47 protein-coding genes and 3 pseudogenes (2 of these 50 cut by a window edge) are annotated in these 57,282 nt (G+C 68.2%); 24 read left to right on the forward strand and 26 right to left on the reverse strand.

The features are described from left to right. The 3 genes from QP166_RS03005 to QP166_RS03015 form a co-directional block, all read left to right on the forward strand. Positions 1-253 carry the 3' end of a 4-(cytidine 5'-diphospho)-2-C-methyl-D-erythritol kinase gene (locus QP166_RS03005; RefSeq protein ID WP_333917241.1) on the forward strand. 581 nt of this gene lie to the left of the window's left edge, so the window shows 253 of its 834 coding nt (coding positions 582-834); its start codon lies off the left edge, out of view; it ends in the stop codon at positions 251-253. A 147-nt stretch (positions 254-400) separates the two neighbouring features. Beyond that, the gene (gene recA, locus QP166_RS03010) at positions 401-1,474 is read left to right on the forward strand and encodes a recombinase RecA (protein ID WP_333914564.1); all 1,074 of its coding nucleotides are present in this window, start codon (positions 401-403) and stop codon (positions 1,472-1,474) included. 547 nt (positions 1,475-2,021) lie between these two features. Then, complete coding sequence (locus tag QP166_RS03015) at positions 2,022-2,669, forward strand: glutathione S-transferase family protein (RefSeq protein WP_333914565.1); 648 nt, start codon at positions 2,022-2,024, stop codon at positions 2,667-2,669. Positions 2,670-2,868: 199 nt separating this feature from the next. Here QP166_RS03015 and QP166_RS03020 read toward each other — a convergent pair whose 3' ends face one another. Beyond that, positions 2,869-5,598, reverse strand: a complete 2,730-nt coding sequence (locus tag QP166_RS03020) for a TonB-dependent receptor (RefSeq protein WP_333914566.1) — start codon at positions 5,596-5,598, stop codon at positions 2,869-2,871. Positions 5,599-5,808: 210 nt separating this feature from the next. Between QP166_RS03020 and QP166_RS03025 the strand changes: the two genes are divergently transcribed. Together QP166_RS03025 and QP166_RS03030 are read left to right on the forward strand one after the other, a co-directional pair. Continuing rightward, positions 5,809-7,260: a L,D-transpeptidase family protein gene (locus QP166_RS03025; protein WP_333914567.1), complete on the forward strand. Its 1,452-nt coding sequence runs from the start codon at positions 5,809-5,811 to the stop codon at positions 7,258-7,260. Positions 7,261-7,271: 11 nt separating this feature from the next. After that, positions 7,272-7,610, forward strand: coding sequence for a hypothetical protein (locus QP166_RS03030; RefSeq protein WP_333914568.1), 339 nt, complete (start codon positions 7,272-7,274; stop codon positions 7,608-7,610). Positions 7,611-7,728: 118 nt separating this feature from the next. Here the strand turns inward: QP166_RS03030 and recN are convergent, their stop codons facing one another. Together recN and QP166_RS03040 are read right to left on the reverse strand one after the other, a co-directional pair. Continuing rightward, positions 7,729-9,384 carry a DNA repair protein RecN gene (gene recN, locus QP166_RS03035; protein WP_333914569.1) on the reverse strand — a complete coding sequence of 552 codons (1,656 nt, stop codon included), beginning with the start codon at positions 9,382-9,384 and terminating at the stop codon, positions 7,729-7,731. After that, positions 9,378-10,445 (reverse strand): outer membrane protein assembly factor BamD, encoded by a 1,068-nt coding sequence (locus tag QP166_RS03040; protein WP_333914570.1) that lies wholly within the window; start codon positions 10,443-10,445, stop codon positions 9,378-9,380. The genes recN and QP166_RS03040 overlap by 7 nt, the downstream gene beginning before the upstream one ends. A 118-nt stretch (positions 10,446-10,563) precedes the next feature. Here QP166_RS03040 and QP166_RS03045 point away from each other — a divergent pair, with 118 nt between their 5' ends. After that, positions 10,564-11,388 (forward strand): class I mannose-6-phosphate isomerase, encoded by an 825-nt coding sequence (locus tag QP166_RS03045; protein WP_333914571.1) that lies wholly within the window; start codon positions 10,564-10,566, stop codon positions 11,386-11,388. A 167-nt stretch (positions 11,389-11,555) separates the two neighbouring features. Then, a complete protein-coding gene (locus QP166_RS03050; RefSeq protein WP_333914572.1) occupies positions 11,556-12,209 on the forward strand; it encodes a PAS domain S-box protein in 654 nt (217 codons plus the stop codon). 367 nt (positions 12,210-12,576) lie between these two features. Here QP166_RS03050 and QP166_RS03055 read toward each other — a convergent pair whose 3' ends face one another. Then, the gene (locus tag QP166_RS03055; RefSeq protein ID WP_333914573.1) at positions 12,577-14,775 is read right to left on the reverse strand and encodes a hypothetical protein; all 2,199 of its coding nucleotides are present in this window, start codon (positions 14,773-14,775) and stop codon (positions 12,577-12,579) included. Positions 14,776-15,008: 233 nt separating this feature from the next. Here QP166_RS03055 and QP166_RS03060 point away from each other — a divergent pair, with 233 nt between their 5' ends. Genes QP166_RS03060 through QP166_RS03070 form a run of 3 tightly spaced genes read left to right on the forward strand, consistent with a single transcriptional unit; the run spans position 15,009 to position 18,694 of the window. Further along, positions 15,009-16,187: a hypothetical protein gene (locus QP166_RS03060; RefSeq protein WP_333914574.1), complete on the forward strand. Its 1,179-nt coding sequence runs from the start codon at positions 15,009-15,011 to the stop codon at positions 16,185-16,187. A 30-nt stretch (positions 16,188-16,217) separates the two neighbouring features. Beyond that, positions 16,218-17,321, forward strand: coding sequence for a DUF2336 domain-containing protein (locus tag QP166_RS03065; protein WP_333914575.1), 1,104 nt, complete (start codon positions 16,218-16,220; stop codon positions 17,319-17,321). Continuing rightward, on the forward strand, positions 17,318-18,694 hold the full coding sequence (locus QP166_RS03070; RefSeq protein ID WP_333914576.1) for a sensor histidine kinase: 1,377 nt from the start codon (positions 17,318-17,320) through the stop codon (positions 18,692-18,694). The genes QP166_RS03065 and QP166_RS03070 overlap by 4 nt, the downstream gene beginning before the upstream one ends. Here the strand turns inward: QP166_RS03070 and QP166_RS03075 are convergent. From QP166_RS03075 to gltX, 3 genes are read right to left on the reverse strand one after another with little or no spacing between them, the layout of a single operon-like run. Next, positions 18,644-18,844 carry a hypothetical protein gene (locus QP166_RS03075; RefSeq protein ID WP_333914577.1) on the reverse strand — a complete coding sequence of 67 codons (201 nt, stop codon included), beginning with the start codon at positions 18,842-18,844 and terminating at the stop codon, positions 18,644-18,646. The two genes, QP166_RS03070 and QP166_RS03075, sit on opposite strands and share 51 nt — an antisense overlap. A 6-nt stretch (positions 18,845-18,850) precedes the next feature. Further along, entirely contained in the window at positions 18,851-20,134 is a 1,284-nt protein-coding gene (gene gltA, locus QP166_RS03080) for a citrate synthase (RefSeq protein ID WP_333914578.1), read from the reverse strand. A gap of 12 nt (positions 20,135-20,146) precedes the next feature. After that, entirely contained in the window at positions 20,147-21,595 is a 1,449-nt protein-coding gene (gltX, locus tag QP166_RS03085) for a glutamate--tRNA ligase (RefSeq protein ID WP_333914579.1), read from the reverse strand. A 29-nt stretch (positions 21,596-21,624) separates the two neighbouring features. On the opposite strand from gltX, the pseudogene QP166_RS03090 reads away from it, so the two are divergent. Continuing rightward, positions 21,625-22,209: pseudogene (locus tag QP166_RS03090) on the forward strand (DUF4131 domain-containing protein); the annotation flags it as partial. Between the two features lie 121 nt (positions 22,210-22,330). Then, positions 22,331-23,629, forward strand: coding sequence for a ComEC/Rec2 family competence protein (locus QP166_RS03095; RefSeq protein ID WP_333914580.1), 1,299 nt, complete (start codon positions 22,331-22,333; stop codon positions 23,627-23,629). Positions 23,630-24,086: 457 nt separating this feature from the next. Here QP166_RS03095 and lexA read toward each other — a convergent pair whose 3' ends face one another. From lexA to QP166_RS03125, 6 genes are all read right to left on the reverse strand, one after another. After that, entirely contained in the window at positions 24,087-24,749 is a 663-nt protein-coding gene (lexA, locus tag QP166_RS03100; protein WP_159757719.1) for a transcriptional repressor LexA, read from the reverse strand. 58 nt (positions 24,750-24,807) lie between these two features. Then, positions 24,808-25,983, reverse strand: a complete 1,176-nt coding sequence (locus QP166_RS03105; RefSeq protein WP_333914581.1) for a molybdopterin molybdotransferase MoeA — start codon at positions 25,981-25,983, stop codon at positions 24,808-24,810. Continuing rightward, positions 25,980-26,450, reverse strand: coding sequence for a cyclic pyranopterin monophosphate synthase MoaC (gene moaC, locus QP166_RS03110; protein ID WP_333914582.1), 471 nt, complete (start codon positions 26,448-26,450; stop codon positions 25,980-25,982). The genes QP166_RS03105 and moaC overlap by 4 nt, the downstream gene beginning before the upstream one ends. Positions 26,451-26,581: 131 nt before the next feature. Continuing rightward, positions 26,582-27,367, reverse strand: a complete 786-nt coding sequence (trpC, locus tag QP166_RS03115; RefSeq protein ID WP_333914583.1) for an indole-3-glycerol phosphate synthase TrpC — start codon at positions 27,365-27,367, stop codon at positions 26,582-26,584. Further along, positions 27,364-28,359, reverse strand: coding sequence for an anthranilate phosphoribosyltransferase (gene trpD, locus QP166_RS03120; RefSeq protein WP_333914584.1), 996 nt, complete (start codon positions 28,357-28,359; stop codon positions 27,364-27,366). The genes trpC and trpD overlap by 4 nt, the downstream gene beginning before the upstream one ends. Beyond that, positions 28,356-28,946, reverse strand: coding sequence for an anthranilate synthase component II (locus QP166_RS03125; protein ID WP_333917242.1), 591 nt, complete (start codon positions 28,944-28,946; stop codon positions 28,356-28,358). The genes trpD and QP166_RS03125 overlap by 4 nt, the downstream gene beginning before the upstream one ends. A 158-nt stretch (positions 28,947-29,104) precedes the next feature. Here QP166_RS03125 and QP166_RS03130 point away from each other — a divergent pair, with 158 nt between their 5' ends. Beyond that, entirely contained in the window at positions 29,105-29,563 is a 459-nt protein-coding gene (locus QP166_RS03130) for a hypothetical protein (RefSeq protein ID WP_333914585.1), read from the forward strand. 42 nt (positions 29,564-29,605) lie between these two features. Here QP166_RS03130 and QP166_RS03135 read toward each other — a convergent pair. Both QP166_RS03135 and QP166_RS03140 read right to left on the reverse strand, forming a co-directional pair. Next, positions 29,606-31,122, reverse strand: a pseudogene (locus tag QP166_RS03135) (anthranilate synthase component I family protein). Further along, entirely contained in the window at positions 31,103-33,037 is a 1,935-nt protein-coding gene (locus QP166_RS03140; protein WP_333914586.1) for a peptidylprolyl isomerase, read from the reverse strand. Before QP166_RS03140 ends, QP166_RS03135 begins: the two are co-directional and overlap by 20 nt. A 109-nt stretch (positions 33,038-33,146) precedes the next feature. Between QP166_RS03140 and tpiA the strand changes: the two genes are divergently transcribed. After that, entirely contained in the window at positions 33,147-33,887 is a 741-nt protein-coding gene (gene tpiA / locus QP166_RS03145) for a triose-phosphate isomerase (protein ID WP_333914587.1), read from the forward strand. 369 nt (positions 33,888-34,256) lie between these two features. On the opposite strand, the gene QP166_RS03150 is transcribed toward tpiA, so the two are convergent. Continuing rightward, positions 34,257-35,642, reverse strand: a complete 1,386-nt coding sequence (locus tag QP166_RS03150) for a leucyl aminopeptidase family protein (protein ID WP_333914588.1) — start codon at positions 35,640-35,642, stop codon at positions 34,257-34,259. Positions 35,643-35,721: 79 nt separating this feature from the next. On the opposite strand from QP166_RS03150, the gene trxB reads away from it, so the two are divergent. Continuing rightward, positions 35,722-36,690 carry a thioredoxin-disulfide reductase gene (gene trxB, locus QP166_RS03155; RefSeq protein WP_333914589.1) on the forward strand — a complete coding sequence of 323 codons (969 nt, stop codon included), beginning with the start codon at positions 35,722-35,724 and terminating at the stop codon, positions 36,688-36,690. A gap of 114 nt (positions 36,691-36,804) precedes the next feature. On the opposite strand, the gene QP166_RS03160 is transcribed toward trxB, so the two are convergent. Beyond that, a complete protein-coding gene (locus QP166_RS03160) occupies positions 36,805-37,077 on the reverse strand; it encodes an acyl carrier protein (protein ID WP_333914590.1) in 273 nt (90 codons plus the stop codon). 98 nt (positions 37,078-37,175) lie between these two features. Between QP166_RS03160 and QP166_RS03165 the strand changes: the two are divergent. After that, positions 37,176-38,665: pseudogene (locus QP166_RS03165) on the forward strand (AMP-binding protein). Then, complete coding sequence (locus QP166_RS03170) at positions 38,662-39,882, forward strand: pyridoxal-dependent decarboxylase, exosortase A system-associated (protein WP_333914591.1); 1,221 nt, start codon at positions 38,662-38,664, stop codon at positions 39,880-39,882. Before QP166_RS03165 ends, QP166_RS03170 begins: the two are co-directional and overlap by 4 nt. Before the next feature lie 129 nt (positions 39,883-40,011). On the opposite strand, the gene QP166_RS03175 is transcribed toward QP166_RS03170, so the two are convergent. Next, positions 40,012-40,197: a hypothetical protein gene (locus tag QP166_RS03175; RefSeq protein WP_333914592.1), complete on the reverse strand. Its 186-nt coding sequence runs from the start codon at positions 40,195-40,197 to the stop codon at positions 40,012-40,014. 120 nt (positions 40,198-40,317) lie between these two features. Beyond that, a complete protein-coding gene (locus QP166_RS03180) occupies positions 40,318-41,226 on the reverse strand; it encodes an alpha/beta fold hydrolase (RefSeq protein ID WP_333914593.1) in 909 nt (302 codons plus the stop codon). A gap of 131 nt (positions 41,227-41,357) precedes the next feature. Between QP166_RS03180 and QP166_RS03185 the strand changes: the two genes are divergently transcribed. Together QP166_RS03185 and QP166_RS03190 are read left to right on the forward strand one after the other, a co-directional pair. Continuing rightward, entirely contained in the window at positions 41,358-41,801 is a 444-nt protein-coding gene (locus tag QP166_RS03185; RefSeq protein WP_333914594.1) for a MarR family winged helix-turn-helix transcriptional regulator, read from the forward strand. Next, the gene (locus QP166_RS03190; RefSeq protein ID WP_333914596.1) at positions 41,802-42,719 is read left to right on the forward strand and encodes an ROK family protein; all 918 of its coding nucleotides are present in this window, start codon (positions 41,802-41,804) and stop codon (positions 42,717-42,719) included. It begins immediately after the preceding gene. Positions 42,720-42,878: 159 nt separating this feature from the next. Here the strand turns inward: QP166_RS03190 and QP166_RS03195 are convergent, their stop codons facing one another. Together QP166_RS03195 and dinB are read right to left on the reverse strand one after the other, a co-directional pair. Next, positions 42,879-43,682, reverse strand: a complete 804-nt coding sequence (locus QP166_RS03195) for a shikimate 5-dehydrogenase (RefSeq protein ID WP_443027181.1) — start codon at positions 43,680-43,682, stop codon at positions 42,879-42,881. A 17-nt stretch (positions 43,683-43,699) separates the two neighbouring features. Next, positions 43,700-44,779, reverse strand: a complete 1,080-nt coding sequence (gene dinB, locus QP166_RS03200; protein ID WP_333914597.1) for a DNA polymerase IV — start codon at positions 44,777-44,779, stop codon at positions 43,700-43,702. 246 nt (positions 44,780-45,025) lie between these two features. Here dinB and QP166_RS03205 point away from each other — a divergent pair, with 246 nt between their 5' ends. The 3 genes from QP166_RS03205 to QP166_RS03215 all read left to right on the forward strand — a co-directional run bounded on the left by QP166_RS03205 (position 45,026) and on the right by QP166_RS03215 (position 46,983). Further along, the gene (locus QP166_RS03205) at positions 45,026-45,682 is read left to right on the forward strand and encodes a hypothetical protein (protein ID WP_333914598.1); all 657 of its coding nucleotides are present in this window, start codon (positions 45,026-45,028) and stop codon (positions 45,680-45,682) included. Positions 45,683-45,818: 136 nt separating this feature from the next. Then, entirely contained in the window at positions 45,819-46,127 is a 309-nt protein-coding gene (locus tag QP166_RS03210; protein ID WP_333914599.1) for a hypothetical protein, read from the forward strand. 166 nt (positions 46,128-46,293) lie between these two features. Further along, entirely contained in the window at positions 46,294-46,983 is a 690-nt protein-coding gene (locus QP166_RS03215) for a hypothetical protein (protein ID WP_333914600.1), read from the forward strand. 30 nt (positions 46,984-47,013) lie between these two features. Here QP166_RS03215 and QP166_RS03220 read toward each other — a convergent pair whose 3' ends face one another. After that, positions 47,014-48,186, reverse strand: a complete 1,173-nt coding sequence (locus QP166_RS03220) for an MBL fold metallo-hydrolase (RefSeq protein ID WP_443027237.1) — start codon at positions 48,184-48,186, stop codon at positions 47,014-47,016. 208 nt (positions 48,187-48,394) lie between these two features. Next, entirely contained in the window at positions 48,395-50,227 is a 1,833-nt protein-coding gene (locus QP166_RS03225) for a ribonucleoside-diphosphate reductase subunit alpha (RefSeq protein WP_443027238.1), read from the reverse strand. A 426-nt stretch (positions 50,228-50,653) separates the two neighbouring features. Between QP166_RS03225 and QP166_RS03230 the strand changes: the two genes are divergently transcribed. Continuing rightward, entirely contained in the window at positions 50,654-52,177 is a 1,524-nt protein-coding gene (locus QP166_RS03230) for a fumarate hydratase (RefSeq protein ID WP_333914601.1), read from the forward strand. Positions 52,178-52,271: 94 nt separating this feature from the next. Here QP166_RS03230 and QP166_RS03235 read toward each other — a convergent pair whose 3' ends face one another. The 3 genes from QP166_RS03235 to QP166_RS03245 all read right to left on the reverse strand — a co-directional run bounded on the left by QP166_RS03235 (position 52,272) and on the right by QP166_RS03245 (position 56,797). Beyond that, positions 52,272-52,961 carry a prolyl hydroxylase family protein gene (locus tag QP166_RS03235; RefSeq protein WP_333914602.1) on the reverse strand — a complete coding sequence of 230 codons (690 nt, stop codon included), beginning with the start codon at positions 52,959-52,961 and terminating at the stop codon, positions 52,272-52,274. A 46-nt stretch (positions 52,962-53,007) separates the two neighbouring features. Next, positions 53,008-53,835 carry an RcnB family protein gene (locus QP166_RS03240; protein WP_333914603.1) on the reverse strand — a complete coding sequence of 276 codons (828 nt, stop codon included), beginning with the start codon at positions 53,833-53,835 and terminating at the stop codon, positions 53,008-53,010. 82 nt (positions 53,836-53,917) lie between these two features. Next, complete coding sequence (locus tag QP166_RS03245) at positions 53,918-56,797, reverse strand: PAS domain S-box protein (RefSeq protein ID WP_333914604.1); 2,880 nt, start codon at positions 56,795-56,797, stop codon at positions 53,918-53,920. Positions 56,798-56,873: 76 nt separating this feature from the next. Here QP166_RS03245 and QP166_RS03250 point away from each other — a divergent pair, with 76 nt between their 5' ends. Continuing rightward, on the forward strand, positions 56,874-57,282 hold the beginning of the coding sequence (locus QP166_RS03250) for an NAD(+) synthase (protein WP_333917246.1). 1,634 nt of this gene lie beyond the right edge of the window; 409 of the gene's 2,043 nt are visible here — the first part of the coding sequence; the start codon lies at positions 56,874-56,876; its stop codon lies beyond the right edge, outside the window.

A 57,282-nucleotide genomic window follows, 5' to 3' on the forward strand; every position in this document is an offset into this window, starting at 1 on the left:
GACCGGAACGACACTGGAGCGTGCCCTGGCGGGCAGAAACGACCTCCAACCGCCCGCCGAAGCGATCGCACCCGTGATCGGCGCTGTTATTTCCGGGCTCGCCGCTTCACCGGGGGCGATCCTGACGCGCATGTCCGGCTCCGGCGCGACCTGTTTCGCGCTGTTCCGTGACACCGAAGCGCGCGATTCCGCCGCAAAACGGATCGCGGCGGATGCTCCTGACTGGTGGTTCTGCGCGACCACGATCGGCTGATTCCCTGTCGTCTGCGCGGGGCCACGGCCGGCTGAGTGCTTGTATTCGGGCTGAAGTTCTCTACTTGTTCTTCGGGAACAAACTGAATACAACGGCACGGCGCGTTGAATGCGGCGCGCGGTTGCTCTAGCGAAAGGCTCCACGGCAATGGCCGCCAAACTTCAGGTGATCGATACCGGCATGGCAACCGCGAACACAGACCGTCAAAAGGCGCTCGACGCCGCCCTCGCGCAAATCGACCGCGCCTTCGGCAAGGGCTCGGCGATGAAGCTGGGCCAGAAGGAAACGATGCAGGTCGAGGCGATCTCGACCGGTTCGCTCGGGCTCGACATCGCGCTCGGCGTCGGCGGGTTGCCGCGTGGGCGGGTGATCGAAGTCTATGGCCCCGAAAGCTCGGGAAAGACTACGCTCGCGCTCCACGTCATTGCCGAGGCGCAAAAGTCCGGCGGGACTGCCGCGTTCGTCGACGCCGAGCACGCGCTCGATCCGGTTTATGCCAAGAAGCTGGGCGTCAATATCGACGAACTGATCGTCTCGCAGCCGGACACGGGTGAGCAGGCGCTCGAGATTGTCGACACTTTGGTGCGTTCGAACGCGATCGACGTGCTGGTGGTCGACTCCGTCGCAGCGCTCGTGCCGCGCGCCGAAATCGAGGGTGAGATGGGCGACAGCCATGTCGGTCTTCAGGCGCGGCTGATGTCGCAGTCGTTGCGCAAGCTGACCGGCTCGATCAGCCGGTCGCGCTGCATGGTGATCTTCATCAACCAGCTGCGCATGAAGATCGGTGTCATGTACGGCAATCCGGAGACGACGACGGGGGGTAACGCGCTGAAGTTCTACGCCTCGGTTCGCCTCGATATTCGCCGTACGGGTGCGATCAAGGACCGTGACGAGGTGATCGGTAACGCGACGCGCGTAAAGGTCGTGAAGAACAAGGTCGCCCCGCCGTTCAAGCAGGTCGAGTTCGACATCATGTATGGCGAGGGCATCTCTAAGATCGGCGAGATCCTCGACATCGGGGTCAAGGCCGGGCTCGTGGAGAAGGCCGGAGCCTGGTTCTCCTATGACTCAGTGCGGATCGGGCAGGGGCGTGAGAACTCCAAGAATTTCCTTCGTGACAACCCGGAGATGAAGGACCGTCTGGAAAAGGCGATCCGCGCGCGGACCGAGCAGGTCGCCGACGGGATGATGGCGGGGCCTAGCGAGGAAGACGACGTCTGATCCGTACGGCGAGTGATCCGCGTGGTCCTCAATGGTCACGCGGATCGCGCCAGACTATGGTGCACGCTGCGTGTGTCGAAGTTCTTGGCCTGGGGCATGGGGAGGGGTGACCAGGCCGGTTATAGCTTGGATCGTTGTAGTAGAAGCTTGATGCCGTCGTCTCCGGACATAATCCCGGCTTCGCTTCATGACGATGAAGCAAGAAGGCATATTTGGGATCGGGCCTTCTTGAGATTGACTGAAGCCAGGTTTGCGGGACGACGGGCAGGTCATCGATGGAAGTCGATCGACGTCAACCATAGAGCAACGCGGACGATTAACGGGCGTGTCCGAAATTCTACGCGCAAGTGGAGGTAGCGCGCCAAAGTAACCGCTTTGAGGCGCAACGGCAGGCGAGCGCGATCGTCTCGGCGACGATCGTTGCGGTCGGGCAGGGGGCGCCGCCTCGTAACGAGACGCCGGAACGACGGGTGCGATCATGGATACGCGGCAGAGCCGTCGCGTTAACGGCTGCGATCCGGGCCGGGTCGCGCAGGCAGGAGCCGACATGACGATCATCGTCCACCATCTCGAGAATTCCCGCTCACAGCGCATCCTGTGGATGCTCGAGGAACTGGGCCTCCCCTACGAGGTGAAGCGCTACGAGCGGGACAAGGCGACGATGCTCGCTCCGCGCGAACTGCGCCGCGTCCATCCGCTCGGCAAGTCACCGGTGATCGAGGACAAAAGCGCGCATGGTTCGACCGGCGCGCGGGTGATCGCGGAGACCGGCGCGATCGTCGAATATCTCGTCGATCGCGCCGATGGCCAGCTGGGTGCGCCGCCAAAGCGCGATGACGCGCTCGCCTATCGTTTCTGGCTACATTACGCCGAAGGCTCGCTGATGCCGCCGTTGCTCGTCAAGCTGGTGGTGTCGCGCATTCCGCTCATCGGCAGTCGCGTCGCGACGCAGATCCAGCCGATGGTCGATCGCCATCTCGATTATGTCGAGGCGTCGCTCGCCGACCATCCGTGGTTTGCCGGCGACACGTTCACCGCCGCGGACGTCATGATGAGCTTCCCTCTGGAAGCCGCCCGCAGCCGCGCCGGCCTCGATACCAGCCGCCCCAACACGATCAGCTGGTTGGAGCGTATTCATGCACGTCCGGCGTACCAACGCGCGCTCGCGGCGGGTGGGCCGTACGCCTATGCGTGACCGCTGATCGACTGATCGTCTTGGATCGGTTCACGTCTGCTTAGCGTCGCCTGACTTAGGTCCAAGATGGTGATGAAACGCGATCCTAGTTCAAGGTAAAGAGACGGAAGGTGGCTTCAGAGGTCGACGCCGGTACTCGACCTTAAGGCGGCGATCGGTGCGAACCAATCACCCGTCACCGCCTTGAAGTACCGGTTGATCAGAACCGCGTACGAAGCGTCAGGCCATAAGTCCGCGGCTCGCCGAGAAATGAGGTAAACAGCGAGTTGGCCGCAGCGAAGCTTGGGCTGCCGAACGCCTGTACCTGCGATTGCGACCCGGCCCCCTGGAACGGCGCGGTGAACGCGACCTGCTGGTAATGGGTGTCGAGCAGGTTCTGCGCCCAGAGTTCGACCGCCCAGCGCTGTTCGTTGCCGCGCAATCCGATGCGGGCGTTCATGAGGAAGAAGCCGTCCTGCATCTTCTCGATGAACAGGTCCGATCCGGTGTTGTAATCGCTCGTCATTCGCCCGTCGACGTAGAACAATGCGCGCAGGCCGTTGCCGCCGATCGCCGGGGTCCAGCTGACCGAACTGGTGACGGTGTTGCGCGGCGCGTTTGACATCTGCGCGCCGGGCAGCAGGAACAGCGCGGCGCTGAGCGGCTCGCCCGCCTTGCTGCCGACGAGGTTCCGCGCATATTTCGCGTCGGCCAGTGTATAGCCGATGTTCACCGTCACGTCCGGCGTCGGATACATGCCGACTTCCAGCTCGACGCCCTGCGTCACCAGGCCCTTGCCGACCTTGCCGGTACACGTGCCGGTCGCGGTCGAGTTATCGCGGTCCGCGCCGTTCAGCGGCTTGTCGCAGCCGCCGATGTTCTGGACGATGTAATTGGTGCCGTTGAAGGTGTTGAGCTGGAAGTTGGTGAACTCCGACCGGAATGCCGCGACATTCGCGGTGAACTGACGCGAACTGTACTTCAGCCCCAATTCGTAGGCGTTCACCGTCTCCGGATCGAAGCGCAAGTTGCGGACGCTCGACGCTGGTGGGGTCGACAGCACCAGTTCGCTCAGGTCCGAACGGTCCAGATTGTAGCCGCCGGCCTTATAGCCGCGCGCATAGGAAGCGTAGAGCAGCGTCGACGCGAACGGCTTCCACGACAACACGCCCGTGCCGGTCAGCTGCCCCTCGCGGATCTGGTCGTTCAACGCCACGTTGGTCAGCGCCGCGGTGGAATTGCCGATGCACGACAGGGTGACGATCCCGCCAGCCACGGCGCGCAGCGCTGCGCTGGTGCTGGCGAGCAACGGGCGCAGTGCCGCCTGCTGCGCCGGGCAGATCGTGTTGTTGTTGTTGAACCCGGCCGCGAGCGTCTTGTGTTCGTTGGTGTAGCGCAGGCCCACCGTGACGTTGAGCCGCTCGGTCAGCCGATAGATATTGTGCGTGAAGAAGGCGAAATTCTCGCTCGTCTGGCGATAGACGTCGCGCAAGCTTCCGAGATTGTTGAGCGTGCTCAGCCGGTCGAGACCCGCGACGGCGGTCGCGCCGATCCCGGCGGTCAGCGCAGCACGGCCGGCGTTGCTGAGGCAGCCGGGGTTGGCGGCATTGCGCAACGCCGCCGCGGGATTGATCGACAACACCGCACGGCAGGCCGCGAACGCACCATATTGCGCGCCGAAATGCAGGTTATCGACGAGCGCGAGGTTCTCGTGCGCGTAATAGCCGCCGATCAGCCAGTCGAGCTTGTTGTCGAGGATCGTGCCAGAGAAGCGGCTCTCATGGCTGAAGACCTTGAACTGGCGATAATTGTTGCCGTCATCGGGTCGATAGATCAGGTCGACGTTGGAATAGTCCATATCGCCCGCGCCGCCCGACTTATACTCGCGATACGCGGTCAGCGAGGTGAGCTGCGTCGCGCCGAGATTCCAGCGGACGCGCATCGACACGCCGCCATCCGTGGTCAGGTTGCTATACGCGCGTCCGGCGGTCTGCGCGATGCGGCGGTTGTACGGATCGCCCTCGCTGGGCAGCACGCCGCCAAGACTACGCATGATGCCGGTGATCGGATTGGTGGCGCTGATCGCATAGTCGCCCGGCACGCCCGGCGTCGGATCGATCTTCTCGCGCGTGTCGGCATAGACCGCGCCGCAGCACTTCTCGTCGCGCCGCGTGTAATCACCGATGAACCGCACCGCGAGATCCGGCGAGATCGTGAACAGCAATTGCCCGCGCACGAAATACCGATTGCGGTTGTTGAAGTCGGTATCGTTGACGACGTCCTTCAGAAAGCCGTCGCGGCGGCTGGCGACACCGTCGATGCGGAAGGCGAGCAGGTCCTTGATGACCGGGCCGGTCAGCGCGGCCTGCACGCGGACGGCGTCGTAATTGCCGTAGCTGACCTCGCCCATGCCGCCGAACGTGAACTCGGGCAGCTTGGTATAGATGCTGATCGCGCCGGCCGACGAATTGCGACCCGACAGCGTTCCCTGCGGCCCGCGAAGGACCTCGATCCGCTCGACCTCGCCGAGATCGTTGAGCCCCGAGCCGGTGCGGCTACGATAGATGCCGTCGATGAACACCGCGACCGAGCTTTCCAGCCCCGGATTGTCGCCGACCGTACCGACGCCGCGAATGCGTGCCGAGGCATTCGCCTCGCTGCCCGTCGAACTGACCAGCAGCGACGGCGCAATCTGGGTCATTTGGCGGATATCGGTCGCGCCCGAATTCTGCAGCGCGGCCTGCCCGAACGCCGACACCGCGATCGGCACGTTCGACAGTCGCTCCGAGCGGCGGGTGGCGGTGACGACGATGTCGGCGGTGTTGGGTGAAGCGGCTTGCGTGGCGTCCTTCGGCTGGTTGGCCGCCGCGCCACGCAGATCCTGCGCCGCCGCGGGTGCCGCGATGATCGCGAACACCGCCACCGACCGATACAAACGCGCCTTCCGCATGCGGCATCCCCCTCGAACTTCTACGTAAATCGTGATCGTGCTCGTACGGGGCGCCGGATAAGGATTGGTTAATTCGCGCTTGGCGAAGCGCGTCCTTTCAAGTGTTTGCTCGTTGAGAGCCGCAGAAGGCCGGGTGTTGCGACCGCTGCAAGCGAGATTGTGCGATTCGGCCTCTCAACCACGCGAATCAAAGGTGATAAGCCCACAGCCATGATGTCGTTTGCCAAACCCAGCCTTTTGCTCGCCGCGCTCGTCGCCGCGACGCCGTCCGTCGCACAGGTGCCCGTGACGCCGGAGAATGCCGCGCCGACGTCGATCCCGCTGGTTCAGCCGCAACTTCCCCTCCCGACGCTTAGCGATGCGCAGCGGCAGGAGCTGGCGAAATTGATCGCGAAAGACGAGGTAGCGCAGGGGCTTAGTCGTACGCCGCGCACCGATCTCGATCGGCTTGACAGCGCCTCGCTTGCGCGCGTCGCGCTCGACCATGCGCGCGCGGTGCATGGCGGACGGCTGATGCCATCCGACTTTCAGAAGGACTGGGGCATCCGCCCGACCGCCTACGACCCGCTGCCTGGCTTTACCGATGCGGTCGCGCGTGATCGGCTGACGACCTGGATGCGCTCGCTCCCACCGCCCTATCAGGGCTATGACACGTTGGTGGAGGGGCTGGCGCGCTATCGCAAGATCGCGGCCGCGGGCGGCTGGCCGGTGCTGACCGTTGCACCGACTTATGGCAGCAGCGGTCCGGCGGTCGGGCGGCTGCGTGAACGGCTGGCGATCGAGGATCCCGAGCTGACCGGCACCGGCGACCGTTTCGACGCGGCGTTGCTGGAGGCGGTGCGCCGGGCGCAACGCCGCTACGGCCTCAACCCCGCCGGTCAGGTCGGCACGCAGACGCTTGCCGCGCTCAACGTCCCGGTCGAGCAGCGCATCCAGTCGATCATGGCCAATCTGGAACGGTGGCGCTGGCTGCCGCCGACGCTTGATCGTCGGCGCGTGCAGGTCAATATCGCGGCGGCGGTGCTGACCGCGTTCGATGGCGATCGGCCGATCATGTCGATGCGCGCGGTGACCGGCCGTCCCGGTAACGAAACCCCGATGCTGGTGTCGCAAATCAGCAGCATCGTCATCAATCCGCCGTGGAACGTGCCCAGCTCGATCGCGACCAAGGAATTGTGGCCCAAGGAGCGCGCCAATCCCGGCTATCTGAAACGTAATGGCTTTCGCGTGATCGACACCGGCGATGGCGGGAAGCGGCTGCAGCAGGCGTCCGAGCAGAGCGCGCTTGGGCGGTTCAAGTTCGACTTTCCGAACGACTTCGCGGTCTACCTCCACGATACGCCGGCGCGGTCCGGCTTTTCGAAGTTCGACCGGCTCGCCAGCCACGGCTGCGTCCGGCTCGAAAAGCCCGAGGATCTCGCCAAATTGCTGATGGCGACGACGCCCGATTGGCAGCCTGACGCGATCGACGCGGCAGTGACTGCGGGCAAGACGGTGCGCGCCAAAATGGCTGAGCCGGTCAGCGTTTATCTGCTGTATTGGTCGGCGTTTGCGGGCGCGGACGGGCAGGTCGGCTTCCGCGAAGATCCCTATGGCTGGGACGGCAAGCTGGCTGCTACGGTCGAGCGACGGTCTGCCGCGCAGGCGCTGGCGGCGAAGTGAAGGAAGTTCGAATGACGGTATGGCGGCATCGGTTGGCGTTGGTCGCGCTGTTGGGATTGGGTGTGGCGGGCTGTTCGAAGTCCGAGCCCGAGCCGCCCGAGATGAACATGGCTGTGCAGGAACTCGAGCCGACCCCCGAGCCGACCCCGACCGAGGAACCGACCCCCTTCGTCGAGCCGAGCCCGACGCCGAGCAACGACACCGCGATCCTTCCGCCCCCGGAAGACGCCGCGCCGGACGCGCAGATGATGGACGACGCCTCCGCGACGGGAATGACCGCGCGCAGCGAGCGCGGCGAGCGGAGCGACGAGGTCGATACCGCGCCGGCGGAGACGCGGCGGAAGGATTGAGGAAGCGCCGTGTAGGCGCATAGCGGACGCCTCGCACTGAGTCGTGCGAGGCGGATCGAAGTAGGCGTCGTCACCCCGGACTTGGTTTGGGGGCGCTTCAAACCGTCAGGTCAGCGCCTCACGCCGTCTCCAGCAGCCGCTCCGCCTGCGCACGCGCTTCCGCGGTGACCATCGCCCCGGAAAGCATGCGTGCGATCTCTTCGCGTCGCCCTTCGGCATTCAGCGGGCGTACCCCGGTGCGAGTCACCGTACCGTCGCTGGCCTTGGCGATCAGCAGGTGCGTAGCGCCCCGCGCCGCGACTTGCGGGCTGTGCGTCACAACGAGCAATTGCGTCGCTTCCGCCAGCCGCCCCAGCCGTTCGCCGATCGCACTCGCCACCGCGCCGCCCACGCCGCGGTCGATCTCGTCGAAGATCATTGTCGCCGCACCGCCTTGTTCGGCGAGCGCGACCTTGAGCGCGAGGATGAAGCGCGACAATTCACCGCCAGACGCAATTTTCGCGAGCGGCCCGAAAGGCGCGCCCGGGTTGGTGGCGATCTCGAATTCGACACGGTCACGCCCCGCCGCGGACCAATCGCTCTCGGGCAATGGCGCCACGACCGTCCGGAAGCGCGCCGCATCCAGCTTGAGCGGCGCCAGTTCGCCCGCCACCGCCGCGTCTAGGCGCGTCGCGGCGTCGGTGCGGATCGCGGTCAGGTGTTCGGCGGCACGATCGTAGGCGACGCGCGACCTGGCCACCGCTTGCTCCAGATCGGCCAAGCCCTGCTCGCCGGCATCGAGCCGAACGAGTCGATCGCGCAACTCCGTGGCGAGCGCGGCCAGCGCGTCGGGCTGGACGCGGTGCTTGCGCGCCATGGCGCGCAACTCGAACAGCCGCGCCTCATCGTCTTCGAGCTGCCGCGGATCGTAGAGCAAGGCGACCGCGGCATCGCGCAGTTTCTCCTCGGCGACGCCGCCCTCGATCAGCGCACGATCGATCGCCGCCAGCGCTTCGCCCAGGGCAGGGTGATCCTCGGCGATCCGCTCCAGGACCCGTGCAGCCTGACGCAAATGGCTCAGCGCCCCGGCGCTGCCTTCCAGATGCTCGGTAACCGCTTCCAGCTCGCCGGCGCTCTTCTCGGCGCGCTGCATCGTGCGGCGCCGTTCGGCCAACGTCTCCTCCTCGCCGGGCTCGGCGTCGAGCGCTTCCAGCTCGGCGACGGCATGTTCGAGCCAGTCGCGATCGGCCTGCGCCGCCGCGATCCCGTCGCGCGCCTCGGCAAGCGCAACACGGGCTTCGCGCCACGCCGCATAGGCGGTGGCAACGTCGCGTGCGCCTTGGCCGGCGTAGCTGTCGAGCAACGCGCGATGTCCCGTCGCGGCGAGCAATCCGCGATCGTCATGCTGCCCGTGGATTTCGACCAGCATCGGCCCGATTTCGCGCAACAGCGTCGCGGAGGCGGGTTGATCGTTGACGAACGCGCGGCTGCCGCCGTCCGCCTTGACCAGGCGTCGGATGATGAGCGGTTCGCCCGGGTCGATCTCCAGCCCGTTATCGGCAAGCAGCGCGGCGACCGCCGGCGGTGTGTCGAAGGTCGCGGTCACCACCGCCTGTGCCGCTCCCGCGCGCACCAGGGTACTTTCTCCGCGCCGACCGAGCGCCAGGCCGAGCGCGTCGAGCAGGATCGACTTGCCCGCGCCGGTCTCGCCGGTCAGCACGCCGAGGCCGGGGCCGAACTCCAGCTCCAGCGCCTCGATCAGCACGACGTCTCGGATAGCAAGCGCGGTCAGCATGGGCAGCCGCTCCTTACCCGCAAAATGCGCGGGTGGTTACCCTTTTGTTCCGACCGCGCGCGATCAGCCGCCGGTCGGATTGGTCGCCGGCGATGGCGAGCTAACGCCTGGGGTCGGCACACCCGCCTGTGCGTCGCCGCCAGTCGTCGCCGGAGTCGAGGGAGCGGCGCATCGGCCTTTGGTGCGGCGCCGGTCGCCTCGCCGGGAACGGCTGGCTTGGCAGTGACGGCGACCACCTGCTGACCCGGCGCCAGCGGCGCGATCGTCGCGGGCGGGTTTTCCTTCATCAGCTTGTAAGCGCGGCCGTACCAATCGGTGCCGGGATAGTTGGCGCCGAGCACCGCCGCCGCTTTCTCTGCCTCGTTGCGGACACCGAGCGCGAGATAGCCTTCGGTCAGCCGCAGCAGCGCCTCGGGCGTGTGCGTCGTCGTCTGATATTGATCGACGACGCGACGGAAGCGCAGCGTCGCGGCGAGCCACTGGCGCCGACGCTCGTAGAAGCGGCCGATCTCCATCTCCTTGCCCGCGAGGTGGTCGCGGACCAGATCCTGCTTCAACCGCGCATCGGCGGCGTAGCGCGAGGTCGGATAGCGGCGCATCAGCTCGCCCAGCGAGTCGAGCGACTGCTGGGTGATCTTCTGGTCGCGGGTGACGTCGCTGATCTGCTCGTAATAGCTCATCGCGACGAGGTAATAGGCATAAGGGGCGTCGCGGTTACCGGGGTGGACCGACAGGAAGCGCTGCGCACCCTGGATCGCCTGCGTGTAATCGCCGCTGAGATAATAGCTGAACGCGCCCATCAACTGCGCGCGGCGCGCCCATACCGAATAGGGGTGCTGGCGCTCCACCTCGTCGAACAATGCCGCGGCTTCCTTGTAGCGCCCCTGATCGAGGCGCTGCTTGGCTGCGGAATAAAGCGTGCCGACGTCGCGCGCGACATAGGGGAGGTCGGCGCGGTTGCGCGAGCCGCTCGAGCAACCGGCAAGCGATACGGCCAAGGCAGCGACAACCCCGATCGCGAACGAACGGGTGGGGAGCGGGCGAAGGGTGAGGGTACGCATCGCCTCGGCTCTTAGCTTAGAGGAACCCCCGCGAACAACGGCTTTCGCGCGCACGCAACAGTGGCTAGCGGGAAGGCGTTGATGCGCCTGTCAGCGACCCGAACGAAGGATTACGCTTATGCCCGCGACCCTGCTCGCCACCAAGCGCGTCGAAAAGCCTTGGGGGCGGCATCATCTATACCCAGGCTTCCCCGATCCGGCGCCCGACGCGGAGCCGATCGGCGAAATCTGGTTCCAGTCGCCGCACCCCGAAGAGCCCGAGCTGCTCATCAAATATCTGTTCACGAGCGAGAAGCTGTCGGTGCAGGACCATCCGTCCGACGAAGAAGCGCACAAGCGCGGTCTGCCACGTGGCAAGGACGAATGCTGGACGATCCTGGCCGCCGAACCCGATTCGACGATCGCGGTCGGCCCGCTCGCGCCGATGACCAAGGACGAACTCCGCGCATCGGCCGAGGACGGAAGTCTGGAGCACAAGCTCGACTGGAAGCCGGTGAAGGCAGGCGAATTCTATTACTCGCATTCCGGGTTGATCCACGCGATCGGCGCCGGCTTGACGGTGATCGAGGTCCAGCAGAATTCGGACACCACGTATCGCTTGTTCGACTACGGTCGGCCGCGCGAGTTGCATCTGGACGACGGCGTGGCGGTGGCCGATCTGAACCCCTATGTGGCCCCGCCGCAGCCGGGCGAAGTCGCGCCCGGCCGCAAGATACTGGTCGAAGGGCCGAAATTCGTTCTCGAGCGCTGGACGGGCGGCAAACGCGACATCGCGCTTCCGGATGATAAGACCGGCTGGCTGGTCCCGATCCGCGGTGAGGGCGTCGTTGCCGGTGTCGCGTGGAAGGCGGGCGAGTGCGTGATGGTGACCGGCAACGAGCAACTTCACGCGTCGGAGGACGCCGACCTGCTATTCGCCTATCCGGGTAAGCAACGCCTCTGATCGATCGATAACGCTCCCAATCGCGGCCATAATGATGTTGCGTCGCAATGGATTTCTTGTGATGTTGGTGTGAGACGCTTCCGACCAGATGGTCGGGAGCGATCACATAGAACAGGGAATTCGGGGACATGTATCGGGCCGTCGACCGGGCGGGGGCGCGGAAGCTGTTGAGCTGTCTGACGGACGAGCGGCTTCGTATCGTTGATGCCGACGAAAGCTATGGCGCGGCGCTCGGCTATGCGCGCGATGCGCTGATCGGGCGTGACGTTCTTGAGTTTACGCACCCCGATGATCGTGACGTCAATCGCGAGCGGGCCGCGGCGCTGGTCGCTGACGGCACCCCGTTTTCGATCACCAAACGCTATATCGGTGCCGACGGGCGCCACGTCTGGGTCACCAATCATGTAAGCCTCTTCCATGCCGGTCCGATGCGGCGGATGTTGGCGACGGTGGAGTTGATCGACGGGCCGCCGCTCGCCGACGAGAAGCGGGTATTGCGCGGGGCCGCCCAGCGCATCCTTGCCAAGCGGCGACTGCGCACGCGCTTCTTCGAGGACGAAATGTTCGGCGAGCCGGCGTTCGACCTGATGCTGGACCTGTTCGCGCAGGAACTGGCTGGCCGCGACACCTATACGACCAGCGCGGCGGTAGCCTCCGGCGCGCCGCTCACCACCGCGCTGCGTCAGATCGCGATGCTGGTCGAACGCGGTCTGATCGCGCGTGATCCCGATCCCACCGACCGTCGCCGGGTGCGGCTGCGGATGACCGATCCTGGCGCGGTGCAGATGCGCGACTATCTGCTCGCGGCCGAAAATCTGTAGATGTCGCCCGAGGCCAACGGTGTGCGCCAAGGTCTGATCCCGCGGCCTTGAACCATCTCTATTGTACCCCGGCGAAGGCCGGGGCCAGTTGGGAAGGCCCGCGAGATGAAGCGTGACATGTATCAGCAGAGTGCCCGAACTGGCCCCGGCTTTTGCCGGGATGATACGTCGGCTTGATCAGATCACACCATAGGCCGGATCGACATTCAGGACTTCATGCCGCCTCGTCGATGTTTTGAGTCGAACAATCGCGTCATTGTCGCCCCGGACTTGATCCGGGGCCCCACTTTGTCGACAGAAAGAAGAAGCGGGATCCCGGATCAGGTCCGGGATGACTGGAGAACGCGGGTGATTAGCGAACGTCGCTTTAGCGCAGTCGTTCGATCGCCTGCGCCAGCGCGACATACAGCTTGCCCATGTCCGACGACAGCAACGTCACGCCCAGCGGCGAGGCATCGGGTTGGGCGAGGATCGTGCGCAACATCGCTTCGAAGTCATGGATGTAGCGGTTCACCTGCTCCCGGAACCCGCCGTCCTCATCATAGAGGCGGGCCACATCGCGCTGCTCGGAGCCGTCCAGCAAGCGCACCGCGCGGCGCGTGAAGACGCCGCGGTCGCCCTTGAGATAGGCTGCCCAGGCGCTGTCGGAGATTTCCGGTGCGAAGGTGCGGGTAAGGTCGATCGACGCCGAATTGAGCGATTCGATCAGCAGCGACGCACGGCGGGCGAAGGTGTCGCGCTCGTTTTCCTCGCTTGCCTCGCGTGCTTCCTCAAGCCGCCGGTCGATGACCGCAATCGTCTTCTCGATGCCCTCCAATTGCGTCTGAAGCCGGTCGCCGGCGCGGCTCGCCGCCGCCACGGCAGTTTCGGAGATGCGCGCGACCTGTTCGACCTGCTTCTGCACCCCGCTGCCGACCGCGCGCTCCAGCGCGGCGACGCCGGCGCTTTCCAATGCACTGGCCGCTTCGGGGATGACGCGCGCCAATGCCTCGCGCGCATGTTCCGCAGCAGCAGCGGCGGTTTCGCGAACCCGGAGCAAGGCTTCGAGCAAGCGCGGCGCGGCTTCTTCGGCCAAGTCGTCGGCGCGGCGAGTGGCATCCTCGACCGCATCGCCGATCAGCCCGGCCTGCGCACGGCCACGCTCCAGCCCCTCGCTGAGCCGGGTCGTCAGCGTCTCGACGGTCTGACGCTGCTCGGCGACGACCTGCGCCACCGCCTCGATCGCGTCGTGCGTGCTCTCCGCGGCGGTGACGAGCGCCAGCAATTCGGGCTTGGCGGCGACGATCACCTGCTTGGTCGAGCCGACCCGCGATTCGAGCCGCGCGATCGCGTCGGGCATCGTCTCGTCCATCTCCCGCGCCGCGGCGTCGAGCGCGACGAGCAGATGCTCGGTGGTGGCGATCGTGCGCTCCGCGGTGCCGTTGCCGCTGTCCATCGCGGCGATCAGCGCCTCGGTGGTCGCCTGCAACGCACTGATCGTTGCGGCCAATTGCCGGCTGCGCTCGGTGCCGTCGGCATGAAGCGCGTCGAACCGCACACCGGCCTGGTCGATCGCATCGTCGAGCGTGCTGAACAGCATCTCGCCCGCGCCGCGCTGTGCATCGAGACGCGCCGCGATCCGCTCGATCACGACCTCGACCAGCTCGATCCGCTCGCTGAGCGCCTCGGCATTGCCGCGTGCGGCATGATCGAGCGCCTGCTGGCTGGCGGTGACCATCGCCAGCATCGCTTCGCCCTGCGCGACGATGCCCTTGCGCGATTCGTCGATGGCGATGGCGGTACGTTCGAGCAGCGCATCGACCGCGACCGAGGCGTCGGAGGTCACGCCCTCCAGCCGCAGCCCGGCGGTGGCACTGGTCGCCTCCATCCGCTGCATATAGGCGGCGAGCTTCTCGGCGGCGCCGCCCGCGACGCTCTCCGCCTCGCGCCCGCGCGCCGCAAGCGCAGCCACCTGCGCGTCGAGCGCAGCGCTATGTTCATAGGCGACCAACCCGGCCTGATCGATCGTCGCCGCCAGCGTTCGCGTCTCATCGGTCGCGCGCGGGAGGGCACCGAGTAGCGCCTCCAGCTGATCCGCGGCGTGATCGGTGGCGCTCGCCAGCGTGCGTGCGTGCGCGTCCGCGCGCGCGATCTCGTTCGACAGGTCTTGGCCGATCGTCGTCAGTCGTGCGGTCGCCGCGTCGCCGAGCGCGGTCAGCAGTCGCACGTGTTCGGCCAGTGCCGTGCGCCGCTCATCGATTTCGTCACCCAGCGCCGCGACTGCGCCTTCCAGCGCAAGCGATTCGTTGCGCATCGCGCGTGCGGTCGCGCCGAAGCGGCGTGCCTCGGCATCGCTGGTGCGCAGCGTCAGCAGCCAGATGATCCCGGCCAGCGCCGGAACGGTCGCCGCAGCGGCACCGAACTGCGCCAAGGCCAGCGGCGGCATCGTCACCAACGTATCGCGTGCGATCCACAGCAACGCGGCAACCCAGACGGCCGCCAGCACGATCGCGACCCAGCCCAATATGGCACGACGACGCAGCGGCACAGCGGCGTCCTCGTCATCGGAGAAGACGGGATCGATCACGTGACGGTGCGGCTCCGCATAAGGCGTCGGGACGAGTTGCTCTGCCGGCGTTTCAGCGCCTGCTGGTCGAATGTCGAAAATGGAAGACGGCCCCCCGTTCATTTCAACGGTGTAACACGTTTGCCGCGTCCGGAAACCCGTTTCAGGTGCGCGGGGCGGCTCGGTTCGGCGCAAGCGGCGGTCGTGTCGGGGATTGTTGCCAGTCGTCCGCGGCCACCCTAACAGCCATGACCATGCTTGCTGGCCTCCTATTCGCGACCCACGAGGCGGAGGATCGCTCCGGAATGCTCGCGGCGACGCTTCCGTTCGCGGCGGCCACGCTGATCGAATATCAGGCGCGACTGCTGGTCGCGTGTGACGTGGCGCAGATCGTGGTCGTCGTCTCGCGGCTGACCCCGGAGCTGATCGGCGCGATGGCGCGGATCGGACGGCGTGGGGTGGCGGTGGATGCGGTGCGCAGCGCCGCGGACGCGCTCGCCAAATTGCACCCGCTGGCGCGCGTCGTGATGGTCGCCGACGGGCTGGTCACGACCGAGGATGTCATCAGCCGCATGGCGGGCGAAGCGGGCGACGCGCTGCTGGTGGTGCCGGGTACGCAGGCCGGCTCGACGTTCGAGCGGGTCGGCGGCGGTGCGGCCTGGGCGGGGGTGGCGCGGATCGATGCCGGGCGTGTCGCGGATGCCGCGCGGCTCCCCGAGGATTACGACCTGCAATCGACCCTGCTCCATGCTGCCGAACAGGCCGGCGCGCGGCATGTGACGCTTCGGCTCGACAATATGGCGATGGGGCACGGCATCGAACGCCGCGCCGTGGCGCTGGAGGAGCGCGGGCGCGCGGTGCTGTCGGCGTCGATGGCGGTGCGGCCGAGCTGGTTCGAGCGGCTGGTGCTGCGCCCGCTCGCCCGGATGGCGATCCCGTGGATCGCGCGGCAGGGCATCGGGACCGAGGCGTGCAGCGGGGCCGCCGGGGCCGCGATGGCCGCAGGGCTGGTGACGGTCGGCGCCGGCTTCACGGGGCTGGGGCTGGCATTGGTGCTGGTGAGCGTCTTGGGTGCGGAGCTGGCGGGGGCGCTGGCGTTGTTCCGTGACGAACCGGGGCTGCTGCGCGCCAACCGCGCCGCGATCCTGATCGCGCCGGCCCTGGCCGTGCTGTTGCTGGCGCATGTCGTCGATGGCGCTGCCGCGTCCACCAGCGCGCGCCTGCTTGCCTTGCTCGCGCTCGTGGCGGGGGGCGTCGGCGAGCGTGCGGCAAGCGCCGGGAGCCGCCGACCGTGGTGGGGCGTGGCCCCCGCCTATCTCGCGCTGCTGACGCTGTTCGCGCTGTTCGGCTACCCGGCGCTCGGCATCGGGATAGTGGCGGGCTATGCGGTCACCACGCTGATCGCCGCGGTAGAGCGGCTGCGGCAGACTTAGCCGCCCATTAACGAACACGGCATAAGGGGGATGCATGTCGGCTTCCTCCCTTATGCCAGCGTCTTGGGCGATCCGGCGCGGTTGGCATCCTATGCGGCCGACGCCGAGCATGCCGCCGGGCAACGGCTCGCTGTGGCGGTCGAGGACATTTTCCTGTCGCAGCCCGGGCGACTGGACGATCGAACCCGCGCGGCCACGCTGCGACTGGCGGAGGCGACGATCTGCGCGGTCGAGCAGCATGTCTCGGGCGATGCCGCGCGCGCGCTGATGGCGGTCGGCCGGCGCGAGGCGGCGGCGGTGCTGGGCTCGAACCGGTCGCTGGCGTGGCCACGCCTGCTGGACGCCGGATTGATGCGCGACGCCGAGCTGATCGCCGCGCTGATCGCGCAGGCGCGGATCGACCTTCTTGATGAGTCGCTGGCCGCACAGCGCTCGCCGGACGCAGGGATGACGATCGTCACCGCGTTGATTCAGAACGGTGATGCGGCGCAACGCGCTGCGGCGGGCGAGTATCTGCTGGCGGACGGGATGCGCCGCGCTGCGTCGGAGGGGCGCCATGCGGTGCTACCCGCAGCGATCCAGACCCGGATCGTCTGGTGGGTCGCCGCGGCGCTGCGCGAGCGGCTTGGTGCCGCGGGTGGAGCAGAGGCGGATGCGGCGCTGTGCGAGGCGGCGCAGCACCGGATCGCGCGCGCCAATGAAGGCCAGATTGGTGAGGCGGCAGCGCGGCTGGTACGCGCGCTGGCACCGTCGGTTGCGGATCGGGGGGCATTGATGGTCCGCGCGCTGGAGAGCGCGCGCACGGCATTGTTCGCGGCGTTGCTGGCCGATGGGATCGGTATCGATGCCGAAGCTGCCTTGTCGCTGGTGCTCGATTCGGCGAGCGACCGGCTGTGGCTGGCGCTGCGCGCGGCCGGACTCGATCGCGATACGATTGCACGTGCGGGCTTTCTGTTGTCCGAGGCGGATCGGGAGCGCGATGTAACGATGCTGATCGAGGTGCTCGACCCGCTCGGCGCGCTCGAACCTCGCGCGGCGGCGGAAGCGATCGCGACGTTGCGGCTGCCGGGTGACTTTCGCGTGGCGGTGCGCGCGCTGGCGTCGCGGGCGCCGATCGAACGGACGAGGCCGTGACACGCGGCGCGTTCAACGCCTTGCTCGATGCCGACGATAGCGTGTTGAGCGCCGACGCGAGATTCGCCGATCTCAACGATCGTGCCAGCGGGCCGCGAGGCGGTGGTCTGGCGCTGGCGGCGGTGTCGGCGCTGGTGCGGATCGCGCGCGGGTTGCGCGTGCCCGTCGCGCGTACGATCACGATCGGCGATGACGAAGCCGACGGCGACTGGTACGTCCGCGTCGTGCCCGACGGGGACGGAGCCGTCGCGCTCGCCGGCACTCTGTTGCGCGAGCGTCCGGGTGCGACGCTTGCGCCGACAGCGATCATCGCGAACGAGCCGCCCGCCGATGCATCATGGTCATGGGAGATCGACGCCGGGCTGCGTGTCACGCGGCTCGACGTGGTGGCGGCGGCGCGACATGGGATCGATCCGGTGGCGGTGCTGGGGCAGCCGTTCACGACGCTGTTCGTGCTTGAGGTCGGAGGGGACGGCGCGATGCCGTTGCTGGAGGCGATGTCGAACGTTCGCGACTTCGCGGGGCAGGCGGCGACGGTGCGCGCCAGCCGGGCGCGGGTGTCGCTGGCGGCGCGGGTCCGCTGCGATGCCGCGGGCGGCTTCGCCGGCTTTGTGGGCGGGGTCTATACCGGGGTTGCTGCCGGGATCCGCGACGGTTTGACCGCGGCGTTCAACGCCCGCCTGCGTCGCACCCTGCGCGAGCCGCTCGACACGATCATCGCACAGGCGGAGAGCATCAGCGGTGCGGACCAGGGCGGTCTTGATCCGCACTACCGCGATTATGCGATCGATATCGCCAGCGCCGGGCGCCATCTGCTGGGGCTGGTCGACGATCTTGTCGATATGGAAGCGATCGAACGCGGTGACCTGGCGGTCGCGCGGGATGCGGTCGACCTTGTTGGAGTCGTGCGAGAAGGGGCGGCGCTGGTGGCCGCGCGTGCGGCGGCACGCGGGGTGACGATCGCGCCATTCGCTGGCGATACGATGGCGGCGTGCGGCGATTATCGACGTGTGCTGCAGATCGTCGTCAACTTGCTGGGCAACGCGATCGATTACTCGCCCGCTGGCGGGGTGGTGCGCGTGCGAGCGCGATATCGCGACGCAGAAGTGCGACTGCAAATCAGCGATCAGGGGCGTGGGATCGCCGCGCACGATCAGGCGCGAATTTTCGAGAAATTCGCCCGCGGTGACGACAGCGTGCCAGGCGGGAGCGGGCTGGGTCTCTATATCGCGCGGCGGCTGGCGCAGGCGATGGGCGGATCGTTGACCGTGGAAAGCGAGAGCGGGCAGGGCGCGAGCTTCACGCTCGCGCTGCCCGCCGCTTCAGCGCAGGCGCCGGGCGAGCAGGATCAGCAGCAGTCCGAAGATCGCTAGGCCGCTGCCGTAATCGGCCCAGATGCCGCGCCCCAGCATGAAGCTGGAGCGCGGCCAGTTCACATAGCCCAGCCCCTGCGCGATCCACAGCGCCCCCATCAGCGGGCAGAGCACGCCGACGACGGTAAGGAGTGGGCGGAGCCGGAACATACGGGCTTAGCGCTGCCCGACGGGCACGTAGCTGCGCTGCGTCGGCCCGGTGTAGAGCTGACGCGGGCGGCCGATCTTCTGGTCGGGATCGGTGATCATCTCGTTCCACTGCGCCACCCAGCCGACGGTGCGCGCCAGCGCGAACAGCACGGTGAACATGCTGGTCGGGAAGCCGATCGCCGACAGGATCACGCCCGAATAGAAATCGACGTTGGGGAACAGCTTCTTCTCGACGAAATACGGATCGTTGAGCGCGATCTCTTCCAGCCGCAGCGCCGTCTCGAACAGCGGATCCTGCACGTTGAGCGCCTCGAACACCTCGCGCACCGTCTTCTGCATGACGGTCGCGCGCGGATCGTAGTTCTTATAGACGCGATGGCCGAAGCCCATCAGGCGGAACGGATCGTTCTTGTCCTTGGCGCGCGCGATGAACTCCGGAATGCGCTCCGGCGTACCGATCTCGTGCAGCATGTTGAGCGCCGCCTCGTTCGCGCCGCCATGCGCCGGGCCCCACAGGCAGGCGATGCCCGCCGCGATGCACGCGAACGGGTTCGCACCCGACGAACCGGCCAGACGGACGGTCGAGGTCGAGGCGTTCTGCTCATGATCGGCGTGGAGGATGAAGATCCGGTCCATCGCCTTCTCGACCGCCGGGTTCACCACATAGGGCTCGGCCGGTACGCCGAAGGTCATGCGCAGGAAATTGCCGGTGTAGGACAGCGAGTTGTCCGGATACAGGAACGGCTGCCCGACGCTGTACTTATACGCCATCGCCGCGATCGTCGGCATCTTGGCGATCAGCCGGTGCGACGCGATCATGCGCTGCTGCGGATCGTGGATGTCGGTCGAATCGTGGTAGAAGGCCGAGAGCGCGCCGACGACGCCGCACATGATCGCCATCGGGTGCGCGTCGCGACGGAAGCCGCGGAAGAATTGCGCGAGCTGTTCGTGCACCATCGTGTGGCGGGTGATGGTCCGCGAGAACGCATCCAGTTCGCCCTGGTCCGGCAATTCGCCGTTGAGCAGCAGGTAGCAGACTTCCATGAAGCTCGACTGTTCGGCCAGCTCGCCGATCGGATAGCCACGGTGGAGCAGGACGCCCTCGTCGCCATCGATATAGGTCAGCTTCGACTGGCACGAGGCGGTCGAGGTGAAGCCCGGATCGTAGGTGAAGGCGCCGGTCTGGCCATACAGCTTGCGGATGTCGACGACGTCCGGGCCGACGGAGCCCGAAAGGACCGGATACTCGAGCTGGTTGCCCGACAGCGTGAACTTGGCGGCTTCGGTCATGATCTTCTCCTGTCAGGCCCCGGTCGGGGTCATGTGGTCCGCGATGCGGGCCAGGCTTTCCGCGCGCCCTAGAAGGACGAGTACGTCGAAGATGCCCGGCGATGTCTTGCGGCCGGTCAGCGCGACGCGAAGGGGTTGGGCGACCTGACCGAGCTTCACGCCCGCTCCTTCGGCCACCGAACGCACCACCGCTTCGGTGGTCTCCGTATCCCAGTTGTGCACCGCGTCAAGCTTCGTGTGCAGACGCGAGAGCAGGGCGGGCGCCTCGCCGCCGAGCAGCGGCTGCGCGGCTTCCTCGATCGCGAGCGGACGCGCAGCGAAGAGGAAGGCGGTGGCGTCGGTCAGCTCGTTGAGGTTCGCCGCGCGCGGCTTGAGCGACGGCATCGCCGTGCGCAGGATCGAACGACGGGTATCGTCGTGATCGAACTCGAGTCGCTCGGCGACCAGATCGGCCAGCCGCGCATCGTCGGCGGCGCGGATATAATGGCCGTTGAGGTTCTCGAGCTTCTTGAGATCGAAACGGCTCGGCGACTTGCCGACGCCGGCCAGGTCGAACCATTCGATCGCTTCGGCGCGTGAGATGATCTCGGCGTCGCCATGCCCCCAGCCGAGCCGGAGCAGGTAATTGTCGAGCGCCTCGGGCAGGATGCCCAGCTCGTCGCGATACGCCTCGATCCCGACCGCGCCGTGGCGCTTCGACAGCTTTGCGCCATCGCTGCCATGGATCAGCGGGATGTGCGCGTAGACCGGATCGGGCCAGCCGCCTTCGATCGCATCCATCGCGCGATAGATCGGCAATTGGCGGAAGGCGTTGTTGAGGTGGTCGTCGCCGCGGATGACGTGCGTAACGCCCATGTCGTGATCGTCGACGACCACGGCCAGCATATAGGTGGGCGTGCCGTCGGAGCGGAGCAGGACGAGATCGTCGAGTTCGGCATTCTGAACGGTAACGCTGCTCTGGACGCGATCCTCGATCGTCACTGCGCCTTCGGTCGGCGCCCGCAGGCGGACAACATAGGGCTTGTCAGCGGGATAGTCGGTGCGGTCGCGCCACGGCGAACGGATGCGCAGCGGCTGCTTGGCGGCCTGTGCCGCGGCGCGCATCGCGTCCAGCTCTTCCTGCGTCAGATAGCAGCGATAGGCATGACCGTTCTCGACCATCGTCTGCGCGACGGCGGCGTGGCGATCGGCGCGTTCGAACTGATAGACCTCCTCGCCGTCCCAATCGAGGCCGAGCCAGCGCATCCCCGAGAGGATCGCGTCGATCGCGGGCTGCGTCGAGCGCGCGCGGTCGGTGTCCTCGATCCGCAGCCGGAACGTGCCGCCGTGATGGCGCGCGTATAGCAGGTTGAACAGCGCGGTGCGCGCGCCGCCGATGTGAAGGAACCCCGTCGGCGACGGGGCGAAGCGGGTGACGACGGCGCGGCCGTCCGCGCTGGCGGTTTTGTCGGTTGCGCTCAAGCGCGCTTGCTCCCAGGCTGGATAATCGGATGGCCAGTTCAGCCGCGCCCGCCTCTAGCAAAGCATCGTCGGCGCTTCAAACACGCGCCGCGCATGGCATCGCTTTGATACAGCGGGCTGTCGAACGGCGGCTGGAGGCGGAGCGCGACCAGCTCGTCCTGTGGGTGCCCGTGGCATTGGGGGCGGGCGCGGCGGCGTGGTTCGCGCTGCCTGACCCGCGAAGCTGGGTTTCGGTGCTGTTGCTGGTGCTGGCGACGGGGTCGGCGGCGCTGGCGGTCGCGCGGGGCGGGCGTGCGCCCGTGCTGGCGGCGGTACTCTCGGTCGCCGTGGCGATGGGGCTGGCGCTGACCTGGGCGCGAGCGGAGCGGGTCGCGGCGCCGGTGCTGAGTCGGCCGGCGATCGCATGGCTGAGCGGGCGCGTCGAGCAGATCGAGCCATTGCCGGCACGGCGGTTGACCCGAGTGACGTTGACGGTCTCGAAATGGGACGGGGAAGGCTCCGCACCGGCGCGGGTGCGGGTTAATTTCGATGCGCAGGCGGCACCGGGCGGGCTGGTACGCGGCGCGACGATCCGGGTTCGGGCACGCTTGATGCCCCCCGCGCCACCCGCCGTCCCCGGCGCCTATGATTTCGCGCGGGTAGCGTGGTTTACCGGCCTCGGCGCGACAGGCCGCGGCTTCCCCAATAACGATCACCAGCCCCGGCGAGGCGGGCGCAACCGACATTCGCGCGGCGTTGACGCGGCATATAGAGGCGCGGCTGGCGGGCAGCGCGGGCGGGATCGCCGCGGCGCTGGCGACCGGGGATACCGGCGCGATCGACGAGCAGGATGCGGAGGCGATGCGTCGCGCAGGGCTCGCGCATCTGTTGTCGGTCAGTGGGTTGCACATCACTGCCGCGGTCGGATTGGTGATGTGGCTGACCCTGCGGCTGCTGGCGCTGTCACCGCGGCTGGCGCTGACCGGGCGGCTGCCGCTGGTCGCCGCCGCGGCGGGGGCGGTCGCGGCGATCGGCTATACGTGGCTGACCGGCTCGCAGGTGCCGACGATCCGCAGCTGTGTCGCGGCGCTGATGGTGCTGGTGGCGCTGGTGCTGGGGCGCGAGGCGCTGACGCTGCGGCTGGTCGCGGCGGGGGCGATGGTGGTGCTGCTGTGCTGGCCGGAGTCGGTGGTCGGGCCAAGCTTCCAGCTTTCGTTTGCGGCGGTGACGGCGATCATCGCCTTTCACGAGCATCCGCGGGTCCGAGCGTGGTTCGGCGAGCATGAGGAAGCGCGGTGGCGGGCGGGGCTGCGCGCGGTGGCGTCGTTGCTGCTGACAGGGCTGCTCGTCGAACTGACGCTGATGCCGATCGCCGTCTATCACTTTCATCAGGCGGGACTTTATGGAGCGATCGCCAATATCGTCGCGATCCCGCTGACGACGTTCGTGGTGATGCCGGCCGAGGCGGTGGCGTTGCTGCTCGATACCATCGGGCTCGGGGCACCAGGGTGGTGGGTGGCCGATCGGGCGCTGGCGATCTTATTGTGGATTGCCAGGACAGTAGCGGGGGCCCCGGGCGCTGTGACGGCGCTGCCGGTGATGCCGCGGGCGGCGTTCGGGGCGATGGTGGCGGGTGGATTGTGGCTGGCGATATGGCGGACGCGGTGGCGTTATATCGGGCTCTTGCCGATCGTGGTCGGTGCGATCTGGACGGTCGCGACTCCGGTCCCGGACCTGATCGTCACCGGTGACGGGCGGCATCTGGCGCTGCGTGGAGACGACGGCCGGGTGGCGATTTTGCGTGATCGTACAGGGGATTACGTCAGCGATCTGCTCGCAGAGGCGGGCGGGCTGGATGGTACGCCCGCGCTGCTGAGCGAGGTGGAGGGCGCGCGGTGCAATCGCGATCTGTTCTGGATGGAGCGGCACGTGGACGGGCGTGTCTGGCGCGTGCTGGCGACGCGGAGCCTGTATCTGGTGCCCTCCAAGCAGCTGATATCGCTGTGTCGGCGCGCGGATGTGGTGGTCAGCGAGCGGCGGTTGCCGCGTCGGTGACGGGGACGGTGGCTGACGCTCGGCCGAACCACGCTGGCCCGGACGGGTGGGGTGCGGGTGACGTTTGCGACCGGAAGCGTCGCGACGGTGCGTGCGGCGGACGACGCGCATCCGTGGGTGATTGCGAGTCAGCATCAGGCGCGGGACGCGGCGAAAGGCTCGCCGATGTTTGCGGGAGGGTTGTCGATGTTGCCTGTTGCGGGCTCGAACGCGACGCGGCCGTGACGGGTCTGTCGCGGTGCTGCGAGATTGTGGGGTTTGGTTGGCGGCCAGCGCTAAGTCGTTGCGAAGGTTCGCCCAACTGGGCCCCGGCGTTCGCCGGGGTGGTGCGTGAGGGTCGCCGTGCGGGCCTTGCCGACGCTTCGATGTTTGCGAAGGTTGTGCCTATGCGGGCTGTTCGCCGAGCGTTGAGAAGAAGCGGGGCCCCGGATCAAGTCCGGGGCGACGGTCTGGGTTTCTACGAGTAACGCCGCAGCAAGCCGGCGAGCTTGCCCTGTACGCGGACCTGCGCGGGGGCGTAGCGTTGCGGGTCGTAGGCGCGGTTGGCGGGATCGAGGCGGATCATCGCACCTTCGTGGCGGAAATATTTGAGCGTCGCCTCGCTGTCCTCGATCAGCGCCACGACGATCTCGCCGTCACGCGCCACTTCCTGACGACGGATCAGCGCATAGTCGCCGTCGAAGATGCCGGCCTCGACCATCGAGTCACCCGCCACCTCCAGCGCGAAATGCTCGCCCGCGCCGAGCAGCGCGGCGGGCACCGGAAGCATCGTCGACCCCTCGAACGCCTCGATCGGGACGCCGGCCGCGATCCGGCCGTGCAGCGGGATCTCGACCACGTCGTTGGCTGGCTCCGGCATGGTGCGCTTGACTGAGGGCGGCGCGGGGCGCTTCGCCTCGGGGCCACGCTCGGGCGCCTTGATAACCTCGAGCGCGCGGGCACGGTTGGGAAGGCGGCGGAGATAGCCGCGTTCCTCGAGCGCGCTGATGAGACGGTGGACACCCGACTTGCTCTTCAGCTCCAGCGCGTCCTTCATCTCCTCGAACGAGGGCGAGACGCCCGTATCGGCGAGACGGTCCTCGATGAAGCATATCAGCTCGTGCTGCTTGCGCGTCAGCATGTCCGGGCGCCTTCCTAGTGAACGGATTGCGAACCTTTATGGAACATAGCGCTGTCCGTCAAGCGATCATCAGGATTTCCGCCGAGTCGCCTGCGCGTGCCGCCGGGGCGTGCGGATCGCGCACAATCAGGCAGGTCGAACGCGCGAGCGTGCGCAGCATCGAGCTGTCCTGAATGGTCGAGGCGAAGGCGCGGCCGTCGCGCAGTTCGGCGCGCAGATAGTCGGTCCGCTCATTGTTGGCGGGCAGGTCCTCGCCGAGCAACGCGCGAGAAACTTGAGGAAGAGGATCGGCGGCCCCGCCGAGATGCGCGACCAGCGGGCGAACGAACAACAGCGCCGTGACGAACGCCGACACCGGATTGCCGGGCAGCCCGACCACCGCCATGTCGCCGCGCCGACCAGCGAGCATCGGCTTGCCAGGACGCAGCGCGATCCGCCAGAAATCGAGCGTCGTGTCGGCGGCGAGCAGCGCGGGGCGGACGAGATCGTGGTCGCCCACCGACGCGCCGCCGGTGGTGACGAGCACGTCGGCGTCGATGGCGGTGAACGCCTCGGTCAGCCGGTCGAGCCGGTCGGGAAGGATGCCGAGGTCGACGATCTCGACTCCGCTGCCCGCGAGCAAGGCGCGGATGAGCAAGCGGTTGGATTCGGGGAGCGCGTCGCCAGGGGTGCCGGGTTCGACCAGTTCGTCGCCGGTTGCGGCGAGCGCGACACGGACCGGGCGCGCGACGGCGATCCGCGCAACGCCGCCCGTCGCGGCGACCGCCAGGCGGGCGGGCGTAAGCCGCTGCCCCTGCTCGACGAGCACGTCGCCCTCGGCGAAGTCGAGCCCGCGGCGGCGAACATTGCGACCGTGATGCGGAGGGCCTTCGCCGTCGAGGCGCAGCGTTTCGCCGTCACGCGCGGCTTCTTCCTGGACGAGCACGGTGTCCGCACCGGTCGGCATCGCGGCGCCGGTGAAGATGCGGATCGCCTCGCCCGCGCCGACCGTGCCGGAGAAGGGCGTGCCGGCAGCGCTTTCGCCGATCACGCGAAACGGGCCGGGCAGGTCGGCGAAGCGGAGCGCGTAGCCGTCCATCGCCGACAGGTCGGTCGACGGCTGCGTGCGCCGCGCGATGACGGGGGCGGTGGCCCAGCGGGCAAGTGCCTGATCGAGCGGCACGTCAATCGTGTCGACCGGACGGCCGAGCGCGAGGACGCGTGCCTGCGCCTCGGCGACCGGGAGCAAGGTCACGGCGCGCGCCAATCGCCGGAGCGGCCGCCGCGCTTTTCGAGCAAGCGAATATCCCTGATCGTCATTGCCTTATCGATCGCCTTCGCCATGTCGTAGACGGTCAGCAAGGCGGTGGAGACCGCGGTCAGCGCCTCCATCTCGACGCCGGTCTTGCCGTCGGTGGCGACCGTCGCCGTGGCGGTGATGCCGGCCGCGTCGGGCACGAGATCGAGCGAGACGCGGGTGATCGGGAGCGGATGACAGAGCGGAATGAGGTCGCTGGTGCGCTTCGCGGCCATGATGCCGGCGACGCGGGCGACTGCCAGGACGTCACCCTTCTTCACCGCGCCGTCGCGGATCGCGTTCAGTGCCACATCGGACATCGTGATCGTGCCGGTCGCGACCGCCTCGCGGCGGGTGATGGCCTTGTCGCCGACATCGACCATATGCGCTGCGCCGTCGGCGTCGAGGTGGGTGAGGTTCGTCATCTATCAGGCGGGGTGCCGTGGGGCACGTGCTTCGACAGGCTCAGCACGAACGGTTGATTGGCAGCTCGGCATCGTGATCGTGACAAGCTCAGCACGAACGACGGATGGGCGGCGTGGCATTCCGGGCGACCCTAGCCGACCATCGCGCGGGTTGCGGCGGCGACGTCGGCGTGGCGCATCAGCGCTTCGCCGATCAGGAAGCAATGCACGTCATGCGCGGCGAGTTCGTCCAGGTCGGCGCGGCTGGTGAGCCCGCTTTCGGCGACGAAGGTGCAACCGGCCGGGGCATGCGCGATCAGATCGTAGGTGAGGCGGAAATCGACCGCGAAGGTGCGCAGGTCGCGATTGTTGACGCCGATCAACCGGGTCTTGAGCCGGGCGGCGCGCTCCATCTCGGCAGCGTCATGCACCTCGACGAGCACGTCGAGCCCCTGTTCGATCGCGGCGGCCTCGCATTCGGCCATGCACGCATCGTCGATCGCGGCGGCGATCAGCAGGATCGCGTCGGCACCGATGCTGCGCGCCTCGACGACCTGCCACGGATCGACGGTGAAATCCTTGCGGAGCACGGGGAGGTCGCAGGCGGCGCGCGCGGCGATCAGATAGTCCTCATGGCCTTGGAAGTAGTGCGCGTCGGTGAGCACCGACAGGCAGGTCGCGCCGCCTTCGGCATAAGCGCGGGCGTGCGCGGGCGGGTCGAAATCGGCGCGGATCAACCCCTTGGACGGGCTGGCCTTCTTGATCTCGGCGATCAGCGCGTGGCGGCCGGCGGCGACGGTCGCGTCGAGCGCGGCGCGGAAGCCGCGCGGCGCGCTCTGTGCGGCGGCGCGCACGGTCAGGTCGGCGAGCGAGGTCGCGGCCTTGCGCGCGGCGACTTCGGTGCGCTTGGTCGCGCAGATGTCGGCGAGGATGGTCATGACCAGGCGATCCAGCGATCGAGGAGGGTGTTGGCGTGACCGGCGTCGATCGCCTCGGCCGCCTGCGCCGCGGCGGCGCGCAGCTCGGTCTGGCGGCCGGCGAGCACCAGCGCGGCGGCGGCGTTGAGGAGCACGGCGTCGCGATACGCGCCTTGCTCGCCGGTCAGCAGGCGACGGAGCGCAGCGGCATTATAGGCCGGATCGCCACCGCGGATCGCGATCGTCGGGTGCCGCGCTACCCCAGCATCCTCGGGGACGATCCGGGCCGGCAGCGGAACGTCGCCGACCGTGACGACACGCGTCGGGCCGGCGCCGGAGATTTCGTCGAGCCCTTCTTCGCCGGCGACGACCGCGGCGGCGTCGCTGCCGAGCCGCGCAAGCGCCTCGGCATAGATCGGGGCGTAATCGGGGCGGGCGATGCCGATCAACTGGCGCGTGACATGCGCGGGATTGGCGAGCGGGCCCATCAGGTTGAAGATCGTCCGCCGCCCGATCTTGCGGCGGATCGGGGTGATGCGGCGCATCGCGGGGTGATGGTTGGCGGCGAACAGGAAGCAGATACCGAGGTCGCGCAGCGTCGCCTCGGCCTGCGCGCCGGCGCGCTCCATATCGAGCCCGAGCATCTCGAGCGTGTCGGCCGCGCCGGCCTTCGACGAGGCGGCGCGGTTGCCGTGCTTGGCGACCGGCACGCCGCAGGCGGCGACGACGAGGCTGACCGCGGTCGAGACGTTGAGCGTGTGCTGGCCATCGCCGCCGGTGCCGCAGACGTCGATCGCGTCGACGGGGGCGGCGATCGGGACCAGCCGCTGGCGCAGCGCGCGCGCCGCCTCGGCGATCTCGATGCTGGTCTCGCCGCGTTCGGCGAGGCGGATCAGGAAGTCGGCGACCCCTTCCTCGCTGGTGCGCGCATCGAGGATGTCGGCGAACGCCTGCGCCGCCGACTCGCGCGCCAGCGGCGACGACGGATCGGGCAGCAACGCCACGCTCGTCACGCGGCGATCCGCCCCGCATGGTTGACGCCCGCGAGTCGCAGGAAATTGGCGATCAGTTCGTGGCCATGCTCGGTCGCGATGCTTTCCGGGTGGAATTGCACGCCGTGGATCGGCAACTCGCGGTGGCGCAGGCCCATGACCGACGCGTCACCGGCGGTGGCGTTGACGACGAGGCAGTCGGGCACGTCGGTGACGATCAACGAATGATAGCGGGTGGCGGTGAACGGCGACGGCAGCCCGGCGAAGACGCCGGTGCCGTCATGCTCGACCGGGCAGGTCTTGCCGTGCATCAGCCCGCCGCGCACGACCTTGCCGCCGAAATGCTGGCCGATCGCCTGATGGCCGAGGCAGACGCCGAACAACGGCCGGCGTGCTTCCGCGCAGGCTGCGACCAGCTCGAGGCTGACCCCCGCTTCGTTGGGCGTGCACGGGCCGGGTGAGATCAGGATCGCCTGCGCGCCGCTCGCCAACGCCTCGGCAGCGCTAAGCGCGTCGTTGCGGACCACGCGAACCTCCGCGCCCAGTTCCATGACGTAATGGACCAGGTTCCACGTAAAGCTGTCGTAATTGTCGACCACCAGGATCATGCGTCCGCCATAGCCGATGCGCCGCCGACCGCAACCGCCGAGCGACCCGGCGGACGACAGGAATATTGCAACGGCGCAAAGATTCGTCATGGCTGGGCAAACCGTGACGCGGAGAAAAGCGCCACCCCTGCGCGTTCGCGGGACCAAGGAGAAAGACGATGCGCCGTCCGATGATCGCCGTGCTGAGTGCCGCCATGCTGGTGCTGCCAAGCGGAGCCATGGCGCAGGTCGAGTCGGCCGGGGATGCCGGGCGCGCGCCGCAGCGCGTGCGCAGCGTGACGCTGGAGGGCGACGAGAAATGCCCGGTCGCGCAGGGCGACGAGGTGGTGGTGTGCAGCCGGCTCAACCCCGACGAGCAATTCCGCATCCCCAAGCCGCTGCGCGACAGCGCGGAGCCGGCGGCGAAGAATCAGGCGTGGGCCAATCGCGTCGCGACCGCCGATCAGGTCAGCCGCGTCGCGGGTGGGTTGCCGGACACGTGCTCGCCGGTCGGTTCGGGCGGGCAGACCGGCTGCGCACTGGCGATCAACCGCGCCTGGGCCGCGGAGCGCCGCGCGGCGGAGAAAAACGATTCGATGATCCCAGGGGGCGGTAAGGATCTGCGGACCGGACAATAAGCGCGGTCCCGGGTAGAGCCCGGGACGACGGGGAAGCCGAAGTTACTGTCCGAAGTCAGGCGTCGATGCGTGGCGCACCGCCTCGCGCGCGGCGGCGAGGATGGCGCCGGCCTTGGCGTCGCATTCGCGTTGTTCGTAGACGGGGTCGCTGTCGGCGACGATACCCGCGCCGGACTGGACGTGGATCGTGCCGTCCTTGACCACCGCGGTGCGCAGCACGATGCACGAGTCCATCGAACCATCGGGCGAGAAATAACCGACGCCGCCGGCATAGGCGCCGCGCTTCTCGGGCTCCAGTTCGGCGATGATCTGGCAGGCGCGGACCTTGGGCGCGCCGCTGACGGTGCCGGCCGGGAAGCCCGCGAACAGCGCGTCGATCGCGTCATGCTCGGGCGCGAGCCGGCCGACGACGTTCGAGACGATGTGCATGACGTGGCTGTAGAATTCGATGCCGTAGCTGTCGGTTACCTGCACCGTGCCCGGCGACGCGACACGCCCGACGTCGTTGCGGCCGAGGTCGAGCAGCATCAGATGCTCGGCACGCTCCTTGGGATCGGCGAGCAGGCTGTCGCGGTTGGCGGCGTCCTCCAGCGCGGTCTTGCCGCGGGGACGGGTGCCGGCGATCGGGCGAATCGTGACCTCGCCGTCGCGGGCGCGGACGAGAATCTCGGGGCTTGAGCCGGTCAGCGCGAAGCCGGGGAGGTCGAGATGGTAGAGGAACGGCGACGGGTTGATGCGGCGGAGCGCGCGATACAGCTCGAACGCCGGGAGCGGAAACGGCGCGGTGAAGCGCTGCGCGAGCACGACCTGGAAGATGTCGCCGGCCGCGATATACTCCTGCGCGCGCGCGACCATGTCCGCGTAGCGACCAGGGGCGAGCGTGGGGGCGAGTGCGATCTCGGTCAGGTCGGCGCGGGCGCGCGGCGGCAGCGCGCTAGCGGCGAGGCGGGCCTCGACCGCATCGAGGCGATCCTCCGCCTCCGCGATCTGCTTGTCGGGCTGTCGCGCGGCGTCGGGCCAGACCGGCGCGACCAGGAACAGTTCGTCGGCGAGCCGGTCGAACATCAGGATGACGGTCGGGCGCACGAACATCAGGTCGGGTAGGCCGAGCGCATCCTGCTCGGGCTGCGGAAGCTTCTCGACCAGCCCGATCGTCTCATAGCCGAAATAGCCGACGAGGCACGCCAGCGCGCGCGGTAGCTCGGGGGCAATTCCATGCGGATCGACGCGACGAGGTCGCGCAACGCTGCCAGCGTCGGCGCGGCGCAGGGCGCGAAGGCGTCGCGATCTTCCAGCCAGCGCGAGTTGATCTCGGCGGCGTCGCCCTGCGCGCGCAGCACGAGATCGGGGGCGAGGCCGATCATCGAGTGGCGACCACGTACCGCGCCGCCCTCGACCGACTCGAGCAGGAAGTCGCCGCGGCCGGGCTCGATCAGCTTGAGCGCGGCGGCGACCGGCGTCTCGGTGTCGGCAATCCGCCGCCGCCAGATGAGCGCGGGGCGACCGGCGGCGAGCGCCGCGGCCGCCGCATTGGAGGCGTCACTGTCCGGCGTCGCCACCGAGCAGGTCCTTCTTCAGCGTGGCGATGGCATCGGGGTAGCGCTTGGCGCCCTGCGCGGCGGCGACGGCATTGGCGAATTGCTGCGCATATTCGCCGCCGATCGAGCGGCCGAGATCGGCGCGGGTCGCCTGGATCGCCGCCGGCTGCTTGCTGGCGTCGCCGGGGACGATCTGCTCGACGCGCAGCACCAGCCAGCCGCGACCGTCCGGCGCCTGGATCGCGCGCGCGCTGCCCTGCTTCATCCCGAACATCATCGCGAGCACCGGGTTCACCTGCCCCTGATTGGCGGTGATCTGCGCGCGGGTCGCCTCGACACGCTCGACCGGCGCCTTGACCCCGGCCTGTGCGACCGCCGCGGCAAGCGGGGTGCCGGCGTTGACCTTGGCGACGATCGCGTTGGCGGCCGCCTGCGCGGCGCGGCGGGCGCGATCGGCGGTGAGGTCGGCGACGACCTTGGCGCGCGCCTGTGCGAGCGGAACCGGGGTGGCGGGGACGATGCGGTCGAGCGCGGCGATCGCGAAGCCGCCGTCCTGCCCGATGCCGACCGTCGTCGGCGTGTCGCCGTCCTCGGCCGCGAAGCCGGCGGCGATCACCGGCGCGAGCGTCGCGTCGGGCTGCGCCTGCGGCTGGTCGGGGTTGATGCCGCTCGACAGCACGGCCGGGGTGGCCTGCACGGTGAGCTTCTGGTCGCGGGCGACCTCGGCGATGTTGGCGTTGTCGGCGAGCGCATCCTCGACCGCGTCGCGGATCTTGCCGATCGCGTCGTTCGCCTTCTGCTTGGTCAGCGCGGCGACGATCTCCGGGCGGGCCTGCGCCAGCGTCTTGCCGGGATCCTGCGTGACCTTCTCTACGCGCGCGACGACGAAGCCGATCGCGCCGCGGACCGGGCCGACGACATTGCCCTGCGACGCGCCAAACAAGGCGGCGGCGACGGCGGGCGAGGTCTGGGTGGCGAGCGCGGATTGCTCGACCGCGGTGACCGTGCGCGCCTCGAGCCCGGCGGCGCGCGCAGCGGTGGCAAGCGGGGTGCCGCCCTTGACCTTGTCGGCGAGCGCCTGCGCCGCCTTCTGGTCGAGGACGGTCGCCAGCGTCACGTCGCGGAGCGGCTTGGGCGCGTATTTCGCCTTGTCGGCGTCATAGGCCTTCTGGATTTCGGCGTCGCTGGGCACTGCCTGTGCCGCGACCTGCTGCGGGGTGACCAGCGCGTAGCGGATCACGCGACGCTCGGGCGTGGTGTAGCGCGCGACATTGCGCTTGTACCAATCCTGCACCTCGGCGTCGGTCGGCGCAGGGCCGGACATTGCGGCGGGGATCAGCGCCGCCTGACCGGCGCGACGCTCCAGCAGGAGCGAGGCGTAGCGGAGCGCGAGCTGCTGCGGCACCTGGCTGGCGCCCACGGTCGGTACGATCAGGAACTGCGCCATCGTCTCGCGAGCGATCTCGCGCTGGACCTGTGCGTCGGTCATGCCGCGCTGCGCGATCAGACGGAGATAGGCCTGCTGGTCGAACTGGCCGGTCGCCCCTGCGAAGGCCGGGATCGCCTTCAGCTCGCTGCCGACCAGTGCGCGGCTGACGCGCAGTCCGTGTTCCTCGCCGAACGTTTCCAGCGCCAATCCGGTGAGCGAGCGGGTGATGAGGCTTTCGACCCCGCCGGCGCGCACGAAGGTCGCCATGTCCAGATCGGGCTGTTGCTGACGCGCGGCGCGGATCTCGTCCTGCGCGCGGCGGCGGATGTCGTCGGCGGTCACCTTCTCGCCGTCGACGCTCGCCAGCGGGTGCCCCAGAAGGCCGCCGCCGCTCGCCAGACCGGTGACGTCGCCGGCCGCGAACGCCAGCGCGATCACGATCAGGATGCCGAAGGTGACGATCATGCCGACCTTCGAATGGATGATGCCGCGGAGGAAGCTGAGCATGGAAGAGGCAGACCGGGACCAGGAGTGAAGCTCGTCGCTTTAGGCACAGGTCCGGCTGGCATCAAGCCGCGCACGCGTCTAACAGGTTTAACAAGCGAGTAGGAGAACGATGGTGCGGCGCAAGCTGGTGGCGGGCAACTGGAAGATGAACGGCGATCTGGCGTTGCTGGCGGAGCTGGACGCGATGGCGACGGCGGCGGCGGCGCATCCGGATGTCGATGTCGCGATCGCGGTGCCGGCGACGTTGATCGCGCCGGCCGCGCAGCGCGTACCGGGGCTGGCGATCGGCGCGGAGGACGTCCACGAGGCGGACGGCGGCGCCTATACCGGCTGCGTCTCGGCAGCGATGGTGCGCGAGGCGGGCGCGCGCTTCACGATCGTCGGCCATTCGGAACGGCGCGAATATCAGAACGAGACCAGCCAGGACGCCTGGGCGAAGGCGGCAGCGGCGCGGCGGCAGGGGCTGTCGGTGATCCTGTGTTGCGGCGAGACGGGCGCGGAGCGCGATGCGGGCCGGGCCGAGCGGGTGGTGCAGGCGCAGATCGAGAAGTCGCTGCCCGAAAAGGCGCATGGCGACTGGCTGACGCTGGCCTATGAACCGCGCTGGGCGATCGGCAGCGGGCGGACGCCGACGCTGGAGGAGATCGGAGCGATCCATGCGATCGCGCGTGCGAAGATGCGGCAGCTGATCGGCGATGCGGCTGATGGCGTGCGCATCCTGTACGGCGGATCGGTGACCGGCGACAATGCGCGCGCGATCATGGCGGTGCCGGATGTGGATGGCGCCTTGGTCGGGGGAGCGAGCCTGACCGCGGCGAAGTTCGTGCCGATCATCGAGGCGGCGGGGTGAGAGTGATCCAGCTGGCTTGAACCATCTTCCGTCGTCACCCCGGACGAGTTCCGGGGTCCACCGTCCCGCAAAAGCACCGGCTTGCGCGTTTGCGGAACGGTGGATGCCGGAACGGGGCCGGCATGACGGGTGAAGGTCGAAGGTGATGCTCTGTTTGGATGGATCGCACTTTATATAACGCGCCGTCGCCCCTGCGGAGGCAGGGGCCTATGGCTGTCGAGTTTTTCGGCGAGCCGACACATTAGCGAGGGGATTTGCGTCAGAACTTGCGCGGCACGATGCAGACATGGGCCCCTGCCTGCGCAGGGGCGACGATTTTTGGGGCAGAGCGTCTCTCTTCTTCGTCGCCGGGATGACGTGGGAAGTTGATCAGCCGAAACGCTTCTTCAGCAGCGCCCATGTCGCGCGCAGGCCATAGGCTTCGCCGCCTTTCGGACGAGCGGGCCGTGGCGACGGGCGCCAGGCGAAGGTGTCGAGGTGCGCCCAAGGGACGCTCGCCGGCACGAAGCGACGCAGGAACAGGGCGGCGGTGATCGATCCTGCGAAGCCGCCGTCGGGGGCGTTGACCATATCGGCGATGTCGGACTTCAGCATGTCGTCATAGCCGTCCCACAGCGGAAGCCGCCACAGCGGGTCGTGCGTCGCGGTCCCGGCGGCGAGCAGGTCGGTGGCGAGCGTTTCGTCCTGCACGAACGTCGCGGGCAGGTCCGGCCCGAGCGCGACGCGCGCCGCGCCGGTCAGCGTCGCGAAGTCGATCAGCAGGTCGGGCGCGCCCTCGACCGCCTTGGTGAGCGCGTCGCCGAGGATCAGCCGGCCCTCGGCATCGGTGTTGGTGTTCTCGACCGTCAGCCCCTTGCGCGTCGTCAGCACGTCGCCGGGGCGGAAGGCGTTGCCGGCGATGGCATTCTCGACCGCCGGGATAAGGAGGTGGAGCCGGACCTTGAGCCGCGCCTGCATGACGAGCGCGGCGAGCGCCAGCGCGTGGGCGGCGCCGCCCATGTCCTTCTTCATCAGGCGCATCCCCGCCGATGGCTTGATATCGAGCCCGCCCGAGTCGAAGCAGACACCCTTGCCGACCAACGCGACGCGCGGCGCGGCGGGATCACCCCATTCGAGTTCGATCAGGCGCGGCGCGCGGTCCTTGCTCGCCGCCTGTCCGACCGCGTGGATCATCGGGTAACCGGTGGCGAGCGCGTCGCCGCGGGTGACGGTGACGGTCGCGCCATGTTGCGCGGCGAGCGCGTCGGCCTCCGCCTCCAGCTCGGCCGGGCCGAGGTCGCTGGCGCCGGTGTCGACCAGATCGCGGACGCGCGCGGTGGCGGCGGCGAGGCGGACGGTCTCGTCGATCGCGGCGACCTCGGTGGTGAGCAGTACGCGCGGCGCGGCGGGCTCGACCTTGCGGTAGCGGGCGAAGCGGTGTTGCGCGAGCAGCCAGCCGAACCCGGCCGCGCCGGTCGCGCCGCCGTCTGCGAGCCGGTAAATGCCCTCGGGCAGCGAGTCGCCGAGCGAGGCGATCCGCCACGGCGAATCGAGCGGCTCGTTGCAGACCAGCAGCATCGCCCAATCGTCCGCCGCCTCGCCGGGCAGGATCGCGCGGTTGCCGGCGCGGCCGGTCACCTTGTTGGCGGCGACCGCGGTGCGGACGCGAACGGGCTGCTCGGCGAGCCACTCGGCGAAGCGATCGGGGTGGACGACGTGGATGTCGCGAGCGGGCTGGCCGCGATCGGGCTGGAGCAGGGCGCTAAAGTCGGTCATCGCGGGACCAAAGCAGGACTTGGGGCGGGGCGCAACGCGTGCGGTTCCCTTGGGCCACGCGCCATCCTACATCGCGCGCATGACGACACATTCGACTCGCATGTTGATCCTGGGCTCGGGCCCGGCCGGGCTGTCCGCCGCAATCTATGGCGCGCGCGCCGGGATGGCGCCGATCGTGGTGCAGGGCATCCAGCCCGGGGGCCAGCTGACCACCACCACCGACGTGGAGAATTATCCCGGCTTCAAGGAAGTGATCCAGGGGCCGTGGCTGATGGAGCAGATGCAGGCGCAGGCCGAGCATGTCGGCACGCGCTTGATGTGGGACACGATCGTCGAGGTCGACCTGACCGCGCGCCCGTTCCGGCTGATCGGCGACGGCGGCGATGTCTATGAGGGCGAGGTGCTGGTGATCGCGACGGGCGCCCAGGCCAAGTGGCTGGGGCTCGACAGCGAGGACGCCATGAAGGGCAAGGGCGTCAGCGCCTGCGCGACGTGCGACGGGTTCTTCTATCGCGGCAAGAAGGTGGCGGTGATCGGCGGCGGCAATACCGCGGTCGAGGAGGCGCTATACCTCACCAACCACAGCGACGACGTGACGTTGATCCACCGTCGCGACACGTTGCGGGCGGAGCGGATCCTGCAGGAGCGGTTGTTCGCGCATCCGAACGTCAAGGTGCTGTGGAACAAGGAAGTTCGTGAGTTCGTCGACGGCGGCGGGAATGCCGGGCTGGTCGCCTTGGAGCTGGAGGACACCGTCTCCGGCGCGTCTTCGCGGATCGATGTCGAGGGCGGGTTCGTGGCGATCGGGCACCATCCGGCGACCGAGCTGTTCCGCGGGCATCTCGCGCTCGACGAGGATGGGTATATCGCGGTCGAGACCGGCTCGACGCGGACCAGCGTGCCGGGCGTGTTCGCGTGCGGTGATGTGATGGACAAGGTCTATCGCCAGGCGGTGACCGCGGCGGGGACCGGGTGCATGGCGGCGCTGGATGCCGAGCGCTTCCTCGCGGCGGCGGAGTTCGAGGCGGTGAAGGAAGCGGCGGAGTAACGGCGGGAACGCCGTCATTCCCGCGGCGGTGGGAATCCAGACGTGCTGTTCTTTGTAAGGGTCGCGCAATCAGAGGTTCTGGATCCCCGCCGGCGCGGGGATGGCGGCAGGAAATTAAACCAGCGCCTTGCCGGCGACGAACGTCACCAGCGCGCCGAATGTTTCGAGCATCTCGCCGTCGACCTCGTCGTCCTCGATCACGATGCCGAGCCGGTCTTCGATTTCGGTGAGCACGCCGGCGACCGCCATCGAATCGAGTTCGGGCAGCGCGCCGAACATTGGGGTGTCGGCGCGGAAGGCGGCGACGCGTTCGGGGGCGAGCGCCAGCACGTCGACCAGCACCGCGCGAATGGTCGTCTCGATTTCGCTCGTGCCTTCGGGAATCACGCAACCTCCACCTTTGCCGCGTCGCTCCCGGCGGCATGTCGGCGTCGCGTTAGGCGCAAGGGGTGGATTCCGCAACGCCTGAGCCTAGAAGCCGAGCCATGGATGCTGTGCCGCGCCCGATCGACCATGTGCTGCTGGGAGCGCCGCACGCGCCTGCGCTGATCGATCGCGAGGGGTCGGTCGATTACGTTGCCGCCGAAGAGGCGGTGGCGCGGCTGGCGGGGTGGCTGGCGGGGCTGGGGCTCCCGGCCGGCGCGCGGGTCGCGACGTGGTTGCCGAAGACGCGCGTGGCGTGCTGGATGCCGCTGGCGACGGCACGCGCGGGGCTGGTGCATGTGCCGGTCAATCCGGTGCTGCGGCGCGCGCAGGTCGCGCATATCCTTGTCGATAGCGGGGCGGCGCTGCTGCTGACGCAGGAGGCGCGGGCGACGACGCTGGAGGCGGATGACGTTCCGGGCGACTGCCGGGTCGTGACCGAGGCGCGGACGGGTGATCCCTTGCCGCGGTCGGACGCCGATCCCGCCGCACTGGTCGCGCTTCTCTATACCTCGGGGTCGACGGGACGGCCGAAGGGGTGATGCTCAGCCATGCCAATTTGTGGCTGGGAGCGGTCGGGGTGGCGCAGTATCTGGGGATCGCGCCCGACGACCGCGCGCTGGCGGTGCTGCCGCTCGGGTTCGATTATGGGCAGAACCAGCTGCTGTCGACATGGGCGGCGGGTGGGTGCGTCGCGCCGCTCGACTATCTGACGCCGCGCGATGTCGTGAAGGCGGTGGCGCGGTTTGGAGCGACGACCTTGGCAGGGGTGCCGCCGCTGTGGACGCAGCTTCTGGAAAGCGAATGGCCGGACGAGGCCGCGGGGCAGTTGCGGCGACTGACCAATTCGGGCGGCGCGCTGACACCGACGATGGTGCAGACGCTGCGGACGCGGTTCCCGGCGGCGCGACTGTTCCCGATGTACGGGCTGACCGAGGCGTTCCGCTCGACCTATCTCGATCCCGATCTGGTCGACAAGCATCCCGATTCGATCGGGCGTGCGGTGCCATTCGCAGAGGTGCTGGTGGTGCGGCGCGACGGGGCGCTGGCGGCGGCGGGCGAGCCGGGCGAGCTGGTCCATGCCGGACCGTTGGTCGCGCAGGGCTATTGGCGCGATGCCGAGCGGACCGCGCTGCGCTTCCGGCCGGCGCCGGCGGCGTCGCGTTATGGCGGGTCGGCGGTCTGGTCTGGAGACACGGTGGTGGCGGATGGTGATGGGCTGCTGCGGTTCGTCGGACGCGACGACGAGATGATCAAGAGCGCGGGGCACCGCATCAGTCCTCAAGAGATCGAGGAAGCGGCGACGGCCGGACCGGAGACCGCCGAGGCGGTCGCGGTCGGTGTGCCAGACGCGAGGCTGGGGCAGGCGATCGTGCTGGTGGCGCGCGGCGAAGCGGCGGCCGAGGCGGCGTTGCGCGAACGGCTCAGGCGCGACCTGCCCGCCTATATGCAGCCATCGCGGATCGAGTGGCGCGCGGAGTTGCCGCGTAACGCCAATGGCAAGCTGGACCGAGCCGCCATCGCGGCTTCGGTGAAGGAGGCGGGCGCATGAAGCCGATGGGGCCGATTCCGCCCGCCTTCGCCGCGCAGCGCGCCGCGCTGGCGATCGGCGGGCACGATGCCACGGCACTGGTCGCGGCGCATGGTTCGCCGCTGTTCGTCTATGACGCCGCGTTGATCGCGGCGCAGGTGGCCCGTTTCCGCGCGACGATGCCGGGGGAGATCGACCTGCATTATGCGATCAAGGCCAATCCCTTGCCGGCGTTGCTGGCGCGGGTCGCGCCGTTGGTCGATGGGCTGGACGTCGCCTCGGCAGGCGAGTTGTCGCGCGCGCTGGCGGTCAAGCCGGGGGCGGCGATCAGCTTCGCGGGGCCGGGCAAGCGCGACGACGAACTTATGGCGGCGATCGCGGTGGGGGCGACGATCAATCTCGAATCCGCGGGCGAGGCGCGGCGCGCGTTGGCGGCGGGCGAGCGGCTCGGGATCGTTCCGCGTCTCGCGGTTCGGGTGAACCCCGATCTGGAGTTGCGCGGCTCCGGGATGAAGATGGGCGGGCGTGCTTCGCCGTTCGGGATCGACGCCGAGCATGCCGCGGCGGTGGTACGTGAGGTGATCGCGGCGGGGGCGGACTGGCGCGGCTTCCATATTTTCGCGGGCTCGCAGGCGCTGGATGCGGCGGCGGTGATCGAGACGCAGGCGGCAACGCTGGCGCTCGCCGCGCGGCTGGCGGAAGAGGCAGGGGCGGTGCCGCCGCTGGTCAATCTTGGCGGCGGGTTCGGGTTGCCGTATTTCGCGGGCGACGTTCCGCTGGATGTTGCGGCGGTCGGGGCGGCGCTGAGTGAGGCACTGGCGGCGCGTGGCGACGTGTTGCGCGACAGCCGCTTCGCGATCGAACTGGGGCGCTGGCTCGTCGCGGAAGCGGGCGTGTATCTGACGCGGGTTGTCGACGTGAAGCAGAGCCGTGGCGAGACGTTCGTCGTGGTCGATGGCGGGCTGCACCATCAACTGGCGGCGAGCGGCAATTTCGGGACGGTGGTGCGGCGGAACTATCCGCTGGCGGTGGCGGGGCAGATGGGCGCAGTGGCGGAAGGCGAGGCGTCGGTGGTCGGTTGCCTGTGCACGCCGCTCGACCGGCTCGGCGATCGGGTGGCGCTGCCGGTGGTCGCCGAAGGTGCGGTGATCGCGATCTTTCTGGCGGGTGCCTATGGCGCGACCGCGAGTCCGGCGGCGTTCCTGGGGCATCCTGCGCCCGGTGAGATCGTCGTGTGAGGGGGCGAGCGAGCTGAACGCTCGCGCGTTCGCTCCTCACCCAGCTCCGACTAAGCCTTCGCTTCGCAAAGACTAAGTCTGCGCAACCCTCTCCCCTCTTCGAGGGGCGAGGGAAGAGCCCTGCATCCCTTAACGGAACAGCAGCGCCAGCGCGCCGATCAAGGTGGCGCCGCCGATCGGCGCAATCAGCAGCAGCACGACGTTGAAGCCGATGATCGCCGCCAGCGCCTTTTCCTGACCGGCGGTCAGTCGCGGGCGGGGGCGCTGGGGTTGCCACGGCGGGGGTGGTGGCTGATCGCGGAAGTCGACGAACATGCGCTGCCTTTGCGAAAGAGGGACGCCGCCCCCTTTAGCATGGATCGTTCGAACGATCGCCACGCTGCTTTCGTCATCCCGGATCTGATCCGGAATCCCGCTTCCTTCCGGTAGCCGGCGTTATGCCGCCTGCGGGATCGGATCGCGGCGGCGGTGGCGGATGTGGTCGTCGATCGCGTCGACGATCCGGTCGACCAGCTCGGGCGGCAACGTGTGTCCCATGCCGTCGATCTCGAGCAGCCGTGCGCCGTGGATTGCCTGCGCGGTGGCGCGACCGCCCGCGACCGGCACGAGCGGATCGTCACTGCCGTGGATGACGAGCGTCGGCGCGGTGATGCGACGCAGGCGATCGGTGCGGTCGCCATCGGCGATGATCGCAGCCATCTGGCGAAGGAAGCCGGTCGGGCAGCGGTTGCGCAGCGTCTCGGCGCGGATGCGCTCGGCCATGATCGCGTCTTCGATCGGGAAGCGCCCACCGACCGCGCGACCGGCCATCGTGCCGTGCGCGACGATCGCCTCGATATCCTCGCTTTTGGGGTGGCGCAGCAGCAGCGCGGTGGCGCGCATCGTCGGGCGCGAGCAATGCGGATGCCCGGTGGTCGACATGATCGAGGTCAGCGTGCGCACGCGCTCTGGCCAGCGCGCCGCGATCAATTGAGCGATCATTCCGCCCATCGACGCGCCGACGACATGCGCGCGATCGATGCCGAGCGCGTCGAGCAAGCCGATGCCGTCCTGCGCCATGTCGGTGAGCGTGTAGGGGACCGCGGGTACGCGCCCGAACTGCATCTGCATCGCGGTCCAGACGATGTGCGGCGCGCCGCGTTCGTCGAACTTGGTGGAGAGGCCGACGTCGCGATTGTCGAAGCGGATGACGCGATAGCCGCGCTCTACAAGGGCATCGACCATCGACTGCGGCCAGCGGACCAGTTGGGCACCCAGGCCCATCACCATCAGGATCGGTTGACCGTCGCGCGGTCCTTCGTCCTCATATTCGATCTGGATACCGTTCGCCGTAATCGATGCCATAATGTGCTCCTTAAGACCTCCCGAATGTCACTCCGCGAAATTGGTTGGATGCTTGTGCGCCTTGTCACATTAATGCAACGTTTCCGGTTCTGGTTCCGATCGTTTCTTTCCCGTACTCTCTTGGGTGTCCCATGGTAGAACGCCTCCATCTCGAGCAATTCCTCCCGTACCTGCTGTCGGTCACCTCCAACCGGGTCAGCGGACGGATCGCGGGTGCCTATGAGGCGGCGTTCGGCTTGACGGTGCCCGAGTGGCGGCTGGTGACGCTGATCGCGGAATATGCGCCGGTTACGCAGGCGCAGCTCGGCGAGCGCAGCCGGATGGACAAAGTGACGGTCAGCCGCGCCGCAATCGCGCTGACCGAGCGCGGATTGCTGACGCGGACCCCCAACGCCACCGACCGGCGGTCGCACCATCTCCGCTTGAGCCCGGAGGGCGAAGCGCTGTACGCGCAGGTCGCGCCGCAGGCCGTCGCGCTGGAGCGCCGGATTTTCGGACGCTTCGACGCGGACGAACTGGCGCGGTTCACGGACATGCTGCGGCGGATCGACGCCGCGGCCGAGGAGGAAGACTGAATGGCGCAGCTGCCGTTGATCGCGGGCGTGGAACTGGGCGGCACGAAGTGCATCGCGGTGCTCTCCAGCGGACCCGACGCGATTCTCGAGGAAGTGCGCGTTCCGACCACCCGGCCCGAGGAAACGCTGCCCGCGCTGGAGGCGGCGATGGACAAGTGGCGCGGCGTCGCGGCGATCGGGATCGCCAGCTTCGGCCCCGTCTCGATCGATCCGCAATCGCCCGATTACGGGAAGATCACCTCGACGCCTAAGCCGCATTGGGCGGGCACCGACGTCGCGCGACGGCTGGCGGCGCGCTATGACGTGCCGGTCGGCTTCCACAGCGACGTGGTCGGCGCAGCGATGGCGGAGGCGCGCTGGGGCGCGGGACAGGGGCTGGGCGACCTCGCCTATGTCACGGTCGGGACCGGCGTCGGCGCTGGCATGATCGCACACGGGCGGCCGGTCGACGGGTTGACACACAGCGAGTTCGGCCATGTCCGCCCGCCGCGGCTGCCCGGCGACGACTGGGCGGGATCGTGCCCCTATCACGGCGCGTGCGTCGAAGGGCTGGCCGCCGGACCGGCGATCGCGGCGCGGACGGGCGTCAAGGGCGAGGACCTGCCGCATGACCATCCGGCGTGGGAAACGGTGGTCGGCGCGCTGTCGTCGCTGTTCGCGACGCTGACGCTGACCGGGGTGCCGCGTCGGATCGTGCTGGGCGGCGGCGTGATGGTCGGCAACCCGTGGTTGCTGCCGCGCTTGCGGGCGGCGACGGCGACGAGCCTGAACGGCTATGTCGCGTTGCCGGCGGTAGCGGACATGGACACGTTCATCGTGCCGGCGGCGCTGGGCGGTAACGCCGGCCCGCTGGGCGCGGTGGTGCTGGGCGCGCAGGCGCTGGAGGATCGGACCGGGATCAAGGTGCTGGCGGCCTGATTGTTGCCCCCACGGCCCAAGGCCGGGGCGGCGGTAAAGATCGTTCGAGACGCTTCCGTGTTCCTGCGCACGCAGGAACCCAGAGCCGCACACGACATCGTTCAATACTCTGGGCTCCTGCGTGCGCAGGAGCACGGGGCATTTCGGTCGCGGATCGCCTTAACCTAGCGCATATGCCTCCGCCGCCGCGACCTGTTCGTCGCTTGGGCGTAAGCCAGTGTAGAGGACGAATTGATCCAGCGCCTGAAGCGTCGCGATCTGGGCGCCGGTGACGACCGTCTTGCCGGCCGCCATCGCCGCGCGGAGCAACGGTGTTTCGACCGGCTTGGCCACCGCATCGATCACGATCTGCGCGGCGGCGATCTGGTCCGGGGTGAAGGCGAGCGCGTCCTGGTCCGCGCCGGTCATGCCGAGCGGGGTGACGTTGACGAGCAGCGGCGCGTCCCCGGTCGCCTCCGCCTGCCAGCGGCAGCCGAGCCGCTCGGCCAGCGTGCGGCCGGCCGCCTCGTTGCGCGCGACGATCGTGCCGTCGGAGAAGCCGGCGTCCACCAGCGCGGTTGCGACCGCCTTGCCCATCCCGCCGCTGCCGCGCAGCAGGAACGGCACGCGCGGCAGCTCCGCGATCAGGTCGCGCACCGCGCTGTAATCGGTGTTGTAGCCGAGCAATTCGCCGTCGGTGTTGACGATCGTATTGACGCTGTCGATCGCCGCGGCGCTGTCACGCAGGCCGTCGAGCATCGGGATGACGGCTTCCTTGAACGGCATCGACACCGCGCAGCCACGAATGCCGAGCGCGCGGATGCCGGTGATCGCGCCGGCCAGATCGTCGGTGGTGAACGCCTTGTAGACGTAATCCAGCCCGAGCGCGTCATAGAGATGGTTGTGGAAGCGTGACCCGAAGGTGCCGGGGCGCGCGGCGAGCGACATGCACAGGCGGGTGGCGGGGCCGATCGGCGGCTTCATCGGCAGATCCTTGCGGTTCAAAGGGGAAGGGCGGGTTGCACGAGTTCCTCGTCGCGCAGGATGCCCGACAGCGTCAACCCGAGCAGCCGTATTCCGCCCGGCGCCGGCAGCAACGGCGCGAGCAGCCCGCGCCCGAGATCGAGCAGTTGCGCCTGCGTGTCGATGGTCCCCGTGAGCGACCGGGCGCGGGTGAGCGTGGTGAAATCGGCGCGGCGCAGTTTCAGCGTCGCGGTCCGCCCGCGCACGTCCGCCCGCTCGACGCGGGTCCAAGCGGCGGCGGCGACCGTCTCCAGCGCGGCGTCGATCTCGGCCGCGTCGGTAAGGTTGGTGTCGAAGGTGCGCTCCGCGCCGACCGACTTGGCCTGACGCTCGGCGCGGACCGGGCGGTCGTCGATCCCGCGCGCCGCGCCGTGAAGGTAGTCGGCGTGGCTGCCGAAATGCGTGCGCAGGAACGTCGTCGGGCGGTCGCGCAGGTCGGCGCCGGTGTGGATGCCTAGCCGCGCCATCTTATCGGCAGTGACCGGACCGATGCCGTGGAAGCGCTTGACCGGTAACGTGGCGACGAACGCTGCGCCCTTGGCGGGCGGGATCACGCACAGGCCGTCGGGCTTGTTCTGGTCGGAGGCGAGCTTGGCGATGAACTTGTTGTAGCTGACCCCGGCCGAAGCGGTGAGCCCGGTGTCGGCCTTGATCCGCGCGCGGATCTCGGCGGCGATCGCGCTGGCCGAGCCGAGCGCGCGGCGGTCCGCGCTGACGTCGAGATAGGCTTCGTCGAGCGACAATGGCTCGATCGCATCGGCATAGTCGGCGAAGATCGCATGGATCTGCCGGCTGACCGCGCGGTAGACGTCGAAGCGCGGCGGCACGAACACCAGCTCCGGGCAGCGCCGCGCCGCGACCACGGAGGGCATGGCAGAGCGTACCCCGAAGACACGCGCCTCATAGCTGGCCGCGGCGACCACTCCCCGCGCGCGGTTGCCGCCGACCGCGACCGGCCGCCCGCGCAACTCTGGGGCGTCACGCTGTTCGACCGACGCATAGAAGGCGTCCATGTCGATATGGATGATCTTGCGGCTGGCAGAGACTTGATCGGCCATGCAGTTCAACGACCTAGCGGCTCCGTGACAGGGTACGGCATGGGGTGCCGCCGCGGGTGGCGAGATTATCCGACGATCGCCGAAGATGCCAGTCCGATCGGGAACAAAGGAGGAATATGGCCGCGATTGGCTTCGTTCGCGCGGGGTTTGCGCGTGAGTGGGTGTTGGAACCGTTGGTGCGCGCCCAACGCGACTTTCGCGCCATTGTGGCTAACCTCGCGGACGATTTGCGCTACACGCATCGCTATGTGCACCATTTCGCCCGCCGCCCTGCTGTCCGGTCTTGCGCTTGCCACGAGCATGGTGGGCGGTTCGGCGTTCGCCGCCGATTATGCCACCCGCGATGTCGGCGCGTGGATCGTCGCCGCGAGCAGCGACCAGAAGGGGTGCTTCATCACGCGGACCTATCCCGCGCCACGCGGCACCATCCTTCAGTTCGGTCTGGACATGGATGGCAGCAACCGGCTGACGTTGCTCAATCCCAATTGGTCGGTTCGCGCGCGCGAGCAGTTGCGGCTCGACTTCCAGCTCTCGAACTCCGCTTTTCCGCGGCACCTTGCGATCGGTATCGCGCCGCAGGAAAGCGGGGCTTCGTTACCGACTTCGGCGCGACCTTCCCGCGCAGCTTCGCCACGTCCGCCTATCTCAAGGTACGGCGCGGCGACGTGCCGATCGAGGAGCTCAAGCTGGACGGGAGCGGCGCCGCCGTCGCCGAGCTGCGTCGCTGTGTCGATCGGCAACGCACGCCGGTTATCGGCAAAGCGGCGCGCGGTGGTGGCGATCGCATTCCACTCGACCCGTTCGCTAGTGAAGGTCGACGCGATTCGAAGAGGTGAGAACCAGATCATTTTGGTTCAGCAATGGTTAATAGGAAAGTATTTCCGACTTTCGCAAAAGACCTGAAGCATCTTATCACGAACATCCGCGCGAGTTACACCTCGGCTCGACGTGCGTCGGGCTCGCTTTATCGCCTCGACTATTGCCGCTGCGTTACGTTCCGGGCTCCCTCTGCGGGCTAGAGATTATTTGGAAGATTGTGATGCTTACCTCCTTTGCGAAACTCTCCCCTGCAATTGCGATCCTGCTTATCGCCCCGACGCTTGGCGGTTGCGCCACCAAAAAGTATGTGCGCGAGCAGATCCAGCCGGTCAGCGCGCGGGTCAGCACGCTGGAGACGCAATTGCAGGCCACCGACGGCACCGCCAAGCAGGCGCTCGCCGAGGCGCAGGCCGCGTCGGGACAGGCTCAGCAACAAGGGCAGCGCCTTGATCAGTTGAACGGCCGCGTCGATGGCGTCGAGCAGCGGCTCCAGCAGCAGGAGCAGCGCGGCAAGCGTCCGCGCCACTAAGTACGCCGCGCGAGCGCGATTCCGCCATCCGGCTTCGCGATGGCGGGATCGTTGCGCGACGGATAAGCGGCGTAGCGGTGGCATCTTGCGGTCGTCGCGCCCGCCGTTGACAAGATCCGGTGGCCGTCCGCAATGGGCGACCGCTCTCGATCCGTGGCGATAGAAAATGATTTCACCGATATTTGCCGGCCTTGCGCTGGTAATCGCCACCGCGTCGTCCGGTGGCAAGACGAAGCCGCATCGTCCAGCCGAGGCACCGGTCGCGACAGCGGTCGCCGAGCCGGTCCTGCCGCCCTCGGCCGAAGCGCTCCGCGTCGCCGACTGGATCGCGTCGTCGCGCGACAATCATGCGCTGCCCTATGCGGTGATCGACAAGCAGGCGGCCGCATTGCTGCTGTTCGACGGCAGCGGAAAGATGGTCTCGCAGGTGCCGGTGCTGATCGGTATCGCACCGGGCGACGATGCGACGCCGGGCGTCGGGAGCAAGAAGCTCGGCGAGATCGGTCCGGCCGAAAAGACCACGCCGGCCGGACGGTTTCTCGCCAAATTCGGTTATGCCGCAGGCCGTCAGAAAGTGCTGTGGGTCGATTACACCAACAGCGTCGCGATCCATCCGATCCCCGGCGACGCCGCGCGGTCGGAGAACCGCCGCGCGCGGATGCTGTCACCGGAACCCGACGACAATCGCATTACCTTCGGCTGCATCAACGTTCCGCGCGCCTTCTACGCCACCGATCTGCGGCCGTTGTTCCAGCAGAAGGGCGGTTACGTTTATGTCCTTCCCGACAGCAAATCGCTCGAGGAGGTGTTCCCCCGGTTGCGCGTCCATGCGCTGACGGCGGAGCGGGGTGCTTAGGTCTCTTACACGCGCTGCCGTGGATCGATCCTAACGCAGCGCGCGTACCGCTGGTGTATCGAGGCAGGCGAGCATCGCCGCCGGGCTGGTACCGGGCGTCGGCGGCGGCGTGGTGGCGACCGGGATTTCGACCGTCCGTCCGATCGCGACCGCGTCGAAGCCGGTGCGGCCGAGGCACTTCATCGCTGCCTCCAGCATGCGCGGCGGTGTGTCGCGCGCCTCGTAGGAGAGGCGGAACGTGCCCCAGTGGATCGCGAGCGCCCGCGCCGCGCGCAGCCGCTCGAACACCAGAGCGGCATGGGCGGGGCCGATATGAGCGCCTGAAGCCATCTGGCCGGGGACGAAGCGGAAGGCTCCGATCGGGAGCAAGGCGAGCCGGATCGGGCCGAGCGCGGCGGCTTCGGCGGGCCAGTTTCCGTCGCCGAAGCCGGTGTCGCCCGCGACGAACAGATTGCCGCCCGCCGGTAACTGCACGACGAAGCTCGACCAGAGCGCGCGGTTGCGATCGGCGAACCAGCGGCTGCCCCAGTGATGGTTGCGGGTGACGGCGACGCGTACGCCGGGGCGGACCTGCACCACGCCGCGCCAGTCGAGCGCGGTGGAGCGCGCGCCGGTCTGCGCGATGACGCTGTCGTTGCCGAGGCTGGTGACGATCGTCGGCCGGTCGCGCTGCCACAGCCGCCTGAGCGTCGCTTTCTCGAGATGATCGTAGTGATTGTGGCTGACCAGCACGAGGTCGATGCGCGGCAGGTCCTCGAAACGCACGCCAGCCGCGGCGACGCGGCGCGGGCCGAGGCCGAGCGGGCCGGCGCGCTCACCCCAGACCGGATCGGTGAGGATGTTGAGGCCCTGCGTCTGCACCAGCACGGTGGCGTGGCCGATCCATGTCACGAGCATCCGCGTGCCGTCGACGCGCGCGGGCGGCCGCGTGGGGGTGACCGCAACCGTCTCTGGCCAGGCGGGGCGGTCGTCGCTGCCGGTCAATTGTCGCCAGATGAACCCACCGCGGCTGCCGCCGGCAGGCGGCGCCATGGTGTCGTCGCCATCGGGGTTGAAGAAGCGGGCGCCGTCATAATGATCGGTTGCCGGGCCTTCGTAATAGCGCCGGTCGAGGAAGCGCGGGACGATCGTGATCGCGAGCCCGACCGCGATGACGATCAACAGCGTGGCGGCGAGGACGGTCTTGGCGATCTTGCTGGCGATCGGCACGCGCCGTTCCTTCCGCGGGAGGTGAGGTGGCGGAATGATCGCGGGGTGGTTTCGATCCCGATGCGGACGGGCGTTCGTCATTGCGAGCGTAGCGAAGCAATCCAGGGTTGGACCAGGACGCCCTGGATTGCTTCGCTACGCTCGCAATGACGTAGAGGGAGTGCCGCCAACTCCGGCTTCCGCCGGGGCGACGTTTGCCCTTTTACTGGCAGGCGAGACACTCGTCATAGTCGGTGGTTTCGCCGATCGAGAATTTCGGCGTAGCGATCGTGTTGTCGGCCTCGACCCCGCCCGATCCTTCCGAGCCCGCGAACCCGGCGCGCTGCACCGACTTGGAGCGGAGATAGTAGAGCGACTTGATCCCCAGTTCCCATGCACGGAAGTGGAGCATCAGCAGGTCCCACTTCTCGACGTCGGCGGGGATGAACAGGTTCAGCGACTGCGCCTGATCGATGTAGGGCGTGCGGTCGCCGGCGAGTTCGAGCAGCCAGCGCTGGTCGATCTCGAACGAGGTCTTGTAGCAGTCCTTTTCCTCCTGACTGAGGAAGTCGAGGTGCTGCACCGATCCGCCGTGTTCGAGGATCGAGTTCCACACCGACTCGGCGTTCTTGCTCTTCTCACTGAGCAGTTTTTCCAGATACGGGTTCTTGACCGCGAAGCTGCCCGAGAGCGTCTTGTGCGTGTAGATGTTCGCCGGGATCGGCTCGATGCACGCGCTGGTGCCGCCGCAGATGATGCTGATCGACGCGGTCGGCGCGATCGCCATCTTGCAGCTGAACCGCTCCATGACGCCGACATCCGCTGCGTCGGGGCACGGCCCGCGCTCATGCGCGAGCACCATCGACGCCTCGTTCACTTGCGCGTTGATCTGCTTGAACATCCGCAGGTTCCAGCTCTTGGCCATCGCGCCTTCGAACGGCAGCCCGCGCGCCTGCAGGAACGAGTGGAAGCCCATCACGCCCAAGCCCACCGACCGCTCGCGCGCCGCGCTATAGGCGGCACGCTCCATGCCGGGTTCGTGGCGGTCGATATAGTCCTGGAGGACGTTGTCGAGGAAGCGCATCACATCCTCGACGAAGCCCTTCTCGTCCTTCCACTGATCCCAGGTCTCCAGGTTGAGCGACGACAGGCAGCAGACCGCGGTGCGATCGTTGCCGAGATGATCGGTGCCGGTCGGCAGTGTGATCTCGCTGCACAGGTTCGAGGTCGAGACCTTCAGCCCCAGCTCGCGGTGATGCTTGGGCATCGTCGAGTTCACATGGTCGGAGAAGACGATGTACGGCTCGCCGGTCGCCAGCCGGGTTTCGACCAGCTTCTGAAACAGCGCGCGCGCATCGACGGTGGCGCGGACGGTCTTGTCCTTCGGCGACAGCAGCTGCCATTCGGCGCCCTCGCGCACCGCCGCCATGAAGGCGTCGGGGATCAGCACGCCGTGGTGGAGGTTGAGCGCCTTGCGGTTGAAGTCGCCGCTCGGCTTGCGGATTTCGAGGAACTCCTCGATCTCGGGATGCGAGATGTCGAGGTAGCAGGCCGCCGAGCCGCGGCGCAGCGAGCCTTGTGAAATCGCGAGCGTCAGCGAATCCATGACGCGGACGAATGGGATGATCCCGCTGGTCTTGCCGTTCAGCCCGACCGGCTCGCCGATCCCGCGAACGTTGCCCCAATAGGTACCGATCCCGCCGCCGCGCGACGCGAGCCAGACGTTCTCGTTCCACGTCTTGACGATGCCGTCGAGGCTGTCGGGGACCGAATTGAGGTAGCAGGAGATCGGCAGACCGCGCCCGGTGCCGCCGTTCGACAGCACCGGCGTGGCCGGCATGAACCACAGCTTCGAGATGTAATCATACAGACGCTGCGCATGCGTCTGATCGTCGGCATAGGCGCTGGCGACGCGGACGAAGAGGTCCTGGTAGCTTTCGCCGGGCAGGAGGTAGCGGTCCTTGAGCGTTTCCTTGCCGAAATCGGTCAGCAGCGCGTCGCGGCTGTGGTCGACGTCGAGCGGGAAGGGCGCGGTGCGCGCACCATGCTTCGCCATCGCCTGTTCGGTGGCGGTCGCCTCTGCGGCCCCCTGCGTGGTCATCGCTTCGATCATGTCTGTGCTCATCGCCTCGGCGTCCGTGGTCGTGAAGTTCATGGTCTCGCGTCCCGCCTGTCGTTGGTGCGATCCGTTCGGATCGGCTAATCTGAATGTCCGGTCGATCGCGCCAGCGATGGTGTGCACCCCGCGCCACCTTACTACCACTAGCGGCGCGACCCGGCCTCTACCTCTACAGATTGTGGCAGATGCGCATCCTGGGCAAGAGCCTTATTGGGTCCGTTCCCGGCCCCAATCGCGACGACGCGCGGAGTTCCGCCGTTTCTCGGAACGCAAGCGGAGAAAAATTTTTCGCCGCATCCGGGTCGCGGTTGGGCGGATCGTGGTGCTGTTGCCCCGGCCCCGCCACGCTTATAGAGCGTCGTCATGACGATTGTGATCCGTACCGCCGACCTGATCGAGAGCGTCGCCGACGCGCTTCAATTCATCAGCTACTATCACCCGATGGATTATATCCGCGCCTTGGGCACCGCCTATGAGGCGGAGCAGTCGCCCGCCGCCAAGGATGCGATCGCGCAGATCCTGACCAACAGCCGGATGTGCGCCGAGGGGCATCGCCCGATCTGCCAGGATACCGGGATCGTCAACGTGTTCGTGAAATGGGGCATGGACTGCCGCCTCGACGACAACAGCCGCTCGATGCAGGATGTCGTCGACGAGGGCGTGCGCCGCGCCTACCTGCACCCGGAGAACAAGCTGCGCGCCTCGGTGCTCGCCGATCCGGCGTTCACGCGTCGCAACACCAAGGACAACACGCCGTGCGTGCTGCACGTCGAGATGGTGCCGGGGAACACCGTCTCGGTCGATGTCGCGGCCAAGGGCGGCGGCAGCGAGAACAAGTCGAAGTTCAAGATGATGAACCCCAGCGATTCGATCGTCGACTGGGTGGTCGAGATGCTGCCGCAGATGGGCGCGGGCTGGTGCCCGCCGGGGATGCTGGGCATCGGCATCGGTGGCACCGCGGAGCATTGCGTGCTGCTGGCAAAGCAGGCGCTGATGGAGCCGATCGACATGGGGCCGCTGAAGGCGCGCGGACCGCGGAACGATATCGAAGCGCTGCGCATCGAGATCTTCGACAAGGTCAACGCGCTCGGTATCGGCGCGCAAGGGCTGGGCGGCCTGTCGACGATCCTCGACGTCAAGATCAAGGACGCGCCGTGCCACGCCGCGGGCAAGCCGGTGGCGATGATCCCGAACTGCGCCGCGACCCGCCACGCGCATTTCACGCTCGACGGCTCGGGGCCGGCGTTCCTCGAGGCGCCGAAGCTCGCCGAATGGCCGGACGTCAACTGGACCCCGGACGAGGCCGCGATCCGCGTCGATCTTGACACGCTGACGCCGGAGGTGGTGCAGTCGTGGAAGCAGGGCGACCGGTTGTTGCTGAACGGCAAGATGCTGACCGGGCGCGATGCGGCGCACAAAAGGATCGCCGACATGCTGGCGAAGGGCGAGGAACTGCCGGTCGAGTTCAAGGGTCGCGTGATCTATTATGTCGGCCCGGTCGACCCGGTCGGCGAGGAAGTGGTTGGCCCCGCCGGCCCGACCACCGCGACGCGGATGGACAAGTTCACGCGGATGATGCTCGATCAGGGGCTGCTCGCGATGGTCGGCAAGGCCGAGCGTGGGCCGGCGGCGACCGAGGCGATCCGCGAGGCGAAGAGCGCGTATCTGATGGCGGTCGGCGGCGCGGCATATCTCGTCGCGCGCGCGATCAAGGGCAGCAAGGTCGTCGGCTTCGCGGATCTCGGGATGGAGGCGATCTACGAGTTCGAGGTGTCCGACTTCCCGGTGACGGTGGCGGTGGATGCCGAGGGCAACAACGTCCACCAGCTCGCGCCGCTGGTGTGGCGCGAGAAGATCGCGCGTGAGGCGTTGCTGGTCGGGGCCTGACAGCGCTTTTCGTTGTTGCGAGCGTAGCGAAGCAAGCCAGGGCGTCCTGGTCCGGCCCTGGATTGCTTCGCTATGCTCGCAATGACGGACGGGCTCAGGCCCGCGGTCGCCGGCCCCAGGGTTGCTCGCGGAACCACTTGGTGATGATGTATTTGGTGCCCTCCAGCACCGCCATCCCCTCGTGCAATGTCGCGGTGTTCGGGCTGCCGTCGGGGTTCATGTTGTCCCACACCAGCAGCATCCCCTTGCGCGGTGCCACCCGCAGGCCACCCTTGGGGAACCAGGTCGCGCCGCCTTCCTCGACCTCGTTGAGGTAGATCATCGCGGTGACGGTGCGCTGCCCGCCATTCTCGCGCATCGCCGGCCAGTAACTTTCCGCTTCGTGGAAATAATCGTGGTGCGCGCGGAAGAGCTGGCCGGGGGCATAACGCTGTCCCTGCATCGTCTCGCCGAACTCGGGTGCGATGCCAAGTGAGGCGGCGATATATTCGTCGATCTGGCGAATGCCGTCGGCGTTGCGATCCATGTCGCAACTGTCGCTGGTGCGGCTGGCCGGGCCACCGCGATCGCTGAACAAGGTCGAGGGACGGCGGTTGCCGTCGATCACCTGCACCAGCCAATCGCAATTGGCGGCGTCGAGAAAGTCGGGGCAGCGCCACGCGGCGATGGTTTCGCTGGGCAGGCGCTGCATTCGGGGATCGGCGTCGAGCCGCGCCGCCACCGCCGCGCCTTGCTGGGCGCGGACGGCGGACGGATGGCCGGGCGGGGTGGTGGCAAGCGACATGCTCGCCGGTTTGTCCCGCCCCGCTGCGACTTTCAAGCCACCGACGTCACTCGAAGATGCCGTGGATCACGTCGACCACCGTGCCATCCTCGATGTCGACGAGCAGCGCGTCGTCGTAATAGCGGACCCAGCGATATGGCTCCTCGGCATAGGGGAGCCGGTACGCATAAGGATCGTAGATCCAGTAGCGCGGCGTGTAGAGCACCGGAGCGAGCGCAAAGCCGACATCGAAGCGACGGTAGCCGCTGTTCCAGCCATAGGGCGCGTAATAGCGCGGCAGGCGGAAGGCGGAGCGCTGCTCGGCCCGGTAGCGGTTCCAGTCATATTGCGGTTCGCGACGCCAGCCGCGATCCCAGCGGCCGTCACGCTCCGACCGCCAGACTGCAGCGGGCGGGGGTGCGCCGCGCCGGTCGTATTGGCGACGACCCGGCTCCGCGCTCCAGTTACGATCGGGCGCTACCTGCGCGGGACCGCGCCAGTCGTCGCGGCGCTGCTGCACGTCGCGGTCGCGACGCCAGTCGCCGCGCGGCCCCTCGGGCGCGCGGGCGCTCCGCCAGTCGCCGTCGGGCGAAGGTGGGCGCGCCACGCCATCTGGACGGGGTGCGCCCGGCTCGCCACCGCGCGCCCAGCGCGGCGCGTCACGACGTTCGCCGTCACCCTGACGATCCCAGCGCTGCGGCGCTGCCTCCGGCGGGCGGGGCGCATCGGCGACCCGCGCGGGGCGTTCGGGCGCGCCGGGAGTCGGCATCGGACGTTCCGCGCGCTCGCGCCGCCACTCGCCACGGTCCATCGACCGCTCGTCCCGCTGCTGCGCCAATACCGGCGGCACCAGTGCCGTCATCGACAACAATCCCGCCACGATCGCCTTCAGCATCGCCATTCTCCAAACCTCATGCCATGCTTGTGCTACGGCAAGCGAGAACGATGACTGAACCGCTCGTGCAGCGGATTGAAAGCTACGCGCTATCCTTCAGCAGAATCGCGCGCACGCGCTCCAGCAGCACGCGGCGCGGATAGGGTTTGCGGATCAGCCGGTCCTCGCTGACGCCTTCCATATCGGACGGATCGGCATGGCCGGTGACGAACAGCACTTCGACATGCCGGTGCAGATCGTGCACGCGCCGCGCGAACTGGATGCCGGTCATGCCGGGCATCGCGATATCGGTGACGACCAATCGGATCGCAGGTTCGTGGAGCAGCGCCTCCAGCGCCGACTCGCCGTCCGCCGCCTCGACCACGCGGCAACCCGCCTCGCGCAGCGCCTCGACCGCGACCTGGCGGACGCGATCGTCGTCGTCCAGCACCAGCACCGTCACGCCGTTCAACAGCTCGGCCGACGTGGCGGCATGATTGTCGGTCGTCGTGGCAGCGGCTTCGCTGGCGGCGCGGGGGACGAACACGCTGACCGTGGTGCCCACGCCCGGCGTGCTGTCGATCCGCACCCCGCCGCCCGATTGCTTGGCAAATCCGAACACCTGCGCCAGCCCGAGCCCGGAGCCCTTGCCCACCTCCTTGGTGGTGAAGAACGGCTCGAACGCGCGCGCCAACACCGCTTCGGACATGCCGGTGCCGGTATCGGTCACCGCGACGCGGACATAGTCGCCCGGCGGCGGTTCCTCGGCGCGCTCGGGCCGCCTGAGCGTGGCGTTCTCGACCGACAACACCAAGGCGCCGCCGTCCGGCATCGCATCGCGCGCGTTGATCGCGAGGTTGAGGATGATGAGTTCCATCTGCGTCGCATCGACCAGCGCGGGCCAGATGCCGGGCGGCGTACGCGTCTCGATCGCGATATCGCGTCCCAGCGTGCCGCCGAGCAGGTCGAGCAGGCCGGTGACAGTGCGGTTCAGGTCGACGACCTTCGCCTCCAGCCGCTGCCGCCGCGAGAAGGCGAGCAACTGGGCGGTCAGCGCCGCGCCGCGTTCGGCGGCGATCCGGATATGCTCCAGCCGGGTTTCGAGCCGCGGATCGAGCAGCCCGCGCTTTCCCGCGGCGACCAGCGAGTCGACATTGCCGAGGATCACCGTCAGCAGATTGTTGAAATCGTGCGCGACCCCGGAGGTGAGCTGCCCGATCGCCTCCAGCCGCTGCATCTGGTGAAGCGTCTCCTCGACGCGCTCGCGCTCCGCGATCTGTTGGGTCAGTGCGGCGGTACGATCCGCGACGCGCGCCTCCAGCCGCTCGCCGGCGAGGTGCGCGTCGGTCACGTCGATCGCGCAGGCGGTATAGCCCTGGAAGGCATCGCCGATGAAGCGGGGTCGCGCCTCGATATGCATCCAGCGCGTCGCGCCGTCCCGTCGGAGCAACGGATGCTCCCCGCTGAGCGCGCGTGGGCGGGCGAACCATTCGTTGCGTGCCTTGAGCGCGGCGTCGCGGCGATCGGGGCGCAGCAGGTCGGTCCAGCCGCGCTCGCCGAGTCGATCGGGCGCGACGCCTAGGATCGCCTCGAAGCCACGGTTGGCGAAGGTGACGTTGCCATGCGGGTCCGTCATCCACACCAGAGCGGGCAGGCTGTCGGCGAGCGTTCGGAAACGCGCCTCGCTCTCGCGCCATGCCTCGGTCTGCAATTTGCGCGCGGTGATGTCGATGATCGTGCCGACGACACGGACGCAGACATCGCCGTCGAAGATGCCGCGCCCGCGCACCGACAGCCAGCGGACGCCCCCGACGCGTTCCTGTGCGACGCGATATTCGACGTCGAACGCCGCTCGCTCCGCCGGATCGACGACGCGCGGGAAGGCTTGCTGCAAGACCGGGAGATCTTCGGGTTCGACCAGCGACTGGAACGCCTCGCGGGTCAGCGGCTGGCTGTCGGGCGGGAGCGCGTAGAGCGACATGCCGAGCGGAGAACAGGTGAAACGATCATGCTCTACGTCGTAATCCCATGTCCCGATCTCCCCCGCCTCGGTCGCCTGTTCGAGTGAGGCGCGACTGCGCGCCAGCGCCGCACGCGCGCGGTGGTGATCGGTGCGGTCGATGCCTTCGATGAAGATCGCGGTGACGTCGCCGGTTTCGTCGGTGATCGGCTGGCAGATGAAGTCGATCCAGAAGTCGCGCATTACGCCTGGCGTGCTGGTCGGCAGCTGCACCGGCATGTCGACGGCGCGGAACGGCTCGCGGGTGCGACGGATCTCGTCCAGCCGCTCGATGAAGCCGGCGGCGGCCACCTCCGGCAGGGCCTCCGCATAGCGCCGCCCGATCAGCGTGCGCCCGCCGCTCATCCGCTGATAGGTCGCGTTGGCGAGTTCGATCATATAGTCCGGCCCGCGGAGTACCGCGATGAAGCCGGGCGCCTGATCGAACATCTGGCGGAGGCGCTCACGATCGCGCGTCGCCGTCTCGACGATGCGCATCCGCTCGGTGACGTCCGACACCACGCCCAGCACCCCGCCGACGGTGCCGTCGTCGAGCATCACGGCGGACAGCGACATGTCGAAATGGACGGTGGTCGGCAGTCCGTCGGCGAGAAGGTCGAAGCGTTGGTTACCGACCGTCACCGTCCGGGCGGTGGTGAACACCGCGTCGACCATCGGTGACACCACGTCCCACCCGCGATGCCACCTCTTGTCGGCGGGCTGCCCCAGCGCGGCCGGATGCCGCTCGTGCAGCAGCGCGGCGTACGCGTCGTTGTAGAACACGCGACGCTCCGCGCCCCAGATCAGCAACACCTGCGCGCCCGCCGGCAACAGCAGTTCGAGTGCGCTGCGCAGCGGTGCGGGCCATGTCCCGAGCGGGCCGAGCGAGGTGCCCGACCAATCGGTCGCGCGGAGTAGCTTTCCGATTTCTCCGCCCAGCGCAAAGGGTTGCCGGGAATCATCCGCGCGGGAGAAGGGAGGCATCATCCAGCCTAATGTAGCTTAGCGGATGCATCGCGAATAGTTGGCAAAGTCGCGGTCGCACCGGTATTCCAACGGCATGAACCCAGCCTTCCGCTCGCTGCATCGCCACGGGATGGTGCGCGTCGCCGCCGCCACCCCGCTCGCCACCGTCGGGGACGTCGCGGCCAATGCCGAGGCCGCGATCGCGATCGCGCGCACCGCGGATGCCGCCGGGGTCGATCTGGTCGTCTATCCCGAGCTGAACCTGAGCAGTTACGCGATCGACGATCTGCACCTGCAATCGGCGTTACAGCGCGCGACACGCGAGGCGATTGCGGCGGTGACGGCGGCGAGTGCCGAGCTGCGCCCGGTGCTGCTGGTCGGAGCGGCGCTGGAGCGCAGCGGGCGGCTCTATAATTGTGCGCTCGCGATCGCACGCGGGCGCGTGCTGGGGGTGGTGCCCAAGACCTTCCTGCCCAACTACCGTGAATATTACGAGAAGCGCT

The organism is Sphingomonas sp. LR60 (assembly GCF_036855935.1).
Classification (GTDB): Bacteria; Pseudomonadota; Alphaproteobacteria; order Sphingomonadales; family Sphingomonadaceae; genus Sphingomonas.

What these genes read in the sequence shown, in the direction of transcription:
- recA (WP_333914564.1), top strand. Translation starts at nt 401, where the DNA reads ATGGCCGCCAAACTTCAGGTGATCGATACCGGCATGGCAACCGCGAAC.
- QP166_RS03015 (WP_333914565.1), top strand. Translation starts at nt 2,022, where the DNA reads ATGACGATCATCGTCCACCATCTCGAGAATTCCCGCTCACAGCGCATC.
- QP166_RS03020 (WP_333914566.1), bottom strand. Translation starts at nt 5,598, where the DNA reads ATGCGGAAGGCGCGTTTGTATCGGTCGGTGGCGGTGTTCGCGATCATC.
- QP166_RS03025 (WP_333914567.1), top strand. Translation starts at nt 5,809, where the DNA reads ATGATGTCGTTTGCCAAACCCAGCCTTTTGCTCGCCGCGCTCGTCGCC.
- QP166_RS03030 (WP_333914568.1), top strand. Translation starts at nt 7,272, where the DNA reads ATGACGGTATGGCGGCATCGGTTGGCGTTGGTCGCGCTGTTGGGATTG.
- recN (WP_333914569.1), bottom strand. Translation starts at nt 9,384, where the DNA reads ATGCTGACCGCGCTTGCTATCCGAGACGTCGTGCTGATCGAGGCGCTG.
- QP166_RS03040 (WP_333914570.1), bottom strand. Translation starts at nt 10,445, where the DNA reads ATGCGTACCCTCACCCTTCGCCCGCTCCCCACCCGTTCGTTCGCGATC.
- QP166_RS03045 (WP_333914571.1), top strand. Translation starts at nt 10,564, where the DNA reads ATGCCCGCGACCCTGCTCGCCACCAAGCGCGTCGAAAAGCCTTGGGGG.
- QP166_RS03060 (WP_333914574.1), top strand. Translation starts at nt 15,009, where the DNA reads ATGCTTGCTGGCCTCCTATTCGCGACCCACGAGGCGGAGGATCGCTCC.
- QP166_RS03065 (WP_333914575.1), top strand. Translation starts at nt 16,218, where the DNA reads ATGCATGTCGGCTTCCTCCCTTATGCCAGCGTCTTGGGCGATCCGGCG.
- QP166_RS03075 (WP_333914577.1), bottom strand. Translation starts at nt 18,844, where the DNA reads ATGTTCCGGCTCCGCCCACTCCTTACCGTCGTCGGCGTGCTCTGCCCG.
- gltA (WP_333914578.1), bottom strand. Translation starts at nt 20,134, where the DNA reads ATGACCGAAGCCGCCAAGTTCACGCTGTCGGGCAACCAGCTCGAGTAT.
- lexA (WP_159757719.1), bottom strand. Translation starts at nt 24,749, where the DNA reads ATGCTGACGCGCAAGCAGCACGAGCTGATATGCTTCATCGAGGACCGT.
- moaC (WP_333914582.1), bottom strand. Translation starts at nt 26,450, where the DNA reads ATGACGAACCTCACCCACCTCGACGCCGACGGCGCAGCGCATATGGTC.
- trpC (WP_333914583.1), bottom strand. Translation starts at nt 27,367, where the DNA reads ATGACCATCCTCGCCGACATCTGCGCGACCAAGCGCACCGAAGTCGCC.
- QP166_RS03125 (WP_333917242.1), bottom strand. Translation starts at nt 28,946, where the DNA reads ATGATCCTGGTGGTCGACAATTACGACAGCTTTACGTGGAACCTGGTC.
- QP166_RS03130 (WP_333914585.1), top strand. Translation starts at nt 29,105, where the DNA reads ATGCGCCGTCCGATGATCGCCGTGCTGAGTGCCGCCATGCTGGTGCTG.
- QP166_RS03140 (WP_333914586.1), bottom strand. Translation starts at nt 33,037, where the DNA reads ATGCTCAGCTTCCTCCGCGGCATCATCCATTCGAAGGTCGGCATGATC.
- tpiA (WP_333914587.1), top strand. Translation starts at nt 33,147, where the DNA reads ATGGTGCGGCGCAAGCTGGTGGCGGGCAACTGGAAGATGAACGGCGAT.
- QP166_RS03150 (WP_333914588.1), bottom strand. Translation starts at nt 35,642, where the DNA reads ATGACCGACTTTAGCGCCCTGCTCCAGCCCGATCGCGGCCAGCCCGCT.
- trxB (WP_333914589.1), top strand. Translation starts at nt 35,722, where the DNA reads ATGACGACACATTCGACTCGCATGTTGATCCTGGGCTCGGGCCCGGCC.
- QP166_RS03170 (WP_333914591.1), top strand. Translation starts at nt 38,662, where the DNA reads ATGAAGCCGATGGGGCCGATTCCGCCCGCCTTCGCCGCGCAGCGCGCC.
- QP166_RS03175 (WP_333914592.1), bottom strand. Translation starts at nt 40,197, where the DNA reads ATGTTCGTCGACTTCCGCGATCAGCCACCACCCCCGCCGTGGCAACCC.
- QP166_RS03180 (WP_333914593.1), bottom strand. Translation starts at nt 41,226, where the DNA reads ATGGCATCGATTACGGCGAACGGTATCCAGATCGAATATGAGGACGAA.
- QP166_RS03185 (WP_333914594.1), top strand. Translation starts at nt 41,358, where the DNA reads ATGGTAGAACGCCTCCATCTCGAGCAATTCCTCCCGTACCTGCTGTCG.
- QP166_RS03190 (WP_333914596.1), top strand. Translation starts at nt 41,802, where the DNA reads ATGGCGCAGCTGCCGTTGATCGCGGGCGTGGAACTGGGCGGCACGAAG.
- QP166_RS03195 (WP_443027181.1), bottom strand. Translation starts at nt 43,682, where the DNA reads ATGAAGCCGCCGATCGGCCCCGCCACCCGCCTGTGCATGTCGCTCGCC.
- dinB (WP_333914597.1), bottom strand. Translation starts at nt 44,779, where the DNA reads ATGGCCGATCAAGTCTCTGCCAGCCGCAAGATCATCCATATCGACATG.
- QP166_RS03205 (WP_333914598.1), top strand. Translation starts at nt 45,026, where the DNA reads ATGTGCACCATTTCGCCCGCCGCCCTGCTGTCCGGTCTTGCGCTTGCC.
- QP166_RS03210 (WP_333914599.1), top strand. Translation starts at nt 45,819, where the DNA reads ATGCTTACCTCCTTTGCGAAACTCTCCCCTGCAATTGCGATCCTGCTT.
- QP166_RS03215 (WP_333914600.1), top strand. Translation starts at nt 46,294, where the DNA reads ATGATTTCACCGATATTTGCCGGCCTTGCGCTGGTAATCGCCACCGCG.
- QP166_RS03225 (WP_443027238.1), bottom strand. Translation starts at nt 50,227, where the DNA reads ATGGCGAAGCATGGTGCGCGCACCGCGCCCTTCCCGCTCGACGTCGAC.
- QP166_RS03230 (WP_333914601.1), top strand. Translation starts at nt 50,654, where the DNA reads ATGACGATTGTGATCCGTACCGCCGACCTGATCGAGAGCGTCGCCGAC.
- QP166_RS03235 (WP_333914602.1), bottom strand. Translation starts at nt 52,961, where the DNA reads ATGTCGCTTGCCACCACCCCGCCCGGCCATCCGTCCGCCGTCCGCGCC.
- QP166_RS03240 (WP_333914603.1), bottom strand. Translation starts at nt 53,835, where the DNA reads ATGCTGAAGGCGATCGTGGCGGGATTGTTGTCGATGACGGCACTGGTG.
- QP166_RS03245 (WP_333914604.1), bottom strand. Translation starts at nt 56,797, where the DNA reads ATGCCTCCCTTCTCCCGCGCGGATGATTCCCGGCAACCCTTTGCGCTG.